At 36.2% G+C, this 57,671-nt stretch carries 46 protein-coding genes, 8 tRNA genes, 2 rRNA genes and 2 pseudogenes (1 of these 58 running past the window's edge); 7 read left to right on the top strand and 51 right to left on the bottom strand.

Annotated elements, in window-relative coordinates; genetic code table 11:
• The 8 genes and pseudogenes from BN1242_RS07135 to BN1242_RS07100 all read right to left on the bottom strand — a co-directional run.
• A protein-coding gene (locus BN1242_RS07135; protein ID WP_203226049.1) for a phosphoenolpyruvate hydrolase family protein crosses the window boundary here: on the bottom strand, positions 1–317 show its start. 508 nt of this gene lie to the left of the window's left edge; only the first 317 of its 825 coding nucleotides appear in the window; the start codon lies at positions 315–317; its stop codon lies beyond the left edge, outside the window.
• On the bottom strand, positions 304–1,548 hold the full coding sequence (locus tag BN1242_RS07130) for a Tm-1-like ATP-binding domain-containing protein (RefSeq protein ID WP_062353431.1): 1,245 nt from the start codon (positions 1,546–1,548) through the stop codon (positions 304–306). The genes BN1242_RS07135 and BN1242_RS07130 overlap by 14 nt, the downstream gene beginning before the upstream one ends.
• 101 nt (positions 1,549–1,649) lie before the next feature.
• Positions 1,650–2,852: a phosphoenolpyruvate hydrolase family protein gene (locus tag BN1242_RS07125; protein ID WP_062353428.1), complete on the bottom strand. Its 1,203-nt coding sequence runs from the start codon at positions 2,850–2,852 to the stop codon at positions 1,650–1,652.
• A gap of 129 nt (positions 2,853–2,981) precedes the next feature.
• Positions 2,982–3,524 carry a ClbS/DfsB family four-helix bundle protein gene (locus tag BN1242_RS07120; RefSeq protein ID WP_062353424.1) on the bottom strand — a complete coding sequence of 181 codons (543 nt, stop codon included), beginning with the start codon at positions 3,522–3,524 and terminating at the stop codon, positions 2,982–2,984.
• Between the two features lie 343 nt (positions 3,525–3,867).
• Positions 3,868–4,839 carry a hypothetical protein gene (locus BN1242_RS07115; protein ID WP_062353421.1) on the bottom strand — a complete coding sequence of 324 codons (972 nt, stop codon included), beginning with the start codon at positions 4,837–4,839 and terminating at the stop codon, positions 3,868–3,870.
• Positions 4,840–5,484: 645 nt separating this feature from the next.
• Positions 5,485–5,751, bottom strand: a complete 267-nt coding sequence (locus BN1242_RS07110) for a hypothetical protein (RefSeq protein WP_062353417.1) — start codon at positions 5,749–5,751, stop codon at positions 5,485–5,487.
• 351 nt (positions 5,752–6,102) lie between these two features.
• Positions 6,103–7,485: an MATE family efflux transporter gene (locus BN1242_RS07105; RefSeq protein WP_238985105.1), complete on the bottom strand. Its 1,383-nt coding sequence runs from the start codon at positions 7,483–7,485 to the stop codon at positions 6,103–6,105.
• Between the two features lie 46 nt (positions 7,486–7,531).
• A pseudogene (locus tag BN1242_RS07100) lies at positions 7,532–8,428 on the bottom strand (acetylxylan esterase); the annotation flags it as partial.
• On the opposite strand from BN1242_RS07100, the gene BN1242_RS07095 reads away from it, so the two are divergent.
• Complete coding sequence (locus tag BN1242_RS07095; protein WP_158661057.1) at positions 8,420–9,082, top strand: hypothetical protein; 663 nt, start codon at positions 8,420–8,422, stop codon at positions 9,080–9,082. The pseudogene BN1242_RS07100 and the gene BN1242_RS07095 overlap by 9 nt on opposite strands.
• Before the next feature lie 124 nt (positions 9,083–9,206).
• Here the strand turns inward: BN1242_RS07095 and BN1242_RS13645 are convergent, their stop codons facing one another.
• Positions 9,207–9,443, bottom strand: coding sequence for a hypothetical protein (locus BN1242_RS13645; RefSeq protein WP_158661056.1), 237 nt, complete (start codon positions 9,441–9,443; stop codon positions 9,207–9,209).
• 128 nt (positions 9,444–9,571) lie between these two features.
• Between BN1242_RS13645 and BN1242_RS07090 the strand changes: the two genes are divergently transcribed.
• The gene (locus BN1242_RS07090; protein WP_062353408.1) at positions 9,572–9,946 is read left to right on the top strand and encodes a helix-turn-helix domain-containing protein; all 375 of its coding nucleotides are present in this window, start codon (positions 9,572–9,574) and stop codon (positions 9,944–9,946) included.
• Between the two features lie 68 nt (positions 9,947–10,014).
• Positions 10,015–10,650: pseudogene (locus BN1242_RS13770) on the top strand (helix-turn-helix domain-containing protein); the annotation flags it as partial.
• 712 nt (positions 10,651–11,362) lie between these two features.
• On the opposite strand, the gene BN1242_RS07080 reads toward BN1242_RS13770, so the two are convergent.
• Positions 11,363–12,469: a DUF3800 domain-containing protein gene (locus tag BN1242_RS07080; RefSeq protein WP_062353402.1), complete on the bottom strand. Its 1,107-nt coding sequence runs from the start codon at positions 12,467–12,469 to the stop codon at positions 11,363–11,365.
• A 1,140-nt stretch (positions 12,470–13,609) separates the two neighbouring features.
• Between BN1242_RS07080 and BN1242_RS07075 the strand changes: the two genes are divergently transcribed.
• Positions 13,610–13,792 carry a hypothetical protein gene (locus BN1242_RS07075; RefSeq protein ID WP_062353398.1) on the top strand — a complete coding sequence of 61 codons (183 nt, stop codon included), beginning with the start codon at positions 13,610–13,612 and terminating at the stop codon, positions 13,790–13,792.
• 87 nt (positions 13,793–13,879) lie between these two features.
• Here the strand turns inward: BN1242_RS07075 and BN1242_RS07070 are convergent, their stop codons facing one another.
• From BN1242_RS07070 to BN1242_RS07045, 6 genes are all read right to left on the bottom strand, one after another.
• Entirely contained in the window at positions 13,880–15,268 is a 1,389-nt protein-coding gene (locus tag BN1242_RS07070; RefSeq protein ID WP_062353393.1) for a toll/interleukin-1 receptor domain-containing protein, read from the bottom strand.
• Between the two features lie 71 nt (positions 15,269–15,339).
• On the bottom strand, positions 15,340–15,465 hold the full coding sequence (locus tag BN1242_RS13825) for a hypothetical protein (RefSeq protein WP_275259446.1): 126 nt from the start codon (positions 15,463–15,465) through the stop codon (positions 15,340–15,342).
• A gap of 106 nt (positions 15,466–15,571) precedes the next feature.
• Positions 15,572–16,435, bottom strand: a complete 864-nt coding sequence (locus BN1242_RS07060) for a hypothetical protein (RefSeq protein WP_062353387.1) — start codon at positions 16,433–16,435, stop codon at positions 15,572–15,574.
• A 65-nt stretch (positions 16,436–16,500) separates the two neighbouring features.
• Positions 16,501–17,040, bottom strand: coding sequence for a hypothetical protein (locus BN1242_RS07055; RefSeq protein ID WP_062353383.1), 540 nt, complete (start codon positions 17,038–17,040; stop codon positions 16,501–16,503).
• Between the two features lie 34 nt (positions 17,041–17,074).
• Positions 17,075–18,238, bottom strand: coding sequence for an AlbA family DNA-binding domain-containing protein (locus tag BN1242_RS07050; RefSeq protein WP_062353379.1), 1,164 nt, complete (start codon positions 18,236–18,238; stop codon positions 17,075–17,077).
• A 14-nt stretch (positions 18,239–18,252) separates the two neighbouring features.
• Positions 18,253–18,651, bottom strand: coding sequence for a hypothetical protein (locus BN1242_RS07045; RefSeq protein WP_062353376.1), 399 nt, complete (start codon positions 18,649–18,651; stop codon positions 18,253–18,255).
• Between the two features lie 218 nt (positions 18,652–18,869).
• Between BN1242_RS07045 and BN1242_RS07035 the strand changes: the two genes are divergently transcribed.
• A protein-coding gene (locus BN1242_RS07035; RefSeq protein ID WP_087941734.1) for an IS3 family transposase occupies positions 18,870–20,002 on the top strand; the annotation gives its coding sequence in 2 pieces (ribosomal slippage) (positions 18,870–19,119 and positions 19,119–20,002; 1,134 coding nt in all).
• Between the two features lie 632 nt (positions 20,003–20,634).
• Here the strand turns inward: BN1242_RS07035 and BN1242_RS13380 are convergent.
• The 13 genes from BN1242_RS13380 to BN1242_RS06970 all read right to left on the bottom strand — a co-directional run bounded on the left by BN1242_RS13380 (position 20,635) and on the right by BN1242_RS06970 (position 39,900).
• Positions 20,635–21,114 carry a Shedu anti-phage system protein SduA domain-containing protein gene (locus BN1242_RS13380; protein ID WP_062353364.1) on the bottom strand — a complete coding sequence of 160 codons (480 nt, stop codon included), beginning with the start codon at positions 21,112–21,114 and terminating at the stop codon, positions 20,635–20,637.
• Positions 21,115–21,153: 39 nt separating this feature from the next.
• Positions 21,154–21,438, bottom strand: a complete 285-nt coding sequence (locus BN1242_RS13375) for a hypothetical protein (RefSeq protein WP_062353361.1) — start codon at positions 21,436–21,438, stop codon at positions 21,154–21,156.
• Between the two features lie 94 nt (positions 21,439–21,532).
• Complete coding sequence (gene brxL / locus BN1242_RS07020; RefSeq protein WP_077216137.1) at positions 21,533–23,590, bottom strand: protease Lon-related BREX system protein BrxL; 2,058 nt, start codon at positions 23,588–23,590, stop codon at positions 21,533–21,535.
• A gap of 24 nt (positions 23,591–23,614) precedes the next feature.
• Positions 23,615–26,173 (bottom strand): BREX-1 system phosphatase PglZ type A, encoded by a 2,559-nt coding sequence (gene pglZ, locus BN1242_RS07015; protein ID WP_062353358.1) that lies wholly within the window; start codon positions 26,171–26,173, stop codon positions 23,615–23,617.
• 48 nt (positions 26,174–26,221) lie between these two features.
• Positions 26,222–27,058: an abortive infection family protein gene (locus tag BN1242_RS07010; RefSeq protein WP_062353355.1), complete on the bottom strand. Its 837-nt coding sequence runs from the start codon at positions 27,056–27,058 to the stop codon at positions 26,222–26,224.
• Between the two features lie 70 nt (positions 27,059–27,128).
• Positions 27,129–30,641 carry a BREX-1 system adenine-specific DNA-methyltransferase PglX gene (gene pglX / locus BN1242_RS07005; protein WP_062353352.1) on the bottom strand — a complete coding sequence of 1,171 codons (3,513 nt, stop codon included), beginning with the start codon at positions 30,639–30,641 and terminating at the stop codon, positions 27,129–27,131.
• Positions 30,642–30,652: 11 nt separating this feature from the next.
• Positions 30,653–34,225 (bottom strand): BREX system P-loop protein BrxC, encoded by a 3,573-nt coding sequence (gene brxC / locus BN1242_RS07000; protein ID WP_062353349.1) that lies wholly within the window; start codon positions 34,223–34,225, stop codon positions 30,653–30,655.
• Positions 34,226–34,244: 19 nt separating this feature from the next.
• Positions 34,245–34,811 (bottom strand): DUF1788 domain-containing protein, encoded by a 567-nt coding sequence (locus BN1242_RS06995; RefSeq protein ID WP_062353346.1) that lies wholly within the window; start codon positions 34,809–34,811, stop codon positions 34,245–34,247.
• A 3-nt stretch (positions 34,812–34,814) separates the two neighbouring features.
• Entirely contained in the window at positions 34,815–35,411 is a 597-nt protein-coding gene (locus BN1242_RS06990) for a DUF1819 family protein (RefSeq protein ID WP_062353343.1), read from the bottom strand.
• A gap of 27 nt (positions 35,412–35,438) precedes the next feature.
• A complete protein-coding gene (locus BN1242_RS06985) occupies positions 35,439–35,690 on the bottom strand; it encodes a TIGR04540 family protein (protein WP_238985104.1) in 252 nt (83 codons plus the stop codon).
• Positions 35,691–35,834: 144 nt separating this feature from the next.
• Entirely contained in the window at positions 35,835–36,917 is a 1,083-nt protein-coding gene (locus BN1242_RS06980; RefSeq protein WP_062353340.1) for a hypothetical protein, read from the bottom strand.
• Positions 36,918–37,313: 396 nt separating this feature from the next.
• A complete protein-coding gene (locus tag BN1242_RS06975; protein ID WP_062353337.1) occupies positions 37,314–37,748 on the bottom strand; it encodes a helix-turn-helix domain-containing protein in 435 nt (144 codons plus the stop codon).
• A gap of 178 nt (positions 37,749–37,926) precedes the next feature.
• On the bottom strand, positions 37,927–39,900 hold the full coding sequence (locus BN1242_RS06970; protein ID WP_062353333.1) for a DEAD/DEAH box helicase: 1,974 nt from the start codon (positions 39,898–39,900) through the stop codon (positions 37,927–37,929).
• 729 nt (positions 39,901–40,629) lie between these two features.
• Here BN1242_RS06970 and BN1242_RS06965 point away from each other — a divergent pair.
• A complete protein-coding gene (locus BN1242_RS06965) occupies positions 40,630–41,010 on the top strand; it encodes a hypothetical protein (protein WP_062353330.1) in 381 nt (126 codons plus the stop codon).
• Between the two features lie 717 nt (positions 41,011–41,727).
• On the opposite strand, the gene glmS is transcribed toward BN1242_RS06965, so the two are convergent.
• From glmS to BN1242_RS06875, 18 genes are all read right to left on the bottom strand, one after another.
• Positions 41,728–43,530 (bottom strand): glutamine--fructose-6-phosphate transaminase (isomerizing), encoded by a 1,803-nt coding sequence (glmS, locus tag BN1242_RS06960; RefSeq protein ID WP_062353327.1) that lies wholly within the window; start codon positions 43,528–43,530, stop codon positions 41,728–41,730.
• A gap of 565 nt (positions 43,531–44,095) precedes the next feature.
• Complete coding sequence (gene glmM, locus BN1242_RS06950; protein ID WP_062353321.1) at positions 44,096–45,445, bottom strand: phosphoglucosamine mutase; 1,350 nt, start codon at positions 45,443–45,445, stop codon at positions 44,096–44,098.
• An 82-nt stretch (positions 45,446–45,527) separates the two neighbouring features.
• The gene (locus BN1242_RS06945; RefSeq protein ID WP_062353318.1) at positions 45,528–46,766 is read right to left on the bottom strand and encodes a CdaR family protein; all 1,239 of its coding nucleotides are present in this window, start codon (positions 46,764–46,766) and stop codon (positions 45,528–45,530) included.
• Complete coding sequence (cdaA, locus tag BN1242_RS06940) at positions 46,759–47,595, bottom strand: diadenylate cyclase CdaA (RefSeq protein WP_062353315.1); 837 nt, start codon at positions 47,593–47,595, stop codon at positions 46,759–46,761. The genes BN1242_RS06945 and cdaA overlap by 8 nt, the downstream gene beginning before the upstream one ends.
• Positions 47,596–47,943: 348 nt before the next feature.
• Entirely contained in the window at positions 47,944–48,573 is a 630-nt protein-coding gene (locus BN1242_RS06935) for an anti-sigma factor family protein (RefSeq protein WP_275259445.1), read from the bottom strand.
• 18 nt (positions 48,574–48,591) lie between these two features.
• Positions 48,592–49,155 (bottom strand): RNA polymerase sigma factor SigW, encoded by a 564-nt coding sequence (gene sigW / locus BN1242_RS06930; protein WP_062353312.1) that lies wholly within the window; start codon positions 49,153–49,155, stop codon positions 48,592–48,594.
• A 352-nt stretch (positions 49,156–49,507) separates the two neighbouring features.
• Positions 49,508–50,407: an arginase gene (gene rocF / locus BN1242_RS06925; protein ID WP_062353308.1), complete on the bottom strand. Its 900-nt coding sequence runs from the start codon at positions 50,405–50,407 to the stop codon at positions 49,508–49,510.
• A gap of 183 nt (positions 50,408–50,590) precedes the next feature.
• Positions 50,591–50,663, bottom strand: a tRNA-Lys gene (locus BN1242_RS06920).
• 31 nt (positions 50,664–50,694) lie between these two features.
• Positions 50,695–50,769, bottom strand: a tRNA-Gln gene (locus BN1242_RS06915).
• Positions 50,770–50,834: 65 nt separating this feature from the next.
• Positions 50,835–50,919: transfer RNA gene (locus tag BN1242_RS06910), tRNA-Tyr, on the bottom strand.
• A 19-nt stretch (positions 50,920–50,938) separates the two neighbouring features.
• Positions 50,939–51,011, bottom strand: a tRNA-Thr gene (locus tag BN1242_RS06905).
• Positions 51,012–51,079: 68 nt separating this feature from the next.
• Positions 51,080–51,155: transfer RNA gene (locus BN1242_RS06900), tRNA-Val, on the bottom strand.
• Between the two features lie 8 nt (positions 51,156–51,163).
• Positions 51,164–51,238, bottom strand: a tRNA-Glu gene (locus BN1242_RS06895).
• A gap of 362 nt (positions 51,239–51,600) precedes the next feature.
• Entirely contained in the window at positions 51,601–51,909 is a 309-nt protein-coding gene (locus BN1242_RS06890) for a hypothetical protein (RefSeq protein ID WP_062353305.1), read from the bottom strand.
• 22 nt (positions 51,910–51,931) lie between these two features.
• On the bottom strand, positions 51,932–52,558 hold the full coding sequence (locus tag BN1242_RS06885; RefSeq protein WP_071435482.1) for a phage scaffolding protein: 627 nt from the start codon (positions 52,556–52,558) through the stop codon (positions 51,932–51,934).
• Positions 52,559–52,684: 126 nt separating this feature from the next.
• Positions 52,685–52,888 carry a hypothetical protein gene (locus tag BN1242_RS06880; RefSeq protein WP_062353302.1) on the bottom strand — a complete coding sequence of 68 codons (204 nt, stop codon included), beginning with the start codon at positions 52,886–52,888 and terminating at the stop codon, positions 52,685–52,687.
• A gap of 5 nt (positions 52,889–52,893) precedes the next feature.
• Entirely contained in the window at positions 52,894–53,139 is a 246-nt protein-coding gene (locus BN1242_RS13935) for a polymorphic toxin type 50 domain-containing protein (protein WP_420806019.1), read from the bottom strand.
• 61 nt (positions 53,140–53,200) lie between these two features.
• A complete protein-coding gene (locus tag BN1242_RS06875) occupies positions 53,201–53,767 on the bottom strand; it encodes a phage minor capsid protein (protein WP_062353299.1) in 567 nt (188 codons plus the stop codon).
• A 130-nt stretch (positions 53,768–53,897) separates the two neighbouring features.
• On the opposite strand from BN1242_RS06875, the gene BN1242_RS13930 reads away from it, so the two are divergent.
• Complete coding sequence (locus tag BN1242_RS13930; RefSeq protein ID WP_077216167.1) at positions 53,898–54,239, top strand: site-specific integrase; 342 nt, start codon at positions 53,898–53,900, stop codon at positions 54,237–54,239.
• 52 nt (positions 54,240–54,291) lie between these two features.
• Here the strand turns inward: BN1242_RS13930 and BN1242_RS06870 are convergent.
• From BN1242_RS06870 to BN1242_RS06855, 4 genes are all read right to left on the bottom strand, one after another.
• Positions 54,292–54,364 (bottom strand) — tRNA-Thr (locus tag BN1242_RS06870).
• Between the two features lies 1 nt (position 54,365).
• A tRNA-Asn gene (locus BN1242_RS06865) sits at positions 54,366–54,440 on the bottom strand.
• Positions 54,441–54,475: 35 nt separating this feature from the next.
• Positions 54,476–54,591: ribosomal RNA gene (rrf, locus tag BN1242_RS06860) — 5S ribosomal RNA — on the bottom strand.
• A 76-nt stretch (positions 54,592–54,667) separates the two neighbouring features.
• Positions 54,668–57,603, bottom strand: a 23S ribosomal RNA gene (locus BN1242_RS06855).
• Positions 57,604–57,671 lie beyond the last annotated feature (68 nt).

Here is a 57,671-nt window from a genome sequence, read left to right as displayed (position 1 = left end):
AAGAACACTTCCATCACTCGAAAAGGATCCGTGCCATTGACTCCTGCCAAAACGGGAGTATTTTGAACAACTGGTAATACTTCATTTCCCATATCTTGAACGATTTGATTGGCATCACCATATGCCAATAAACCTGCTAAAGAGCCACGACCAGCCATTCTATAACGACCGGAATTATATATGATGAGCATATCCGCTCCACCAGCTTCACTACTTTTAGCAGTTATACCCGTGCCTGCGCCAACACCTAAAAGGATTTCACCATTTTCAATTTTTCTTCTGAAATCTTTTAAAATTTCTTCTCTAGTTAATGTTATCACCTTCAACTTCTCCTTTCTTTTTTTCTATTAGTTGAAGTAATTTTTCTGCAGCTAATATTGCAAACTCCTTGTCATTAACATGCAGGTCTTCTTCCATTATTTCTATCTTGTTTTGATCAATTTTGTCCCTTAACGTACTAATTAATGCTTGATCTTCTTCCGGACCAAAGAACTGTTGGCCTTCTATATCTAATCCCGAAAATCCTTTCAACGGAAACATTAATGTTGTATAACCAGTAGATTTATTCAGTCTTTCTGCCATATTTTTCGCAATCTGTTGATTCTCTTCAACAGTAGTTCTCATTAACGTAACGGTTGGGTTATGTTGGTAAAAATTTCGTCCGTCAAACTGTTTAGGCACCGTATTTCTCGGTCCAAAATTCACCATATCCATTGCACCAACAGAAACTACTTGAGGGACACCATGTTTACTAGCCGCCTCTAAACGATTAGGGCCTGCTGCTAAAATTCCCCCTACCGTTTCATCCGCCCATTCTGTTGTTGTAATATCTAGAACACCTTCAAAAAAACCATTTTCGATTAAATGTTCCATTGTTTTTCCACCAATACCGGTAGCATGGAAAATTAATACTTCATAACCTCTATCCTCTAAATACTCTTTCGCATAGTTTATACAAGGAGTGGTTAAACCAAACATCGTTGCTGCAATTAATGGTTTATGCTCTACTTTTGTCTTATCTTCAAACTGAAGCATTCCACAAATAGCAAATACAGCATTCGTAAATATTTTTGTAGAAATGGTATTTAGTCCTGCAACATCAACTATAGATGGAATCATGACAATATCACTTGTTCCCACATATGGTTGCGTGTTACCAGATGCTACTGTTGATACCATAACTTTAGGAACACCTATAGGTAGTGCCCTCATTCCTGGTGTAGCGATAGAAGTACCGCCTGTTCCACCAAATGATAAAACACCATCAAACTTTCCCGCTTCAAATAATTTAGGTAATAGGTTTTCCATCCCTTTGGATAAAATTTCGGTTGCTTGGGCACGATCCTTCTGCTTAACTATTGATCTAATATTTCCGCCACCAGCAAACGCCACATCCTCATTGGATACGTCTGGTGTAAAAGGTGAATCAAATACACCTGAATGGATAGTGAATGTGTGAAAACCTAATGATTCGATTAACTCTTTAACAAACAGAAATTCTTTTCCCTTTGAATCAAATGTTCCGATTAAAGCTATTGTCTTAGTCAAACATATCACTTCCTTTTTACATTGTGGAAAACGCTATATATCTTCTCTACAATTACTATGTTAACGTTTCCAACATAGAAAAAATATAAGCTTATGTTTGATTAACTTGTCATTTTGTTTGATTTTAAGTAATCTCGCGGAGATTTCCCCTTTCGCTTTTTAAAAATCTTGCTAAATTGAGAGTAGTTTGGATATCCGACTAACTCCGCAATTGTTGTAAGTGGTAACCTTTTCTCCCTAAATATTTCTAAAGCACGATTGAGTCGATAATCAATTAGATAATCAATAAACGAAACTCCGACACTTTTTTTGAAGAGTGTACTTAAATGTGACCGTGAAATATGGAGTATTTCAGAAATCTCATTTAACGATATTTCATCATTATAGTGGAGGCTTACATATCTTTTAACAAACTCAACATAATCTTCTGTTGTTGTAAATCCGCTAATAATCTTTTCAATTAGTTCATCATACTTTACATCATTCGTTTTTTTGAAAGACTCTGTCACTTGTAAAACGACTTGCTCAGCAGGTATTCTTTCAAAGACAGAACCGCCAATATAGCCATCAATATTCGTACCGTCATAAATAAATTGAACATCAACAGGTTTATTCACCGGTCCACCATAAATCATTTTAATTGTTTGTGGATTAAGCTCCATAACTACTTCAAAAACTTCTTGTGCTAATTTTCTTGCGGATTGTAATGATAGAATTTGTTTGGACCCAAGTTTTCCACCAGTTGTCAGTCCAAAGTGTAAGCAAATGACATCTGCACCTGCTTCCACCATTTGTATCGCTTGTTCCTTATCAAAAACAAATGCAACAGTAAACATTCCTAATTTATTTGCTATATATATACTTTCTACTTCTTGTTTGTAAGAAATACCTTGCTCTTCTAATGCCTCTCGATAGATGCCATCAATCAACCCGATAGTGGGATAATTATTTATGCCTGCAAAGCCTTTTTCTTGAATTTGTCGAATGAAACTTTCTATATTTTTATTCAAGTCGGTGGACATTAGACCGAAGATAATGGGAAGTTTTGTTCTAGGCAGCAATTCCTTCAAGCCAAATTCCATGACTGCATCATTGCTGTTTAAAAACGGCAAATAGGCAGAAAGAGAACTTAATCCCTTTTGCCGAAAAAAGCCAGAACTCAATGCTAAAATGAAGTCCGCTCCACCTTCCTCAGCGTACTTCGCTGTTAATCCTGACCCTGTTGCCACTCCAATAATATGTCTATTTATTTGAATTTGTTTTTTAAGTTGCTTTACTATTTCTTCCCTTTCGAAGTAATGCAAATTAATCACACCGTTCTATTATGCTATTTATTAACCTCATATTGTTAATATTATAACAAGAGTAAAGAAAACTGATTCTATTATTCTTGCAGATTTCATAAATTTCTCAAATAAATGTTACATTTATTATCAAATTTTATTGGATTTCAAGAATGTCTTCTGCCTTTCTATTATTGAGTTTGCAATAACTTCGCATTTTTTTATCGCCCAAATGTAATGATTGGAAGTATTGGCTGCAAAATAACTGTATAAGTTACTTGTTTTAGTCCATTTATAGTAATTTTTTATCATAATTTCTTCATTGGTATGTGATTTAATTATTGCCATTACTCTTTTATGACTTAATTTTAATTTTTTTATAGCTTGATTTAATGTTATATCTTGGTAATTTTCCCAAATTTGCATATTAAGTTGTTGGATATTCCTCCACTTATATCCGGGTGCTGGTATTTGAGGAATATCTCCATCTATACCTTCTCTATACCATCTCTCAAGCATTGCATGCCATTCATACAAATGCATTAATACATCACGAAAACTCTTATCCCGTTCTTTTGTTTCTATAACAATGCTCCTTTTTCTAGGAGGTACAGATTCAATTATTTCAAGCAATGCCGAAAAATGTTTTTCGCTATTAAGTAATAAAAGTTCTTTTTCACTTTTTGTTTCCATAATATTCTCCTCTTTTTTTAAAATAAATAGACTCCAGACATTCCTAATAGCATTCCCGCAACTATAAATTTTAATTGAACATTTATAATTTCAGTAATTTTTGCACCAATTTAGATAAGTTCCACTAGAAAGACTGCATAACAAATAAAGAAGGAACTACCAACCAAAATGTCTCCAATGAGTAGCAACAAGGAACTGGTATGTCAACACTAAACTAGATAATTTTTTTAAGGTGTTCCTTTTTGCTATAATCAATAGGACTTAAATAATCAAGTGTTCCGTGAATTCGACTGTGTATAAACAAATGTACGTAATTAGGTGGAAATTTAATCAATGTGTTTTTTTATTTATTTCGTCGATACCATCGGTAACTGCCGACACCTATTACTCCAAGAATTAGTAGGAAAAACAATACCCAATAAGTGATAGTAGTATTAGACTTTTCCTGAAATTCATTGGAAATTTTAGAATCAGCTGATGTTGCCATCTCGCCTTGTTCTTTATCTTGATTTTGTTCATCTTTAAATGGTTCCTCATCATTTAATTTTGAATTTACCTCTACATTGGGTTCATCAGAATTATTGGATTTATTTTGTTTCTCTTGATTTTCTACTTCTGTTCCCTCATTTTGTCCATCTATACTTGAAGGTTCTGTACCCACTTTATCGTTAGAACCACTAGGACTCCCTTTTAAAGAATTATCCTTTTGTGCAGAGGTAGTTGAATTCTGCTTTGGTGCATTACTTGGCTTCGTGTCCTCTTTAGGTTTGGTCGGTGTATCCACCTTAGGAGGATTGCTCGGTTTTGGCTCTTCCTTAGGAGGATTACTTGGTTTCGGTTCTTCCTTAGGAGGATTACTTGGTTTCGGTTCTTCCTTAGGAGGATTGCTTGGTTTCGGTTCTTCCTTAGGAGGATTGCTTGGTTTCGGTTCTTCCTTAGGAGGATTGCTTGGTTTCGGTTCTTCCTTAGGAGGTACTGGCGTCTCTCGTTTGATTGTTGTAACAGTAATCACAACTGCATGATAATGTCCGTAAGGCCAACTGAATTCGTAGGATTTACCGTTTTCGGCATATCCAAACAGGAACCCTCCTATTATAAATTCATCCAAATTATTGTTATAATAGCCCCATGCAATATCAATCTTACATTCTGCAGGCCCATCTAACTTAGCAGGGTTAGATTCTGTATGGACAGCACTATCAATGGTTAATGTACAATAAAGTTTAGCTGTTTCCTCTGCAAAAACTGCATTTGTTACAAATCCAAACGTCCCCAGTGACATTAAAAAAATAAGTACCGCCAATTTTCTTTTCATTTCCCTTTCTCCTCTCCTGAGATAAATTTCAACAAAAAAGGCCCTTCAGGAGTAAAATTAATAGAACGTTAGAAATATAAATACTAACATTCGCTTAACTTCCGCCCCAAAGGACCAGTTATTGTTGAGTTTCCTAGTCTGCTAACCTAATAGTTAGGTTGCTATCAAAAATAAAATCAAAAAGATGCTTGTCTCTATTATAAAATAATTTAATTTAGATAGCAATCTATTACTCCACAATGTTTGAGTCAAGTGTTTGTAGGGCTACTCTTTACCCCATATGCTATATGGAAACAGTCAATAAAAGGGAGATATACGATTTTTAAAATAATCTCGACAGGATGCGATTCAGTGGGCACCATCTCCGTTTATTACTAGCTTGTGAAAAGTTGGATCATCTTCAAAGTTCTCATTTAGAAAGTCCTCAAAAGCTTCCAAAAAAGGTTGGTTGGAGGAAGCCCAGAACGAAATACATTCTAATTTAGCTAAGAAACAGACATCTATAACCAATTCTTTAATATCCTTTTTGTTATTGCTAAATGCCTTTAACCTTTTTATTGATTTAGTATATTTTTTTAATCTTTGATCTAATAGAACGGTGAATTTTTAATACCTTGGACAAGATCGTTAGTCCTTTTTCCGCTTCTAAACTTGTGTCAGATTCAACTCTATTTTTTTAACTACACGGGCCAACATTATTCTTGCCAAATAATCAAACGCTGTACCAATCACAGTCGAATTATAGCCCTTAACTAAATCATAAGGGACAAGTGCCTCATATTCAATCTTAAAAAATGCTTTTCTACCAGAAATTGTTTTGAATGTCTTTTTGTCTAGGATGATTTCTCTCAAAATTAATTGGAATTCTTTTTCGTTAGGCTTTGAACCTTTTAGTACACTTGAAAGAGGCATGCGATTCATCCTTTCTGATTTATTTCCATTAATTCCATACTATCATAAACACCCATATACTAGAGAAAAGATGTACAACCTATCAAATACAACCGATAGTACAGTTACGAAACACACTGAATAGAAACAAAAAATCTTGTAGGGTGATATAATATAGAATTCAACTAGAAAGATACTGCATGCGATGTCTCCGTTTATCTCCATTTACAATATTTCCCTTAAAGGTGGCACCTTCAATTTGGTAAGCTGTGCTGTTGCCGAACCCCACTTCATTACTTTCGGAAATTGAATAATTGCCATTGTATTCCCTCCATACAGTTAAAGCGGACTTCACTAAAAGACATTCATCGTTTAGCTGACAGATTCCTTTTTATCAATATCGATTGTGACATTTCGAATCCATTTATGCGATAAAGTCCGTTTAATTCCTAAAAACGCTCTTATATATTCGTGTGAATTAGCTAAACCATAGACTACAAAAATTGGGAGATGAAGGTTGAATGCTCCCATTATTGCTAGGGGCAAACCTATTGCCCATACACCAATCATGTCAATATACAATACAAACTTTGTATCTCCGCCTGCTCTTAACACACCAATATTGTTAACCATATTAAGCATTTTACCAATCACTAGAAACGCATAAACTATTAATACACTTTTTGCAAACCACTCTACCTCATCATTGATGTTATAGATAGAAAGGAAATAAGGAGTCACTAACACAATGAATATACCGGCGACTACCGATAACCCTGCCGTCAATGCAAGAAATCTTTTTGCATCAGCGAAGGCCAGATCCGTCTTATGGGCACCGATACTATTTCCAATCATTACTTGGGAGGCATCGCTTAGTCCGATAAATAAAGCCATAAACAAAAATAGGAGCGGATCGACTAAAGTTACAGCTGCAAGCTCGTTTGTCCCCATTTGTGCATACACCCAAAAATAAGACGTTTCCCCTAGCGTCCACGCAGCGTGGTTAATAATAGATGGAATGGTAATGGAAAAATATCTTCTCACTAGTGAAACATCTAGCATTTCATTGATGCGTAGCTTCCTAATGGAAAGAGATAGAGATTTTGAAACAAGCAGAAACAACAGAACAGCCTGTACGATCCGGGCAATGAGCGTTGCTAAAGCGGCACCATCTACACCCATTTCCGCAAATCCAAACTTACCAAAAATCCATAAATAGTTTAAACCGGTATTCATTCCAATCGCTAAAATACTTATATAAAGCGGCAGTTTAACCTCGCCCATTGAACGTAAAACAGTTGAGAAAACAATTGTAAATGCGGTTACTAAGTAGCTTAATGACACAATCCGCAAGTAGCCTGCGCTAATTTGTATGACCCCTGAATCATTTGTAAAAATACTGATAATTGTGTTTGTAAATATTAGAATTAATGCAGTAAAGAGGATGGAAAAAACAGTCACAATATTTAAAGTTAAAAGCAAAATTTTTCTAATCCCTTGTAAATCTTTTTTTCCCCAATATTGGGAGACAAATATTGCTGCCCCTGTTCCGAATCCCTGTAATACTAAAATTAATATGGTTGTAATCTTATTCCCTACTCCTACTGCCGCGATACTATCTACACCTAACTGTCCAACCATGATGGAATCAACCATATTTAAAGAGGAGGTAAGCAAGGTTTGAATAGCAATAGGAATAGCTAACACAAGCATTCTCTTAAAAAAATGGTTCGATTCCAATGTTGCTTCTCGCACTTTTCCCTCTCCTTACTAGACTATGCCATAATCTTGTGTACCGCCTTTAAAGGTTTTTAAACCGCTGAAAGGCTTTATCACCGAATCCCGGTAAGTACTCATGCCCGTATTCCGGATATAAGAGCATTTCTTTATCTGATTTTATTTTGTTATAGGCTGCAAATTGAGTGGATGGTGGACAAATTGAATCCTTCATTGCAGTTACCCATAGAACCTTTGCTTGAATACGCTCAGCCAGATTTTGAATATCAATATAGCCCAGTTTATTGAAAACCTCATCTTCTTTTTGATGATTGGGATCATGGACACGGAAATAATAGACGATTTCTTCGTAAGCTGAACTATTAATATCCATCGCTTCCCATACGCGCTTATAATCAGATAAAAATGGATAGGCAACCACTACTTCCTTAACACGAGGTTCTAATGCCGCACAAGCAATTGAAAGGGCACCCCCTTGGGACATCCCTGTAACTCCAATCCGGTTAGGTTCGACTCCTTCCATAGACATAAGGATTCTTACTGACTGGACCGTATCTAAAAACACATTGCGGTAATAAAGCTGATCAGGATTCGGATTGTCCAATCCTCTAATAATATGACCTCTCAAAGTATTGCCCTTTACTTGAAGGTTATCCTCTGACAGTCCGCCCTGCCCGCGGCAATCTAACGCAATAACAGTTGATCCTTGTGCCACATGAGCGATTTTATCTAGCCAATCTCCGCTATCGACAGAATATCCGTGAAACATTGCGATTCCGGGTCCAGCTTCGTTTATATTTTTTGGTCTTGCGAGTTTACAATGAACTCGCGCGCCGCCCACTCCGGTAAAATAAAGATGATAGCAGTCAGCGAAGGAGGTGCTAAATTCAGCCTCCACTAACTCGTAATCAAGTGATTGCTGATCTAGCTCCGCCAAAGCACGTTCCCAGTATTGATTAAAGAAGTTAATAATAAATTGAGTAATTATTTATCTAATGCAAGAAAATTCATTGACCAAAGTGAAATTAAGATTTACCAAGATTACAGTAAAAATTCCCTGAAGTCTGGACTATGGGATGATAAAAAGACTGAATTATACAATGAGTTATTTTCATACCGATTCCTTTATCATCTAAGAAATTTCACACAACATAACGGGACTATGCCTTTAAATAGTGTATCAAAAAAAATAATTCCAACTATATTTGGCGAGCAAAAAGTTCTGGAAATTAAAGTTATAAGAGACTCCTTATTAAATACTTCTTTCAACTGGAACTCAGGAATCAAGAAGGAAATAGAGGATATGCCCGACAGCTTCGATATTACGGGTTATTTAATAGAACATAAAGTTTGTTTACAAAAGCTTTATAATAAAATAATAGAAATAATTGCAATTGAAATTGCAACATCTTTTAAAGACTATATTGAATTACTAAATTCTTTTTCTATTCGGGGATATCCTTATCTGTTCAATTTTGAAGATGAAGAAAGTCAAAAGGATCCAAATAACTATAAGAATATGAACAAGCTCCCACTCAAAGAAATATTTAAGTACCTTGAAAAAATTTCAGAAACCAACGTGATTAAACTAAATTATCGGAACCAGAACAATTGAAATAAAAAAATGAAAATTACAGTATCATAAGCGTTTTTTTCCATAAGACTTTCCGTTTATTACTTTTTGCATTGTAAAGCCAAGGGAAGAAGAATAATTTACTCTTCCCTTGGCTTTTTTAGGTCTATTGTCTAATAGATGGTCCTCCTTCGAAGACCTTTATATAATCATATACTTCATTATAAAAACGTGATTTAATTCCAGCCTTTCTAACTACCTTCCATATACTAATAGCTTCTCCTGCATCATTCATTTCTTTAATGATTCTCCTTATCCTTCTCAACCGATATTCTTGCTCCGATTCATATATTCGCCTTATAAATTCTTTAGTCTTTGGCATTCTGTTTAAATGCTTTTCCAACAATGTGTAACTGCTAATCTATAATTAACAGTTTCTGCTAAATAAGAATGAACACTTTTCTATCAAATTCCTGTCCAGTTAAGCTACTATTAAACATATATAATAGTTACTGCTGGAGGATATGAAAGGTGGAAAAATTACTATTGTTTGTAGAAATAAACCAATTAAAAAAACAAGGATTTAGTGTATCTGCGATTGGGAGAAAATTAGAAATTTCTAGAAATACAGTTTACAAGTATTTGAATATGAATTTGGAGGAGGCTTCGGATTGGATTGCTTCATTAGATAGTAGGAGTAAAAAGCTTGATCCATATAAAGATCAAATTCTAAGTTGGCTAAAGGAACATCCAGATCTTTCATCTGCTCAAATTGAGGATTGGCTAAAGGAACATCACCCTAAAATAGACATTGGAGGAAGCACGGTACGAAACTATGTAGCCGAAATAAGAGACATGTATCATATTGTATATGGTAACTTAAAAGTGAGCCACCAAAACAATTGAAAACTGAGCCACTCTATAGGAAAATAACCCTAATTAAATATTAGGGGGAAACAACTGGAGTGATCAATCTGAGAGTGAAACAAACAATAATAAAACTATATTTGGAGGGGATAAGTCAAAGGGAAATTGCGAGAATGACAAAAAAGTCTCGAAATACAGTAAGTAAGTATATAAAAGAATATGAAGTTAGTAGAAAAGAGGATATTCGCAATCTCCCGATTGCAGAAGATATTCTTAAACCACCTATTTATAAAAAGAGGATTAATAGAAAGAGAGTTTTGTCAGAAGAAATACAAACAGTATTAAAGGGCTATATTAAAGAAAATGAATGGAAAAGAAAAAATTATATGAGTAAACAGCAAATGAAAATAATAGATATGCACGAGAAGTTGATGGATGCTGGATATTCAATAAGTTATACCACGGTTAGAAACTTTGTTAATGAGTATACAGCAAAAACTAAGGAGGTTTTCATTAGAAGATATTGTGAACCTGGATATGAAGTGGAATTTGATTGGGGAGAAGTAAAGCTAGAGGTAGATGGAAATATAAAAAGTTATTCACTTGCAGTATTTACGTTAGCTCATAGTAATTATAGATTTGCAAGACTTTATCAGTCCGAATCACAAGTTTGTGTTTTAGATGTACACACAAAGATTATTGATCATGTTGGTTTTATACCTGCGGTATTTACCTATGACAATCCCTTTCAAACCTTTATTTCTATCCGTATCCGTCTACTTTGTTATTTCCCTGCCAAAAAGTCCGTCCACACTTCCCACTCACTCCCCTCAAGCCTATCCCTCCTCTCTCTTCTCTCCATCACTCTTCCCTCTGCTTTAAAGTTCTTCCCCAAAACCCCCATTTTCGCCCTCTTTTTTTCCGTTCTGGATTGTATTGAATATTCGGACAATATTATTAAGTTCGTACCCAGAGCAGAGAAAAGAATCAGGAGAAAAGATGAAAAACGAAGCCATTTTGGGATGGTTTTACTGTTGGGAAACAAACTGAATAGAGATTGGAAATTCTACGGATTTTTGTAATTGAGAAACGATTGAATCCCTTATTGGACAAGGGATTTGATGGATATTGGGCAAAAGAAAAGGGACTGGATCATATTGAATCCAGCCCCGAATTTCGATTGATTTTTTATTGAATAAACCGATTGAATACATATTTGTTTGCCCGCTGCTCTTCCCGCTTCCTTTGCCGTTTGGATACCTACTATTTAGCAGTAGGTACCGACTTTTTAGCATGGGGAAGAAGAAAGTAACATGGACATAAATTGATTAAAAGGTGTTGTTTTGATTTATTGGTTTGTAGATTTTTCTTAAATTTTTATGATACTTGGTGATGTTGCATATTCATGAATTCGGTTAAGTAAAAAGACTTCCAAATTGAAAACTTTATTAGAACTTATAAAAAATCATATTCTAAAAAGAAGTTAACCTTTAATTCAAACTCATTACTACCAATGCCGTGCTTAAATCCGGTACTTATATCAAGAGAATGAAGCAAAATTTCCTGAAATTTTTTCATTTTGACTTTTTGTAATTCTGAAAGTCCATTTAATATTTCATTTAATTTTTGTACATTAACTGATTCTAAAAAAGCCATCCAATAAGGTAAAACACCTACAATTAAATCAGATACTTGCACTAAGCGTTCATCTTTTGAATCTACAAATTTATAGTTTATAACTTTATGTCCTGATAACTTTATTGGATTAGCATTTAAAAGTTCTTCAACAGTTAACTCATGATCAAAAATATGGTATGCCTTAGGATAAGTAACTATTAAGTTAGCATAAAAAGTTGAATAATCACTTATTGCAACCTTATCTTCGTTATCTTCCAGAAATACCAGCTGCCGGTTTCTATAGTTTTTTAGTGATTGCCGCAAATATTCAAGATAAAAATCATCACCAATATTTACAGTCCATATCCAATCAACAATTTTCCCAACAAAGTTTTTATGATTTTTGATGTTGGGATAATCTACTTCAATTAGCAAACTTATAAACCAATTTTGGTATTCCTTAATCAATGAATAAAAGCGATCTTTCAGTTCTCTATTTAAACCTGGCCCACCGAACCACGACTCCTCCATTGAATCCACTATATCAACGATTGTGTAATAAAAATTATCAACATAAGAATAATGGATTGAGTATTGTTTTTCGAAAAGCCAATCAATAAGAGTAGTTACTCTCGGTTTTGATAACAAAGATAAAAAGTCCTGTGCATTTTGACGAATGTGCTTAAATTTAACTTCAGTTGCATTTCCCTGTAATACTAATTTAGAAAATAGTTCATCAATATCATCATCAGAAGCCGCCTTATCAGATTCAAAACCAATTCCACCTAGAATAAAGTATTCGTGTTCATTAACGTTAAACCCACCATCTGTTAATCTAAAAGTACGAGGATTATTAGTTTCGTCATAATACAATATGTACTTTTTATCAATGTTGGTTACGCCTCCTTCAGAGGCAATAAAATTATATATTTGAGAATAATCCATTTCGGCTCCCCCATTCATTTTATAGTACAAGAAATATATTATTAGCAAAACATTCTTCATAATTTTCTTCATTCGTCCGTTTGTCTTCTTTTAATTCAATACCTAAGTTTGCTTTTATCTCCTGTGACGAAATATTTCCTATGTCTATTATACCAACCCTACTTGTGAATCATTGGAAATAATAATTAAAAGGTCGGTTCCCACCCAGCTCCCCCTCAAACCCTTGTGGAGCTATGACTCTTCGCTCTTTCTTTATTCTTTCTTCTACTATATGTGTCTTTAAGTATGTCTTTCCCCAACCCAAATCCCCCTCTACTCTTACTCGCCCAAGGCTTAAACCCCATTTTCACGCCTCTAGTCAATGGAACTAAGTTCTTCCCTCAAAAGCCCGAATTTCCCTTCTTTTTTCTCTTCTGGGTTGTATCGAATATTCCGACATTATAACTAAGTTTTTCCCAGAATTGGGAGAAAGGTGCCTGAGAAAATACTGAATAAAACAGTTAGAAAACACACTGAATAGAGGTTGAAAATCCGTTGGATTTAAAGGGTGAGGAAGACAACTGAAGAGGACTGAACACCGCCTGAACCCTTAATGGACAAGGGATTGAGGAATTATTGCCAATCCTGGCAAATAAAAAAATACTGAATCCTCTTATTGGATCCAGCCTGAAATTATATTGATTTTTGTTTAAACAAACATTTGATTAGTATCGAAAAACCTTTGATATACATATCGTTGAACTCGACTCTCTCCCGTTATCTTTCCCGCTTCAGAAACCAACTTAGTTCCATCAAGGTGTCCCCATAAAAAGATTCCGTTCCTACGCCCCTTCCTCCTCGCATCACCCTCAACTCCTTCTCTCCCAAGGGCTCACGTCCCTTTTACACTCTTTCCATTTTCTCTTATAGAATAATTACGTTCCCGCCTTTTTGCCGATTTTCACCCGAAATTGTACCGATTTTGCAATGATTTTGATAAAAAAATTACGTTCCAGAGTGGAAAAGAAACTGGATGGAAACAGGATGGTTCCTTTGCTCTAAATAGGGAAAAAAGACATCGAAAAACATTCAAAATCTATTCTGCAAGGAAACCAGCTGGATAGGGACTGAAAGACTGCCTGAACCCTTATGGGACAAGAGATGGAAGAGACTGAAAAAAAATGTAGATTGGGAGTGGATGGGGATGGAATTGTACTGAAAGAGGGACTGGATCTATTCCAAATCCAGATTGAAATCACGCCTGGATTAAGTCCTTTTTTGCATAAAAAAACCGAAGGTCTGACGGGAAAAACACCGGAAAATCCCTCGGATTGGGAACATTAATTTTATTTAAGGAACGCTTATTTTATTTAAGAACCCTTATTTTTAGATAGAGACATAGTAGATGTAAAGTAAGTAAATGGGCAGTAATCAGTGAATTGCTTTTTCTTCATATCTAATCACTGGGACAATCTCATCAAACTCTTTTTTTGCATCTGACATCTGCCAGTCTCTACTTTTAGTATCCCAAATTGTCACTCCCTTTTCCGAGTATACATTGTACATATTATGGACCGTTGAAAATAAACTATGACACTTATCGACATAGCGTTTAATATCCTCTGGTGGCAATCCCAAGTCTGAGGAAGCTAAAAAGTTTTCTTCAACGTCATTAAATCGAGACTGCATGTTTTGTATAAAATCTTCTTCAGAGACCTCACTTCTTTTATACTTTTCAAATAATTGAACAGCCGTATTTCCGAATTCTAGCATTCTTTCTTTAATTCTATCAACTTGTTCTAATATGTCCTCTTTTGTGGCTTGAAAAGATTTATAAGTTTTCCTGTAACTTTCATAGGATCCGTTCCAATCAATTACAATATCTTTAACCTTATCATTTCCCTTTAGAGGTAAAGGTTTGTAGTCCGATAAAAGTTTTTCTGAAATCCAGGATGTTCTACAAATCCAGTTTGCAACTTGTACATCAAATGTATCATTTGCTATATATAACCAAACCACATCAGCCTTCCTATCTAAATGTCTGCTCTTAACTTTGTCGTTCCTGTAATATTTTCTAATTTTCAGATCGTTGGTCACCTGCACGATTAACTCTTTCAGTTCATCTCTTTCATATTGTTTACTCAACGTTATAACAGCAGAATACCTCTTCGCATTTGCATTACTAACATCATCTAATTTATGTAAAACGTAATCAAAACTTACTTCCTTCTGCGTTTCTTCAACTATAATTGGCCTTTTCTTTGGTATCTTGTCCAATCCCATTTCTTTGAAAACATCATTAAATTCATTCTGAATATGTGTTTCCAATTTAAAAAATTGATGCCTATTTAAAACACTAAGAATATCATCAACAGCAGAACAAATATCTTTAACCTTTTTTAACTCTTCCACAAGAGACACATTATCCTCAATATGCAACTTCCTGATTTCTTCGTTTAGATAATTGTACTTATCATTCCAGTATTTTGCGTATTTTAATCTATCTTCAATAGAGTAGATAGTAACATTTTTCACTAGAATTGGTGTTATTTTCCTAATATAGTCCTCATCCCTTATTAACTGTGAAACTTCAAACATACAATTTACAGACTCTAAATAACTATTACTAATGAGCAATATAGCATGATCCGTTTTTTTTATCCTTTTCATGAATCTAGTAATATCAGAAGAATAGCCAAGTATATCTCTATCTCTTAGAACGCTAATCCCCTCAAAACCACTAAGATTTCCCTGCACTATATCTGCCTCATCAGAATCATTCCAGCTATACGACAAAAATACTTGCTTTTCCTCTATCAATATTGTCATTTCCCTTCGTATCTTAATTATATACACACCTTAGTTACATCTAAAAATCAACAAAAAGCGTTCTATTCCTTATCCTTTTTATTTAAGCTCCATCGCCAAGCATTTAAAAAAATCAACAATTCATCACCATCATAATCCAAAGCAATCTCTGGCAATTCACCCTTCTCAACCATGTTTTGTAATCCCATTCTCCCTAAAACCCTTGGATTGTAATCATAGTCTTGGTCGTGGAGGTATACCATAAGTTTTTCTTTGTCGTAACTGTGACCTAAGTTTTCAAAGGGATCCAGTATTTCAGATGTCGATAGTTCTTCGATGCTCATAATCTGAAGATTTTGGTGGATTTCCCTTATCACCATCGAAAAGAGCATCCCAATACTTCTCTATCATCTTTTGAACAGATATATCGAAAGAGCTTATATCTATTGCATACAGCCGTTGTAATTCCTCAATTTCATGCCAATAGGCCTCGCCATTCCCGTATCGCTCCAGGTTCTCTTTTTTCAATATTATAAGATTATCAATAGGTGAATGAGTTCTGCTAATTTTCGCTTCTTTGTGTTTATGCTGATGAAAAAGATAATCGTGCTCCATCTTCTTCATGACCTCTTCCAATAATAAATATCTCTTGTTAGTATACTGAAACAACTCATTTATTTTAATTGAGTACAGATGATCTTCCACGTCACTTTTATTGCTGTAAACGAAAGTCGCAAAGTCCCCCTCTAATTTTGAAGTGGACCAACTAGCAAAATACCTGCTGCCATCTCGACCTTTCAAATTAACTGGATGAACTCCAAACACAGCTCGGATATGCTTAAAATATTCATCATCTGATTGTTGTTTCTGGAAGATACTATGGTCTTTCTTGAACGGATATTCCAGCTTGAATACTCTATATAGTTGATGGACCGACTCTTTCACCAAATCCATTGAACATATTAATTGCATTAAGTTCAGCGAGGCAACATTGGGATTTTTATGGTCCAATTGAATATAAGGTATTCCATCAATGGCTACTTCAATCCAATCCATATACGAACATATTATGTTCCAAAGATTTTTTCCCTGCTGGTTTCGATATTGATGCATAACGAAGTCGTGGTTGCTGTTAATTTTTCTGCGAAATTTGTCAATCAATGTATTATCTAAAGCCAAAGTGGCCCCTCCCTACCTTTCTAACAAACAACTTTTAAGTTCCTGATCTAATTAGCGTCTTCAACCTACTTATACTTTGATAAATAATCAATCATTCTCTCGTGATATTCAGGATCCTCCTCTTCCGCATCAAAGACAATTTTCCGATCAATATATTCTTCAGCCCATGAAAAATCATGAGTGTCAGTCCAACTAACAAGAAATATCTTTTGTATATCCCTATAAGTAAAGAGGTCGTCCATTATACGCTTTTTGCTATTATTTTTTGTCACTGAGTCAAAAGGGTAAACCACTGCAATATCAAGATTATGTGGTGACTTTTTCCACGTCATTGGGTTAATAGTATCAATATACATTCTGCTTTTTCCCAACTTATATGCCACACCTGTTTTAAAATTTGTACTATGATTATTAAAGAATGAGCCTAAATTTTGCATAGAATTTGCTCTGAATAATATCGAACATCCTTCTAACAATTCATTAATTGTTCTCAAAACTAACGGGTGCTTTTCATTCTGAAAGGTCCCTGTCAGTAATGTGCATTTTTCTCCTTCTGACTTTATAAATTCAATTATTTCTCCTCTTGCCTTTTCCCTTGTATTCATATTTCTATTTTCTCCTTTGTACTTTCCCGTTCTTTTATTTTCTAGTTGAACTTATCTTATAACGAAATTTTTCTAATAGGTTATTAAAGACTTTCCCTATTATTATCCTTTCCTGATTCACAATTTTCTCTCGTTTACCTTCAGTTTCCAACCAATCAAACGAGTCATGTTCTTTTTCCACTTCAACTAATTGATGAATAAGGGATAAGTTTTGATCAAGGTAATCTTCAAACATCTCCTTTTCCAAATCACTTTGGTATATCAAAACACCTGAATACAACCTATTCCTTGCAAATACTGCTTCATGATCTTCTGACAGAAGAAATTCATGAAGGATATGATTCATACTATCTTTTACATAAAACTTATAGTAGTAAGAATCACCATTTGTGTACCTATCACCAATTAATCCCCATTCCGGAACAACTGTTATATATCTTCCACTATCAAGAATTACAAATTGTTGGTTATATAATGTAGTTCCAAAATACTTTACTTTTAGCATCCCGTAGGATGTTGATGGATTCATCATTAAATAGGAGTAAAACTCTGGGTGCCCTATTTCATCATCATATTCCAAAGCAACAGTATATTCAGGATTGTAAATGTTATAAAACTCGTCATCATTCCTATTCCACTCACTTTTTACCCGAAGCCTTTGTTTTATTTGTTCTAACGGTGGTCTATTAAGTAAAAATCGTTTTTTCCACAGGTATTCAATATGATTTATGTCGGCACTTTTATCAATATCTGTATTGGTGTCCCCTATCCGGGTATAAATATAGTTGGCTCTTACTCTCCTTTTTCCATCATTATAATCTTCTATTAGAAAATATGGAGTATCAGTGCCATTTTTTACAATTAGCACATCAATTTCCTTCCCCCCCATTGGTAATGATACTAATTCAATAGTTGGTCTAATCCCACCACTGAATTTCTTTCCCTTTAAAAAGTCAATTATATTCTGCTGATTTTTTCGGTTTTCATCATCTTCTAAACCTTTGATTTCATAATCATCACTTATACCAAAAATGATATAACCGTCCTTATCCGCTCTGTTATTGGCCATACAGATAATATCATGTAGCAAATCAGCCTTGTTTTTATGGTACTTTTCTTTAAAATCCCAATATTCACCTTCCCTCTTGGAAGCAATTAGAATCTTAATTTCCCTATATAGGGAATTTTCATTTTCCATGACACTCTCACCCCTTAACGAAACTTTACAAGTCGTAAATACGACTTATAGTGCTTATCCAAGAAGTCCCAAAACTCTTTTCTACCGAAATCAAAAGGATCATTTTCATAAAACGTAAAGTGTACTGCATCGAAATTTTTACTATCTACCTTAAAGTTAAACCCATTTTTACCTCTCGACCTTTTATTAGGAACGCCTGTTAAAAGAACATCTTCTTCTGTTAAATCACCATGGTTGTGATCCATGCAAATATTAATGTTCGTTTCTCGTATATCAATTTGCATCCACCGCTTTTTTGATGAACCTACATAGACATTTCTTCGATTAGGATTCTTACTACTCGGTTTAATAACTACTCTATCAAACTTGCTTATGCAGTCTAAAAAGTCGTTCAATATTTTTTCTACTGTCATCGCATACACCTTCCCGTCTAAAAAGTTCTATCGAATTTAAGAATAAAATTTTCACATACCAATAATCTAATTTTACTAAAATATAAATATAATCTAAAGTTTCCCACCAAAAAAGACATACCTTTTTAAGATATGCCCTCTGGATAGGTTACACTTAGTTGGACAGATTCGTTAAGGTCATATAAGCTTAATTCATAAAAGTCAGGAGCGAATTAATTATGACCAAAAGAGCAAGAAGAACATTCACAAAAGAATTTAAAGAACAAATCGTTCAGCTACACCTATCAGGTAAACCTAGAAGCGAAATTATCAAAGAATATGAACTAACGGCATCCTCCTTTGATAAATGGGTTCGCCAGCATAAAACAAGTGGTTCCTTTGAAGAAAAGGACAATAGAACACCAGAACAGGAAGAGTTAATTAGGCTCCGCAAAGAAAATCAAAGATTGATGATGGAGAATGATATTTTAAAGCAAGCCGCGCTGATAATGGGACGAAAGTAGATGTGATCCGGAATAACCGTCATAAATACTCGATATCAGCAATGTGCGCCGTCCTACAACTTCCGAGAAGCACGTACTATTATGAGGCGGAAATTCGAGATAATCAAGATGATGAATTAACAGATTTAATCGTAAAAATCTTTAAAGATAGTCGGAACATTTATGGTCAAAGAAAAATCAAAAAAGAGCTTCAAAAGCAAGGCTGGACAGTGTCACGCCGCCGTATTGGGCGAATAATGAAAGAACAAGGACTTGTCTCTAAATATACAGTCGCTCAATTTAAACCTAGAAAATCAACAGTAAATGAGTCTGAAATTGGAAACGTGCTAAATCGTGAATTTAATCAGGACCAAGAATTAAAAGTTATTGTGAGTGATTTAACATACGTTCGAGTCAAACAAAACTGGTATTATATTTGTGTTTTAGTAGATTTATATAATCGTGAAATTATTGGTTATAGTGCTGGTCCTAATAAAAATGCCGAGCTAGTTCAACGTGCTTTTTCAACAGTAAAATACAACTTGAATCGCCTAGAATTATTTCATACGGATCGAGGCAGTGAGTTTAAAAACAAACTCATAGACCAGGCATTAGAGACGTTTGGAATCGCAAGATCCTTAAGTGAAAAAGGAACACCTTATGACAATGCAGTTGCCGAAGCAACGTTCAAAACGATTAAAACAGAATTCGTTAGTGGTAGAGTTTTTGATAGTCAACAAGAGCTTGATCTTGAGCTATTTGATTATGTTAATTGGTTTAATAACATCCGAATTCATGGATCTCTAGATTACTTAACGCCAAAGGAATTCAAAGAAAAGCAGCTGGTTGGAACGAATACCACTGTTTAGGAAAGAACTTATCGGGCGAAAGAAAAAGAAAGGTGATCCTCAGAGCCACAGCGATAGCTGCTTGCCATTTACTGTAGCGCCCGATTCTTAGTAGGCGATGGAAGGGGGCGGGGCCCCACCAGCGAATACTTAGAATCGATTTGTCAGTGTTACGATTTATCTGCAGGTAGCTCTAAAGGCTTTTCTTTTGCCGACCTGCGTTAATTCCACTACACTGACAAAAGCAAAGTCAATGGTGGCGGACGAGCAGATGTATGACTTTTTAACTGTCATTATTTATCAATCATATAAAATAATAAGTTTAAGCTAAGTACCTTAAAAAAATTGTCCAACTTAGTGTTGACATACCACTGAACGTACCATCAGGTCCTATATTCGCCACCTCATTCTCCAAGATATGCTTGCGAATCCCCCAATCAATGACCTCGAAAAATTAGCTGAAATGATTGCCAGTAAGCTGAGCAATGGCATTCCCCAGATTTCTTTAAAACAAGAAAAGCCCACTGAAATGACAGTAAGCTTGGAATACAAAAGCCTTATTAATCAACTATTCTAATTTATGCAGAAGAGTCGAATAGCTACTCTCCACTATTTGGCTTTTCTGCAAAACCTTTAAATCAGATTAGCATTAATTAATAAGTAGACTCACCAATCAATGCTTTAGCCGAATCATAAAGGTTATCATAGTGCAGTAATAAAATACTTTCTGTTAACTTTTGTCGTTTTAATTGATAGGTTTTATCGTTGAAATCATTTCGCCTTCCTGCAATTACAGCATAGTGAATACGTGTACTATCATACTTCATAAATTCAACTGGTAACGACTTCTTGGGATCTTTATACTTATTAAATGTTTCATAGAGTGTCGCATAATTCGCTTCTAACCAGTATTTCCAGTCAATTACCTGCCTCTCTCCTTTTCTTATTGCATCACCTAAATGACCATCAGTTAAAGTAATATGTTTATTCGGATGTTCCAACTCTACAAAGATAAATTCATAACCCCCAGAATTCCGCCCAACAAGTAGGTAATCAACTTGATATGAGTTTCCTAATTGAAATTCTGGAAAAATAAATGCATCATGATGACCGAAATTATAAGGACCCTTCATGATAGATGCAATTATAAAGTAAGCACTTTTTTCACGAATTCAATTCAGAATAGACTTTTCGTTTGAAGTAGAATTGTCTATTAATTGATGAAATTCTTCTACTAATTCTGATAACATGTCTACTTTCTGCAAATCAACGATATCCAAATGATTATTCGGAAACAAACTTTCATAGTGTCTTACTGCAACAGGGTATTCTCTGTACTTATTTTTTCTAACAACAAATTTTCCTGATTTATGAACAATCTCTTTTTCCTTTAAATTGTCCCATTCTTTTAACTCTTCAGTTGTTAATACAGTATAATCTCTTGTATAAATTTTCACACCACATTCCCCATCCAAATTTTCTTTCAATATATAGAAAAAGAATCGGCATTACCGACTCTTTCCTTTAAATATAGTTACCTTCCAAACCTTTTCAACTTATACCCAACGCTTTATACACAGCATCAATCGGATCAGAATAGAAGATTGGTTGGATTTTTACTAATAAATCAGAAGGCACTGTTTGTAAATCAACAATCGAAATGGCTGGAATTAGCACTCTTTTTGCTCCCGCATCTACACAAACTTGCAACATGTTTGCAAACTCTTCGACTTTAGAAATTGTGCCTCCCACTGTCATAGATCCGAGAACAACTAAGGATTCTTGCACTGGCTTTTCTAAGGCTCCCGAACATAGAGCGATGAGTTCAGCTATTGCTAATTCATCTGTTAACCCAATTCCTTGTAAGTCACTAATATGCATCAAATAGTCTTTCGTCTTCGTACTGATTGTGTTGCTTATTGATTTGCTGTTAGCGGTAAAGAAACGGAATGCCGTATCAAGGCTTTCCTTTGCTCCTCGGTGAGAGCCAACACCTGATTTATCGAATTTTCCTGTCCCTGATACGACTTGGTTTTCCAACTTGTATACACCAATCATTCCTGAATTACCATGACCGACTACGTATACATGTCCAGGTCTCCCCATTCCTTCGGGTATTAGCTTACCTCCACCTTGTTCGGGTACTGAGACATATTCCTCAGCCATTGTTTCTTTATCAAGATAAGAGAACATGACATCATAGAACTCCATGCCCCCTATTTTCTTGAGCTGTTCCTTCACACGACGACGCCCCTCCAAGGCATATTGTAGAATTTCTTCAATATCTTCCCTTGTATATTCACCATTAGGGTATATTAATTTAACTAATCCCGAAACAGTTTTACGAACCGCTACTGTATCACGTTGATTTAAGTTATTGCCAAGTTTGAAATAACGGTCAATCGCATCCGCAAATGAACGCTTCCGCATTTCTCTGAAAAACTCAGCAATATAATCTACAATGAAACCATACTTATCAGTGAAATATTCAGGTCTCATCTTGGGGACCTCCCAGCCAGGTAGGTAATAATGCATACGATCAAAGAACGCTGTGTCATTTGCCATTTCTGGTGGGAATGGTGCAAATAAGTGCGATGTTTTTATTAACGTGTCCACACTTTGGTTGATGTTACCCACGAATACCATCGAGGCAGAGGCGGCTTTTTCTTCCTTCCCTCTTGCAAAGGAACCTGAAGCCATATAATCTTTCATAATCTGAATTCCGTCTTTGTCTTTAAAGCGAATTCCTGCTACTTCGTCAAAGGCAACACAGTCCCATAGTCCAACAAGTCCTACTTTTCTTGTAGACATATTATAGAAGAGGTTTGCTACTGTTGATTGTCCACCCGACACAAGAATTGAATTTGGCGATACTTCTTTGTACACATGGGATTTCCCCGTACCTCGTGGACCTAATTCACACATATTGTAATTGTTTTCTACGAGAGCTACAAGTCGCAACAAAAGATGCCATTTCACACGCTCTTCTAATTGTGTTGGCTCCATTCCAATAGAACGAACTAATACATCAATCCATTCCTCTTTCGTAAATTGTTTTCTGCCATTAAAAATCTCGTCAATGTCCATATTGGGCATTTGAATTGGCTTTAAGTTATTTACTGTAAACGGACTCACATTCCGTACTTCTTCATCATAATAGTAGTCAAGCTTGATCATGCACCAAATACCACCAACAAGTAGTTTATCAAACTCTTTCACATAACTTGCTGGTACTGGAACTCCTTTTAAGCCCAAATTAGAAAATTCCGCCTCATACGTATCAATTTTCGGGTTCAATGCAACAGTTACTTTATCAATAATGGAATATTGACCAAGCTCTCGAATACGTGATTTTATTTTTTCTGCTTCGTCAGGTCGGACGAAATTATCCGATAAGATTTTTTTAACACGTTCTACGCCTTCAAGAATGCTCTGTTCATCATCGGTAGCACAGTACATACCGAGAAGATACTCCAACACATAAATAGGAACGTTTGCCCCTTCTTTAATGAGCTTCGTCAAATCTTTGCGAACAACTCGACCTGCAAAGACATTATTTAATTTTTTATCGAGATCCAGTGTCATTGTTTCCTCTACTTTTTCGTCCATCCTCACCCCTCCAATCATCACAACTTAGAAGTCAAAATCACTTACAATTCCTAAGTTAATCGTAAATGGGACTTTTTCTGTTATAACGCCTGTTTCCGTATCTTTAATGATCAGATAATAAGTTTTATTCCGATCATATGGAATGCTTTTTAACACAAACTGTAGCTTGAATGTACGGTCGGCTGGATTATCAAATGAACGATCGCCAATAATGGTTTCTTCATTTGAAAGTACGTTCCCTTCTTCGTCAGCCATATAAATAACCACCGTTCGAGGTTTTGTTTTCTCCTCTACTTTTTCTGTTTGGAAGAAGTTTAAGTTAAAGATGCTATTTGTAATTTTTTGCGTCGTACTTGTCAGTTTAATATCGACTTTCGAAATCGCTTGAACTCCCTTTTGACCAGCACGTTTATTCTTGAAGGATAGGAGTGGAACAACTATTTCTTGTAGACTTGCCCCTCCATGGCTAAAATTCACGCCAGAACCTTGCATACGATTACGTAGCGTTCCATTTGGCACATAAACGTTTAATTGTTGTTCATTTTTAATAACGGAAGCCAAATCAATCGTTAATTGCCCAGGAATGTCCTGAATTTCTTTAGATAAAGCGTAACGACGTTTTACTTCAATCTTTTCCAACTGTACTTTCTCAATTTTATCGCTTTCCTCTAAAGGTTCTCTTTGATAAAGGAAGCCATGATCAGCAGTAATTAAAACGTTCGTTCCAGAAAGGTCATCTCGAATAATTTTTATTAGCTTAGATATTTCATCCAGTGCTTTTTCTACTGCAGTAAATGTATATATTTCCGTAGATGCTTTATCTCCCATTGCATCAATGCTGTCGTGGTAGATATAAATGAGTTTCTTTCCTTTAAATATTTCACGTCTGCCTGCTTTGTTCATATTCAAAACATCTTGGAAACGTACTGCCATGCTATCTTTTACAGTTGATTCAATAATGAATTTGCGGTTTTCCAAGCCTGATGAATCCTTGTCGTTTACGAATACTTGCCCCTTCGAATCAAAATCAATAGATTTATGTGGGAGTAATGATGCCATACCTAACTTTGTAACAGAAGGGATGACTCCAAGCATGGACTGGATATCACATGTACCAATCGTCTCAGTGTTTAATCGTTCTGTCAGTTCTACCCCGATTTCATATCGGAATGCATCGGAAATAATGACGAATACTCGCTCACCTTTTCGAATGTGTGGAGATACAATGGAAGAATAAAACTGCTGTTGGTTTAAAACACCTGGTAATGACCATTGTTGCGTCATTTCTGCCTTTACAGCTTGAGACCAGTTCGCACTTAACTCGCCCAGAAACCAATGTGTATATAAATGCTCCACCACTTCTTTTAATTTCTTCAGTATTTCATGATTACTTTCTTCATCATAGGCGACATAAAACTTACGATAATACGTATCCATCTGATAATACTTACTTTGATATGCTTCATAAATATCTATTGCTCGACCTGTTGGAATTCCTTGTTGATACTCTTTATAGAATTCCTGCATTTTAACCGCATAAAAAAGTGCCTCGTAAATATTTGCATAACGTTCGTAAAAATGTTTTGACCGTCTTAGTTTAATTAATTTCGTGTACTCTTCATAATCTTCAAGTTTTTCGAGCAAGCTATTGGCAATATAAATAATGATTGCTCGGTCAATATAAGGAAACGTTTCGGCTTTCTTTAGCTCTTCAATTGGAACTGTTTGTAGTACATGAGGAAGTTGGATCTCTTTCTCTGCCATTTCAACATACTCATCAAACACTTCAAAATCAGTCTTATGGTGCATCCAATGGTCAATGAATACAAGACAGTTCGTGCGATTTCGTACAGCAATAAAATCTTTTATACTCGACAAATATTGCTCATTTACAGAATGGCTAAATGCCGTTACAGCCATATGTATAAACAATGTTTTTAATGTCTTATTGTCACGTTCATAGCCATACTGTTTGAATACATACTTCCAAAATACTTCTATATCGAAAAACTTGTCCATCTGAGTTAAAAACTTATTATCACTATCTTCCAGCGTATCCATTAGTACAGTCTTTAACACTTCTTCAAAATCAGGAACCTTCACGTTACAAAGCACACTCATGATTGCAAGTTCAATTATTTCTTCACTGTATGATTCAATGCCTAAAGCTTGAAACTTACGATAACGCTCTTTGTTATGGAAGAAACGCTCATATTTTTTAATAACTCCACGTAGAGAAGGATCTATCTGAAGTTCACTTAATATAAGCGAAATACGGTCTGCATAAAACGTTTTCGAATAGAACACTGTATCTGCTAACCAGTTATCTTCTAACCCTAATTCTAACGTTGTGTATATCAAATAATGAGAAGATGGATCTTCTTCCTCTAATAAATGCTTCATATAAAATTGATTGTTTTCCGATAATGTTTGGACTTTAACTCCATCCACTGTCAATTGATCAAATTCCTCAATAAACTCTTGATCCTTATCCACCCAAAAGACAATTTTTCGTTGCTCCCCATCTTTTAACGGTTCATTAAAAATGTCTTTAAGGGCTGATACTATTTGAGTTATATTCATTCAACTCACCTCACCCATTCAAAATATCTACCCTTACTCCTCTAATAATTAGAAAGGTAATTCAATAGGAACATTGTCAGACTTACTCTGCTTTTGAAACTCAACTTTTTTTCTATTCGTTTCTATCTTATCAATAAAAGTTATAACGTTAGCCATTGCTCTAACAACAAAGTCTGCTTCAATTGAATTTAGGATTTCATTGTCATGTGCATAGCTTTTTGTATTTCGTATATCATTGTAACTATCGAATAATGAAATACTATTTTGCAATGCCCTTAACGTAAAGGATGATTCAAAAATTTGATCTTTTTCATATTTCTTTTTGAGCATCCCCGCAAGACTATGTAGAGGTAAATAATTACCCTTTCCATCTAAGACGTTGATATCGTTGTCAATACATGCTTGACGCAATAACTTTGTAGCAAATGTATGCAGTCTATCAAGAACTAAGGTAGGTTTGTTTCGTGCCAATGAGTCATTGATATCTTCCATGAGTGTTTGCAAAGTCTCTTCAGATTTATGGGGTAAATTTATTGTAATATCTGTTCCCATCAGCTTCTTAGTTACAGTTCGCAATTCGTTAATTGTTTTATTTTGTTGTTCAGATAACGGTTCTTCCATTCTATTATGATAATCTTCATAATAATTTAGTAATTCATCCATTAGCTTTCCGACTACTGCATTAGGTTCTTTGGACCATATCTGTCGTAATTTATTTGCTTTTGAACAATACTCTTGATATCCGTCTCCATCATAAATATCAAGATTTATCGTTTCTGCAATAAATCTTGCAAAAGTAGAATTACTAAAATCCAACACATAACCAGAATCCATACCGAATAACCCTTCGAACAACAACTTCTCCCTATATGATAAGTTCGCCAACTAACATCCCCCCAATCCTAACTAATATAAAGTGCCTGCGTCTATGACACAGACACTTTACTGCAACATATTAAATCTTCGCCACTAACCCATTAAACTTCTCATAATTCACTTTAACACCGTCATCTAAGTCAATTTCAATTTGCATGTCCGCCATGTGGTGTAATAGTTCATCATAAGCTTTTAACTCGTCGATTTTTTTATCGAGTGCTTTTAACTCTTTCTTCGCATTGCTAATTTCTTTCGCTGTAAAATCACCTTCTATGATGTCAAGCAAGTCCTTTTTCTCCGCATCCATTCGTATTTGCACTTCATGTAAATAATCTGTACGAATACGAGAAAGTGTTGTTTTATCATAACGATGCATATAGATAAGACAGTTAAAAGCCTTTTCCTTACCAGAAGTAAATAACCAATAAATCGGTCGCTTTTTATAAACTTGCACATGATCCTTATAGAAATCATTTAAGAAATAGCGACGTAATGTTTCCCTTGCTGTCTCATTCGCTTTACGCCCAATCGCATCGGCAATAAAATCAAGGTTTTCCTCAAGCGTTTCCTCACTATACGTTACACGCACAAAATCTACAAATCTTGTTACAATATCGTCTTCGAAATACGAACCTGACAAAATAGGCAAAATGTTATCCTCATCAGCAGGGAATGTTTGATAACGTAAAGCATCAAATTCACCACCTGCGTATACAAGACCTTCTTCATTAAGTGAATAACGACCGAAAGAACACCCTATTGCGTAGGAGATAAAAGATTTGATATCCTTCTCCAATTCAGCTTTTCTTATCATTACATCTTTCTCAGCAACGTCTGGTGTCAGATCATTTTGCAAACCGTAAATATCAATAAATAGACTATTTAATTCTTCTTCATTATGTTTAAGTTGTTTAAATCGTTCCTCACACTCTTTCTTCCAATTCTCAAATGCCAACCGTACAGTTCCACCATTTAAAAATGGATGTTTCTTAAAATTCCATGATACTTCAAAACTATCCCAATCTAACTTTGAAATGTTAATAGAGTTACTTGCCAAATCAGAAATCAATGTATTGTTAATTGCATCTACATAAGGAATTCTGCTTACATTTCCAGGTTGGAAATTAAGTGTAGGGTTTTGAATTTGTAAACAAAGCGTTGAAATTTTACTATTTAGTAGTGCTATAATATTTTTTAAATTATGATTTGCAAATACAGAAGATCCACCAGTATCGAAAATGAAACCATTTGGTGAATAACGAACCGAAAAGTGACTACTTGTTACTAACCCCCAACTGCCACTTTCTCTAAAATAATATTGAGTGTTTGCTATTCCAATATTTGATGAACGTGATGAATTTAAATAGGCATTATATTCTTTAATTTCTTCTCCATTATTTTCCCAATTTACGATATATTCCTGATTTCCATACCACTTTCTATATCCGCCACCTTTATTATATGGAAACCATTTTTTCTTGCTTACATTCGCATCATCTAAAGAATTCATCCCAAAACCAACTTTTCTTATATCTACTTCATGCCAAAGCCTAACAAATCTATTATTGTCACTTGTTTGTAAGCCCACACATGCTACAGATACTTTTGATAGCGGTTCTGATTTACTATATATATCAATAAAATCGGCACTTACCCAATATGCTATCGGATTACCTGGAATCTTATTGAAGTTATCTTGGTCAAATGAATAGCGATATGAAACAGAAGGATTTTGGACAGCTTCCAACGTTTTAATTGGTTGGTTTTCTGACCCTCTAAATTCTGAAAGTCTTACATATTCTCCTTTTAAATTAATTTTATAATTTCTTAATGTAAAAGTACAAATTGGCACTGTCGCACCATCAAATCCTGAATATTCAAGTTGAACTAAACTACTAATTGTACGTTCTTTAATTATTTTCTGTCTAAGTTTTTCATAAGAAGAAATAAACATCCATACAAATGGAGACATAAAGCCAATCTGACCATTTTCTCTCGTTGCATAAAAGCTATACTCAATAAATGCTGAGAATAGATCAGATTTTACATCAGGGTAATTAGCTACTAAGTAGTTGGATACTTCGGCTGTTAAATATTTATTTCCTGCATAAGGCGGGTTTGTTATAAATACCTCGTACTTCAAATTCAGAATTAACGCTTGTTTGATTAGTTTTCTAAAAATGTCCAATGTACTATCTTTTAATTCTAATTCAAATAAATTTCCCGATTGTTGTTCAATTGCCGTTAGCCGTAGTTGTAAAAATTTAATGTCGTAAGATTCTAATTTGATAAGTGATCCTATTGATTTTGCATGTTTAAATTGGTCAATAAAATCCTTCATTTTATCAAATTGCTCACCAGAAGATACACCTGCTAAAAATTCTATTTCTTCATCAGTAAACTGATTTGTTTCTTGAATGGATGCTAAGTTCATTGTTAACCCTTCACGTTCAATACTTCTTAAGAAGCGTCGGTTGTATTGCAATGCTTTCATGACAATTGAAAAGCTTGCTAATTGATAAGCTCGATCATCTATGTCTAACCCATATAAATTTTTCTCGATAATAAGGCGTGGAATTTCTCTCTCCATATAGCCACATTTACTATAAATTTCAAAAAGAACATCAAACATATACACTAAAATATGACCGCTCCCCATTGCTGGATCGAAACATTTTATATCTTCTACATTCAACTCTTTATTAATGTACGGAGCTAATTTTTCTTCAAAATCAGGTTCTGGATTTGGGTTTTCTAAATAGAACTCCCAATTTTGAATTAAGTCCCGATGTTCTGGATGAGATTCAACCCAATAACGCCCTAATGCATTTTGTACCATGTAACGAACAATCCATTCAGGAGTGAATAGCTGTGTCGCAAATGGTAATTCCTCTGCTTTGTAGCGTTTTTTTGCCTTAATAACTCGCTCATTTTCCTCTGAAATATAATATTGATACAACCATCCAATAATCTCGACATTTTGCCAGTCACTTTCTGCTATGACATCTGTATTTATCATTTGACGTACAAACGAGTCTGTACCAAGTAACCCTTCAGGGAATAAGATTTCCTTATAATCTTCCAGTGTTTCAAACATGAATGGCATATAACGGTTCAAGTCGTTACAGTGCATTTTAATGAGGTACTTAAACAGTTCATCTGTTTTATTGTTCATTTTCAGTTCATAAACGTACTCTTTGTCCAATTCTAAATCAAGTAACAGTGCCTCTTTCATCATGTCTGGCTCTGCACTGTCACCATTTGATGATGATAAAACCCTTACTTTTGTTGGAAGGTAGTCATTCACTTCCATGAAGCGTAATGCAATAAAACGGTTAAACCATGTGTATGCTGTTTCCTCCATAACTCGATTGAAACCAATTTCGTTAATTCGAGCAATTAGTTTGTTTCGTTGTCGTCTTTCCACATCCGAAAGTTGTCTGCCGTCGATAAAGACGGCATCCGAACTTTCTACATTCGCTTTTTGGATAGATTCAGCAGTAATCCCGATTTTTCTTGCTTGCAATTCTACTCGTTCCAGCAACTCTTTTCGTGCTTCTGTTGCGAACTTTTTCAATGCACTTTTATTCATCTAATTCACCCTTATTCAATAAACTCAATCTGTTTATTTGCTTTAATGATTTGCTTTAGCTTATGGGAAAGCGTGTTGATGTACAAATCCACTTCTTCTTCTGTCGACAATGTTTTCACCGTCACAAGTTCTTTTACCTTCACCGTCTGTTTCTGAATAACTGGTTCAATTGGTGGCTCTACAACTGTACCTGCAATTTTCTTTTGTTCTTCCGCTTTTTTTCTTTGCCATTCTATAATTTCTTGTCGTATTTCTTTTAGTGTCTTTTCTTTATAACTATTACTTTGCGAAATCGTTGCATCAACCTTGAATATATCTGTAAATTGCTCAAGGCTCGCCTTTAATCCTTGATAGTATTGCTCCACTCGATGTTTCGTTTCATTTGAAACACCATACTGAGTTGCTTGTAAAACTAATTCATTATAATCCGCCTGCAATTTCTCATTGGCATTTGCTTTTTTCTCTACTAACACAGCTTCTATTTGTTGCTCTAATGCGTGTAAAAGATCGGGGATGTCCTTAATATTTTTATAAGGAATCGGATTTTCCACAATGTTACGAAGTTGATGCATCTCTTTTTCTACTTCATTACCTGATAAGTACGATTTATTTTCTTCGTACTTTACAAGTCCTGCTAAACCTCGGTCAAAAATATCCTTTTGATTCGATTCGAAGAAGCTTTTTACATACACAATGTCTTCTTCCCAGTCCGCTAAATCATCTTCCATTTCTTTCAGTTTCAAGAAGAAAGAGGCGTTATCCAATTGATTGTTAAATTGCCCGAAGTATTCTAAGCCTTTGTTTAATAAACTCAAGCCAGGATATTTTCTACCTTCATAACGTGCTTTGAACGAATTGATTTCATCTACTTGCTTGGCAATAAGCGAACGAATATCCTTTGCCAGACCGTCTTCATCATCTGCTAAATCCGTTGTATTAAATACTTCTTTGCAAATTCTTCTCGCAGTACGAAGTAGGGCTTCATCCACTTTCACTCGTTTTGTAATGATTCCTTTGTCCGCTTCCGTTGTTTTCCCGAATACCGTCAATAATTTGTTTGTGTCGATTTCTGGCTCTAAATACTCCGAATTATAACGGATACGGATACGTTGCTCTTTTAATAATTGTGCAAGGAGACCTGCTATATCGAGCTGTTTCCATCCATAAGGTTTATCTACAAAACGATCATATACAAGTTTCACTCGGACTTGTTTGTTCAACTGCTCTTGCATGTCGATATATTCATATACTTCACTTTTCGCAAGGGTATTTGGACTTTGAATCATTTGTTCATCAAAAGAAATTTGTTGGTCATCAGAAGCTAAAATAGAAATGAGTTCTCTCTCATTATCCAAATGCTCTTTCACATAGCCTAATTTCGTGTAGACATTATCGACTAAATGCTTAAATGCTGTAGTCATTTTTTCTTTTACGGTAGAGCCTTTAATGTCCATTTTGTCGCCGTTAACGAAGAATGCACCGTCTTTTATCGCTTCTTCCAACAACTCTCGCACTCGACGTCTTCGTTCACGTGCCTCAGCTTGTTTGTTATTTAATATATTTTGAATATTTTCAGGTAGTTGCGTAATGTTCTTTTTCTTGCGGTATTCTTCAATACGCAATGCTTCTTCCATTTCCTCTACATAAGCTTCGTTGCCACCAAGTTTCAGTATTGTTTCTCCGTTACCAGATGACATCATCATTAACTCCTGGTCTGACTTAGCATAATGGTCTGATAGTGGTGACAAGATTTGAATGCCGATATTTGATGTTTGATTGCCATAAGGTTTTTCATCCATCACTTGATTGTAAGAGAAAGAATATTCCTTTGAATAAGTGAAACGTTTTTCTTCGTATAGGTCATTAAAGATATATTGGGCTAATTCACGTTTTACTAAGCTTTCATCAACAGGTTGCTGTTTAATATCTCGATTGATGTCTTGTTCATCATCCGTTAAGAAAATGTAGTTGTCCCCATTTTTTCCGATTAGTGTTTGTGATATTAACTTTCTCAGTGCTACTTTGAGTTTTTCTTTTAGTTGTAATTTATCCTCGTCAATATGTGTGACCATTAGAGTAGCAATATTATCAATGTTGGCTGGAAGTTCTTTAATATACTTAATCATGAACAGCACTTTTAACAGATCAATGTTAAACGGATCGTCTTTTAAAGCAGGGTTCATGCTCGCCCCTTCGATTACCCTTGAAATTGATGGATTTAAAAACTCCTTGATGGTATCGTAAAATGCATAGAACGGAATAATCGAACCTTCTTCTGCATCTTTATACTGAAGCCCCGCTTCCTTAAATGCGGATAACATCGAACGTTCCCCTTCAGATAAGTGCTTACCTGAAGAGCCATGTTTACGTACTTGCTCGAAGACGTTTTGAAGTAACTTAAATTGGTACGGTATGAACGGATACACTTCTGCAAATTCCGTATCGTCTTCATAGCCTCGAAGATCTGCTGTGCTTTCTTTAAAACTAATTAAATTTTTCAAGATGGCACTTTTGTTCGGATAATCCGCTCTTAGCTTGTCTAACACATGCGGATATTTTTCTAAAATACGTTTTTTGATAACTTCGTCTACCGAGATAGATGATAGGGATAGACGTGTATCAAAGCGACCTTGGATTCGTGAAAAGTCATCTCCTTTGACTTTAATAATCGAGTCAATACTTTCTTGAGAAGTGACCATAATCCATACTTTTCCTTGTGCATATGTCCCTAAATCTTCTGTTAACGTTTGTAAGTTCAACATCAAGTTACGGTTATCCCCGATGTACTGACCAATTTCGTCGACTAAAAATACAAGATGAAAATTCGGACCTTTACTATCAATGTAGTCTTTTACATCCTTTGCGAACTTTTCGATACTGATTTCAAAATTGTTTACTCCGCTTTCAAACCAATTACGTGCAGATTCTTCCGTCATGTTTGTCGCTTTTACTAATGCTCCAATGACATAATCTGCATCAAAATAGAAGCTGTTGCGACGATCTTCCCATGGTTCACCCGCAAGAGCATGGAATTCAGTCTTAAATGTTTCGTAAACTCCCTGTTTATCTAAATATTTTTCCATCTCCGCAACACCAGGAATGTCTCCGTAGTAGCCACGATGTTCGTAAAATACTTTCATGAATACACGTAAAATGGCATCTTCTTTTGATTTGTTATCTAAAGAGCTTTTGGAATCAATATTAAACAGAATAACTTCTGTATCTACGTCTGCTGTCCGCTTCATATTGGCAAACACAAGGGCATCTTTTATTTTTTCTTCAAAGAAATCAACAGGTTTTTTACCTTGTACTGCTTTATTTTCTAAAAGATAAGCAAGAATTTTAAGAAAGTGCGATTTACCCGAACCGAAGAATCCGCTGATCCACACACCCATCTTATCCGTCTTACCTTGGACTCCTTTTAGATAGTTTTCATAGAACTTGGAAAAATGTTTATGTAATTCTTGTGTGACAACATACTCGTCTAATTCTTGATAAATATCTGCTTCGTTTGTTTGGGCAACTTTAATAACCCCACGAAGGTCACGTTCAATATCTTTTAAAAACATCTCTTTAAGTAGCATCCAAATTCCCTCTCTTCCTTTAATCAACTAACCGAAATGCACGATAGTAGTTATCATCTTTAAATTTTCCGAAAAGCTGTAAATCCTGACCGCTGTATTGCCCTGGGTAAAATAAAATAACAGGAACCTTATCCAACACTTCTTGAAGATTATTTAAAATATTATGGGAGCGTACAAAGGGATATACTTTACCAACACCCGTCAGGAAAACAACATTATGTTCTCCCATCTGTTCTTTAATTTTTTTCAGGAAAATATCAGGTTTCGCAAATGTTGTCATGGCTTTAAATAAAGCATCTTTTCCTTGCCGTTCTTCCATATCAAAAATACGGTCAAATATTCTTTTTTCCTTAGTTATCTCAATTAACATTTTGTATAAATCAAACTCAATAATCCTTCTATTATAAAGACCATTGTTAAATTCCTTATGGAGAATTTTAATAAAATCTCGTACCTCTAATTCATCTTTTGGATCATAATCAAAAATATAGAAACTAATTTCATTCCCCAATCCACGTCCCTCGATGAATTTGTCTTCCTTTATACGATCACTAATTTTTTTCAATCTTTTCTTCAACGTAGCCATATTCTACTCTCCCATCGCATGGACATACTGTGCATCACCAATATGGATTAAATGCTCTCTTAATTGCTGATCAATGATAAGGCGATTTAACTCATTGCTACGCCGTTCCTTTAATAGTCCACTTTCATAAAGCACTTGCATAAATGCCCGTTTCAACTTTTCCGTATTAATGGCACTCCAACTGGCAACCTTTTCACTTTGTTCAGCTTTTGCAGTAAAAAATACGTTAATATCCTTTTTCTCAATAAGGTAATTATTATTGCGAAATTTCTCGCTTATGACTTCGTTCATAAATTCAAAGAACAATAAGTCTGTTTTCATAATGGCGTACAAATTAATTACTTTACTTATTTCAATTGAACCCTCTACCATTAGATCTGCTAATACAGAATCTATTACTTCGGCTCTTCTCATAATGGAAGGTAATGTTCGATTAATTCTTCCCTTTTTCTCAAATTGGAAGAGGTTTTCTTCAACAACCCTTCTTCTAATTTCTTCTGATGTTAAATCCATTCGCTTCAATTTTGCGACCTGCTTTAGTTCAAATAATAAAAAGGAAGCACCGTTTAAGCTTGAAGAATATTCCAACTCTATTGTCACCCAAATCCTACCTTTCGCACAAGACTATTAACCTATTTCTTTTTCTAAAATTTTACCAATTAAAGCTAATCGTCTTTTTCCGCTTTGCTGTTGAATTACTTTGGTAAATTCATTATCCTTTATCAGCTTCTCCCGATTATATTCATACATACTTTTAATGCCTTCAATTAGCTCATCTTCTTTGATTTCTTCTTGCCAGTACGCATCCACCAATTGATTTAAAGCTATTGCTAAATCTCTCTGTGTACGATAGAAAAGTCTTAGTTCCAAAAAACTCACCTCTGAATTTCACTTAATTCTTATTTTACTCTTACTCATTTCTTAATTCAATTTTATCCTGGCTATTCGACTTATTCTCTTAAAATGTTACAAGAAACAAAAAAAGGACTTCGCATCTCAACAGACACGAAGCCTTCTATGGTGTTACTTTGTTAACAACAGTTCGGATAATTCCTCAATTTCAATTCTGTAACTATTTTCAGTTGGAAGTGGTTGCTCTGGTAACTCGATTGGAACTTGAACAAACTTATCAGTTGGAACTACCGAAGCTCTTTTTGGTAATTCCATAACTTTATAAATGTAAGGTGAGAATCCATCTATCATTTTCTTAAAGATACGTGCAATCTCCTCAAAAGTTTGCTCATTGCTTTCTTTTGGTTTGAAATAAACTCCTATTCTTCTCTTTCCATATGTGAGATCAGGGTAGACACTTTTACGAAGTTCGTCTGCAATATTTTCAAATGCTTCATACCAATCCATTTCTGCTTTGTCGAAGTATAACTCGACAAATGCAAGATTTCGAACATCTTTTGCTGAGCATCTATAAATTATCCCAGATTTACCCGCACCGCAAGTAAGGATTCGATCATTTTGATTTGTCTTTTTATCGTAATGGAAATTAAGAAAATATGGTATTTTGTTACGCAACACTTGTAACATTGCTCGTTTTACATCTTCAGCTCGATTCAAGTCAGGTGATGATGGATTTGTATTAATCTGCCCACAATGCGATGGATGAATTTGCAGGTTCACTAATTCAACATTTAGCAGGGGATTCATTTCCCTTAGTAAATGAAAGTTCTTATATATGTCCAAACTATACATTTCATTTAGTTTTTGCAATACACCAATAGCGTCTTCATGAAGCGATAATGCATAAAAATCAACAAACTCCTTCTGATGTGATGAAAACCACATCCTGAGTTCATTCAAAATTTCATCATCAAATGACTTTGCAACCCATACGATTACCGATTCATTATATCTTTCAATCATTTCTATCATTCGACTCAAATATGTGGTATTTGCTTTCGTGAGCTGAACTTCAATAAAAATGGGAATTCTTCGTTTAGAATCAACTGCTCGAATATCTATGTTACGATGAGCATGTCTCTGTTCTAAAATTATGTTACTGACCTGAAAACCCAACGTATCTGAAAGCAATTGCGGATTTTCCTTTAGGAATATAGACAATATATTTTCTTTCATTGAACCATTCTTACTCATGCCATACATCCTTTCGATATTTGGTTATACCTTACTCATCAATTTTGGTAAAAAATAAATGCATGAAAAAAGCACCTACCAAATTCATCTACAGATTCGGTAAGTGCTTTGCCTTTTACTTATAAAATTGTTCTTCTGTCGGTTTTTCAAAACCATATTCCCACCCCATTTTTTCTATTTTCTGTGAATTATAAAGCCGTTATTGGCTATAGTCAAGCATTCTAAACGAACATCCATTCCATATATATATCATATGAATAACATCTATTATGTAAAGCTCTATATACCAGGTATCGGAGAAATCTATATTTTATATGAAGTTTATATTTATACCATTAATAACTTATATCTATTCCGTATGTAAACGGCAACAGTAAGCCTGTTACCGCCGAAGAATTAAATCTCCTTTAATTCGCTGATCAATTCCCCGATCTCCTGCAACTCTTGCAAAAGACTTTCTTTTGACCAGTCGGCACTGAGGATTGCTTCAAGGATTTCAAGTAGTATTTCCTTTACCTCTGCACTTAGTATTTCTCCGTTATGCTGTACTTGGTGATTGAATAATAATTCCTTTAAACCTATTGTCTCGCCTTTGTTCCAGTTAAGACTCGAACCCGCAAGAACCCATGGTTCGACTCCTAATGCTTCTGAAAGTGCCACAAGCTTTGGAAAGCTCACAGATTTTCTTTTTGATTGTTCAAGCCTATTGATGTACGAACTTGAGATGCCAGTTTTAATTGAGAGATCATTTAAAGAAAGCCCTTGTTCTACCCTCAACCTTTTTAACATTTTCCCAAAATCATCTTTCATTTGTTGTTGCTCCTTACTCAAAACAATCCTCTCCTCTTTTACGTTTTCCAAAATGGAAATCCTGTTTTATGATCTAATTTGATCTTTATATCATAGGCGGAGAGAAGCTTTTTATAACGAAATTTTTGCGGAAGTTATGGAATAGTATAAAAAAATAGAGGTCATCCTCCAAAAAGGACAACCCTATTTACCTTCAAATTTATGCAGGCATCGAAAGTTTCTGTTTATTATCAAACATCTCTGGCTCTTCTAATTTTAACAATTCCATATCAATACATTTTCTGAAATATAATTTATTTCCATTAAAGTAGATTTTAAAGAACGTTTCTTCACTCTCCCATACTTCATCAATATAATCTTTCTTTCTCTTACCCCCTAATTCATTTACATAAATATGACGGGCAACTTTGGATATATCGTATTTCTCCCTATCATTGAATTTTAAAAACACTGGCTTTTGACCTGTTGTTCGATAATAACTAAGAATATCTATAATATCTGACATTAAGTCACCAGGAATTAGTTCAATATTTGAAAAGAACTCACAAGTAACATATCGTGCTAAACCAATCATCCTATTAGCATTCAAATATTCCTTTTCTCTTAATTCTTCGTCTGAATAGATATTTGGTAGATTTTCTATGAAATTGATATATGCCTGTTGGGTGCTATCATAAACTAATATTTCGCAATTTTCGTCATTCTCTTCACCTTGATCTAATTGTTTCTTTAATGAAAACGAATAAATTCCGACTGGAATTGCCTTACCAAACTCTAATTTTACCAAGTCTTCAGTCTTTATTAAACTGTCTGCAACCTTTATGAATTCCTCAATTTTCTTTATTGATACATACCTTGAGATTCTTTCTGGAGTTGGACTCTCTTGTTCTTCAAAATCACCCCCTCCCCTGTAAAGTTGAGAAGGATTTACCCAAGCGATTTTGTCTTGCCAGTCATCAACAAAGCTAACGATGTATGCTTTCTCTGTCCCACCAGCTTTTGGTCCTCTCAAAGCCCTTCCAATCATTTGAGTCATTAAAATGTTCGAAGTAGTCTCTCTTGTTAAAAATACAGTTTGTACTGCTGGTATATCAGTTCCCTCAGTACAGATATTTACGTTGATTAGCACTTCTAATTCACCATTTTTAAATCTTCTAATCTTCTCTTTAGTTGCCCTTGGAGACAAATCTACTTCTGTTTGCATATCGGAACCTTCCGATATTACATAATCGGACAAAATTCCCTTTTCCCTAAACAATGTATTCAGTGTAATTGCATGAGTTTTATTGATAGCAAACACAAGCAACTTTCCATATTCCTCTTTATTTTTCACATAAGATTCAACAATTCTATTGTTTCTAATTTTGTTTGTTGCAATGTGGGAGGCAATTTTCGGAGGGATATTATTAAAGATTTCAATACTTTTAAAATCATCGTCACTTAGTTTACTTATTGGAATGTGTGTTTGTATTTTTTCAAATATTGGTCTTGCTAAAATCCCTCTTGAAATAAGTGTTCGCAGACTGACCTCGTAGATGATATCATCTACAAAAACTTTTCTGAGTAAGCCTCTTTCCTTTTCTGCAGTTCGAAACGGTGTCGCAGTCAGCCCCAATATCTTTGATTTTCTTGTTTTTTTATTAACAATCCCTATAATTTCCCTATAGGTTTTTGCTGTAGCATGATGTGCCTCATCTATCACAAGTAATACATCATCATTATATTTCAGCCAATTGTTCACTAAATGGTGAATACCTCTATACAGGCTGTCTTTACTCGCAACTAAAATATCATCATCTTTTTTAATGTTGGCAGGTCTGTCATGTTGTCCTGAAATAATTCTATATCTAAATCCTGCTCTATTATTTACTATGCTTGAATAGGCATTTGACTTAAAATCCGATAGGGCTTGTTCTAATAAAGCATGACGATGAGCAATCCATAGTACCTTCTTTCCATTATTTATAAATCTCTCCAATGCCCATCGAACTGCTGTCGTTGTCTTGCCCCCGCCTGTTGGCAAAACAACCAATCCTGCAAATTTATCTGTTGCGAGTATTTTATTGTCCATTGCATTCATAGCTTCCAGTTGGTGCAAATATAGTTCAGTTTGATCACTTTCTCTCTTTACATTAACTATTCCTGAGTGTTTTCTTTTTAATAAAGTTTTCATTTGTCATCTTCTCCTTTTTATCAGATTGGAAAATACAGCAATTCTCTTAGGGTTCAACTAACACAATTTCTCATGGTAAATCACCCCTTTATCATTTCGTTGGAGTCCGTTCTAAATTACAGACTTCAACTATGTAAGAGGATTGAAGAATAAATTGGACAGGTATGAAGTTTTCAAGGAACAAAAAAAGCTAATTTTACTTAGACATCAATGCAAACGCCTAACTTTTATTCCTAAAAGGGCATACTTCCCCCCCTGGAATAAAAATAGTTAAACGTATGAAATTGAAAATCTAAGTAAAATTAGCTTTAAATATCAAAAAGTATATATAAAAAAATTATCTATAGTCATAATATAACGACTTGTTTCATTTAGTCAATAGATTTTTAAAAGAATATCCAAAAAAATCCATTTGAGTTACAAACATAACTCAAATGAATTAGATACAAATAAAAAGAACCACCCGAAAGCCTGATTAGCGGGGTGATTCCTCTCGCAAAAAATAAACTTTTTGTGAACCGAACCACAAGGGTTCAGTTAGTGATAACGATACTCGCAATATCGTTTCAATCTAATTATATAAAAATGTATTCATCAATTCAATTACTCTGTTACAACCTAATTGCCTTATCCATAAAATCCATCCTCAACTACATATTGAATTCGTTTATTATTATAATAAGTTGTTTAGAATTAGCAAAATAGCATATATATTGGAGGTTTCAAAAAATGAATTCTAAAATTAAAACGTTTAGTTATCACAGCTCTACTAAGAATGTATTCACTGTCAAAGTATGTGACTGGAGAGAGTACAGTATCCTAAATAAAAATGGTTTAATTGAATTGCTAAATGATTCAGGATCCTCACTCTTTATCGGATTAGATGAAGATGAGCAAACCAATTATTGTTTAGCTTTATCTCATGATGATAAAGAATTTGGTCCGTTGTTCAAATTACAGCCTAAAGCTTTCTTTACGTTATTTGATATGTATAACAAAAACAAATCACAATTTTTTAAAGAAGTTCAGCTAATTAAGAATGGCGGATTATTAATTGATAAGACTAATTTTATTAGACAGTCAGATACTTTACCACAGTCAACTACATGATACCTTTTACGAGCATAAAAAGACCAAAGGTTTACCCTAAAGCTTTTCAGTTTACCTTTGGTTTTTTGTATGCCCTTTTATTTATCCCTTTAATCCTTAAACGCTATATTCTGTACCACCAAAAAACTCCTCCCATCCCCATTTAAACCCTTTTCCCTTTTCCCCCTTCTTCTACTATATCTCCACGTAATTTAGTTCTTCCCTGCCCATCCTCCACTTCCAATCCCCCTCAAACCCTTCTCCCCCAAGGCTTCCAACCCATTTCCCCCTACTCCCTTACCTCTATTCTCTGTAATAAAGTTCTTCCCTATTTTCACTCAATTTCAGCCAATTTCCACCCCAAAATCCTCCAATCCTTACCTCTATTCTGTAATAAAGTTCTTCCACAGAGTAGTGGTAAGGGCGAAGGGTTAGGAATGGACACTCTTGCTCTTTTCGAGCATTTCTTCCCGCTCTTCTCTCTTGCTCAATCCGCTTCAAATCCCTTTACTGACAAGCTTTTTCCCGCTTTCATCAATCGTTTGATTAAGCAAAAAAAGAACCGAGAAAACGTACCAACGGTACGACTCCCGATTCCTTTATAGGTTTTATACTTAATGTTTGCTCCCGTTTTCTCCCCGTTCAGATACCAACTTAATTACCGCAGGTACGAACTTGAATTACGAGGGAAGAACTTAATTGGGGGAAGACACAAAAATTTATCCCCCACACCCAAACTCACTCAACCGTTACGCTTTTTGCGAGATTACGGGGTTTATCAACGTCACAGCCGCGGTGTAGGGCTGCGTAGTAAGCGATGTATTGCATTGGTATTACAGAGATAAGAGGTGTTAATAGTTTATGGACTTGCGGTAAGACGATTTCATCCTCTTCCATTGCTAAACTTTCCATAGATATAATGCATGGTTTTGCTCCTCGAGCAGCGACCTCTTTTACATTCCCACGAATACTTAAATTAACATTTTCTTGGGTTGCAAGGGCAAAGACAGGGGTACCTTCTTCAATTAAGGCAATCGAGCCATGTTTCAACTCACCGCCTGCAAATCCTTCTGAATGAATATACGATATTTCCTTCAGCTTTAGTGCGGCCTCTAGACAAACGGCATAGTCCAAACCTCGGCCAATAAAAAAGCTACTTCTATCAGATGATAAATAATCGATTGCCACCTGTTCAAATTCTATTTTTCTATTACTAATCTCCTCCATCGCATTAGCAACGATGGCTAGTTCATGGATCATACGGATATTAAGTTCTCTTCCTAGGCCTAATGCAACTGCTTCAGCTATTATTGCAAGCACAGCAATTTGGGCAGTGTAAGCCTTTGTTGAAGCGACGGCAATTTCTGGTCCAGCATGGAGCAGTAACGTATAATCTGCTTCTCTTGAAAGGGTGGATCCTGGAACATTTGTAATTGTTAATGCTGGATAACCTAATTCTTTCATTTGAACTAAAACAGTGCGACTGTCTGCTGTTTCTCCGCTCTGTGAAATAAAAATAAACATTGGTTTTTTGGACAATAATGGTCGGTTATATGCAAATTCACTTGCTAAATGAACTTCTACTGGAATACCGGCCACTTTTTCCATTAAATATTTCCCAACTATTCCCGCGTGATAACTCGTTCCACAGGCGACTATATAAATTCTATCAGAGTTCATTAACTCCCCAATAATAGATGGATCTATATGAATTGTCCCAGTGTCGTTTTGATATTTTTGGATAATTTTCCTCACTACATAAGGTTGTTCCTCAATTTCTTTTAACATATAGTGAGAATACGTACCTTTTTCCATATCACTTACATCCAACTCGGCAATGAATGGCTTGCGGATAATTTTTTCCCCATTTAAAGTAAAAATTTGTACCTGTGATTTTGTCACAATAACCATTTCTTGGTCTTTTAATTCAAGATATCGTTTCGTAACGTGAAGCATCGCCATAGCATCGGATGCCACACCATTAAAGTTGTCACCTAAACCGATTAATAATGGACTTTTATTTTTTGCTACAAAAATAGTATCTTGATTTTCATTATCTATTAGAGCAATAGCATAAGAACCATGTAATAGTTTCAACGTTTCTTGAAATGCTTTAAAAGTATCGTTCCCTTCATTAACAAAGTGCTCCACTAATTGGACGATCACTTCTGTATCCGTATCACTGACAAAATGAACATGAGCTAAATACTGTTTTTTTAGTTGCTCATAGTTTTCTATTACACCATTATGAACAATCGTAAAGCGGCCTGTTGCACTTTGATGGGGATGGGAGTTTCTTTTACTTGGTTTTCCGTGAGTTGCCCAGCGTGTGTGCCCGATTCCAGTCGTTGTCGCCAAATTCCAGTCTACGATGTTTCTTAAGTCACGAATCCGACCTTGTTCTTTAAAAATTTCAACATCATAATTATTTACAACAGCAATCCCTGCTGAATCATAACCTCGATATTCGAGTTTTTCCAAGCCTTTTAATAAAATTTCTTTACAATCATTATTTCCAATATAACCTACTATTCCGCACATTTCATTGTCCTCCTTCAAGTAAGGGGGCAAGAAATCAATATTGGTGAATCCACCGGGGACAACTTGCCCCCTTATCTCTGTAATTCCGTTCGATCATTTTTTATTCTGCAATTTCCCTTCCTTTGGCCAATGAGTTGCCTCGATTGTTTTAAGAAAGGAATAACGGCTTTGCACTTAGCCGGAAGGTATCCGCCGAATACTCGATAAACCTTCTCCTCGTCAACTAATTTGCGAAAAAGTAATTTTACTAATTGTCCGGAACATTAAACACCTTGTTTCGACCCATGTTTGTTGCCGTGACTCATAGATTCCCTAAAGAAATTGGAATTCCACTACCTTTTAACAACACAAATTAGTTCTGGCGCTTTAAGTGTGTTTTCGCTATCCTCCTTTCCTTTTTTGAGTAACAAAACTATCATATGAAATAAATAATCTAACGTCAATATTTTTTTGGAAAAGTTTTGGGAAAACTGTCTTGTTTTCAAATAAAAAAACTCCAAAATAAAATATGCATAAGAGTCATTAAATGTACCCTTATGCATATAAAAAGTAATCATATTTTCTTTTACTCTTTTAATCCCATTTCTTCTTCCACAACTTTTACAATTCGATTCACATAGTCTTCACATAACTCTTCCGTTGGTGCTTCTGCCATGACACGAACTAGCGGTTCTGTTCCAGATGGGCGAACGAGAATACGTCCGTTTCCTGCCATTTCCTGTTCTACTTCTTGAATAATAGCATGCACTTTTTCATTATCTGTTACATGGTATTTATCCGTTACGCGGATATTCACTAACTTTTGCGGATATTTTGTAACCTCTTTTGCTAATTCTGAAAGTGGCTTTTTCGTTAGCTTCATAATATTGACTAATTGAAGACCTGTTAGCATTCCATCTCCTGTTGTATTATAGTCTAGAAAAATGATATGACCTGACTGCTCACCGCCAAGGTTATAGCCATTGTTGCGCATTTCTTCGACTACATACCGGTCACCTACAGCTGTAGGAATGCTTAATATCCCTTGGGATTCCAATGCTTTATAAAAACCGAGGTTGCTCATTACTGTTGATACGACGGTTTGTTGTTTTAGTCGCCCTTCTTGTTTTAAATGCTTGGCACAAATATACATAATTTGATCGCCATCAACAATTTCACCATTTTCATCAATGGCAATTAGTCTATCCCCATCACCATCGAAGGCTAATCCAACATCTGCACCCTTTTCCAAAACGAATTTCGCTAATGCTTCCGGATGGGTAGAGCCAACACCATCATTAATATTCAGTCCGTCTGGAGAAGCTCCCATAGTGGAAAGGTCAGCATCAAGATCTGCAAATAAATAATTAGCTAGTGATGATGTTGCACCGTTAGCACAATCTAGTGCGACATGAATACCAGAAAAGTCTACATCCACCGTTTGCTTTAAGTACTGAATGTATTTTTGGCCGCCTTCAAAGTAGTCATTTACTTGGCCAATTTGTTTTCCTACTGGTCTAGGTAACGTATCTGTTTCCATATCGATATATTTTTCAATTTCTGCCTCTTGTTCGTCAGAAAGCTTAAATCCATCAGGACCAAAAAATTTAATCCCGTTATCTTCTACTGGATTGTGAGATGCAGAAATCATGACTCCCGCTTGTGCACTTAACGCTTTCGTTAAATAGGCAACTCCTGGAGTGGATATTACTCCTAAACGCATTACTTCACAACCAACTGATAGTAATCCAGCAACTAAAGCTCCTTCAAGCATATGTCCGGAAATCCGTGTGTCTCTTCCAATTAAAACTTTTGGGCGCTCTTTATCTTTCGTTAAAACATATCCTCCAAAACGTCCTAATCTAAATGCTAATTCCGGGGTTAATTCACTATTCGCTACCCCACGTACACCATCAGTTCCAAAATACTTACCCACATTTCTTCACTCCTTTTAAAATCGTCACAATTACTCTTTTATCTGTTTATTTACTCAATGTCTTGTTATCAATTTTTATTCCTTAAGTATTATTTTCAATCAAGATTTTTACTTTATTTATATTACTACTCCACTCGATATGCTCTGGACCTGTAATGTTGGTGTTGACTTCATGCTCACCAACACTATAGTTTTCTAAGTTTAATACAATTGTAAAGTCATTTGCTTTAAGTTTGTTGACTTCATCCGCAGGACCTCTAACGACTATACTAGCTCGTCCATCCTCTGGACTAAGAAAATCCACTGTATAGTCATCATTTAGTCCATTGTAAGTAATTGGAATATTTTTTATTTCCTTTTCAACTTCCTTTTCTACGGTAATATTCACTGTTATAGATTCAGGAGTAGCTCCAGTTACTCCTTCAGGCAGTTTGATTGGAACAGTAATTTCTTCATTTTTTTCATATTTACTTACGTCTACAGGGATTTCAATACTAGTTATTTCGTCAATGATCTTCTGTTTGCCGAAGATAATAATTTCTCGAATTACTGGTTCAATACTTCTTATTATTATTCCTTCTTTAGGTGTCCCTTCCTGTTTAATAATGATGGGGACCGTTTTCTTCGGACTATCAACAGGAACGGTAACTTCTACCGATTCAGGCTCCACTACAACATCTAATTTATTTAAATGACGATCAAGTACGGAGACATTTGCCTTTTGAGTAAATGTTTTATCAATCGAACCATCGACTTCAATAATCGCCTTAACATAACTTATTTCAGAAATTACATCTTTCGCCCCTGTTATTTTCACTGTTTTTGGTTCAATGATTGCTTGTTGTGATGTGTAACCATCTTCTAATGCGCTTCTATTAAACTCCGCTTCCACCGGTAGTTCTGTTGTTACTTTTTCCTGAACGTTTACGGTTATTGTAGCTGGTGTAATTTTTGCTGTAAGTTTATTAGATAAGTCCTTAATTTGGAGCGACACTTTTTGAACTCCTATTTTTGCATCATACAGATCCACATAAACGATAAAATCTCGTAAGTTTTTTGCTGATTGGACAAGACTGCTACTACCTTCTATATATACATCAACCGTTTGTGGTACTCCTGTCACCACAAAATTTTCATCATCATAATATACTTCGACTTTAACATCTTCAACCGTAGTCGAATTATTAGAACTTCTACCTGGTGTCGTTGTGCCATTTTCCTCAATATATGCCACACCATATAATAATAAAGCGAGAATTAGGGCTAAAATTCTAACAAACCATTTACTCTCCATAAAGGAATCAAATATTTTTTTATCCATTTCGCTTCACCCACTTACTCCATAGTGCTGAAGTCGCTTGTTGCTCTTCCTCTTTCAATAAGACAGATTTCAGTAAATTCCGGAGTTCTTCTTGCGATAAATCATGATGCAGTTCTCCATTTTTCGCAACAGAAACTCCTCCTGTTTCTTCGGATATAACAATAGTGACACTGTCCGTGACCTCGCTAACACCTATTGCCGCGCGATGTCTCGTACCTAATTCCTTAGAGATAAAAGGATTTTCAGATAAAGGCAAGTAACATGCCGCCGCCTTTATTTCATCCTGATGAATAATAACAGCACCATCATGAAGTGGTGTATTCGGAATGAACGTATTAATCAATAACTCTGAAGATACCTTTGCATTTAATGCAATACCCGTTTCAATGTAATCATTCATACCAGTTTCTTGGGCAATTGATATTAATGCACCAATCCGCCGTTTTGCCATGTAATCACTTGCTTTTACGATAGAATCAATTAAATGCTCATGTTTTTCTTCTTCCTTTTGTCTGATTCTAGTGAAAATTTTCCCTCGACCTAGCTGTTCTAATGCTCGGCGAATTTCCGGTTGGAAAATTATAATAATGGCTAAAACTCCCCAACGAATAACTTGCTCCATTAACCACTGTAATGTATGCAAACCTAAAACTTGGCTAAGCGTCCGAAAAATTAAAATAACAAAAATACCATTAATTAATTGTACTGCTTTCGTGCCTCGCACAATCATAAATAGTTTATAAATAAAATACCAGACAACAAGAATGTCAATAATACTGGATACATAGTCTAAAATTGTGAAGTTTGCAAAAAAATTTGCGAATGGCATATTTCTTCCTCCAATATTATTCAAAAATGCCCATAATTGTTATGAGAAAGGACAATAAATAAAATATGCTGTTCTTTTTTATTTGATACTAAAATGAACATAAGCACAAAATATAGCGAGAAATTGCTTTTATACTAGTTTATTCATTCAAGTTGAATAATAACCTAGCCTATTTACTTTTCTTATGTATCTCCGACTACAACTAGATGTTTTTTATACAATACAATATTATACCATAGTATTCCTCGAAAATAATCATAAAAATATTTCAATACACCTACACGAGTTCTGTAAATGAAAAAAGCATAACTAGCATGTTTCGCTAGCTATGCTATATCTTTGTAGTTATCATGAAGGATCTTCTCCTCTAATTACGGTGATAAACTTCTTAACAGAGGTTTTTATTTGATACCACAGCCAATCAAAGGCTTGATTTATTTCTTCAATATTTCCGGTTACATCACCAGCAGATGCTAAATATTTTTCTCCATTGATGACTGTTACATCACCTTCTACTTTTCCTTCAATACGAATATCGCCATTTTTTACAACAATATCTCCTTTAATTGTTTCGCCTTCTGGGACAATTGCTGTATTATTTTCAATAATAATATTGTCTTGTTTTGTCACTGAAAAATCTGACTCCTGGCTCCAAGTGGAAAAAAGACTTGTCAACATTAAGAAAGTAAATACCGCAGCAGCCGTTAAGAATGGGTGATGTCTAAACCAACGTTTGGCACTAACTTTTGGCTGTTCCTTAGGTAAATTCTTCATAATATTTTGTGTAAAACCTAATGGAGCATGTAATGTTTCAGTGCTTTTCACTAAAGCTATTGTCTTTTGATATTCTTGAAAAAGTTTTCGGCAATCTTCACAGTCTTTTAAATGTCCCTTTAATTCCAATTCATGTTCTGGAGAAATGTCATCATCAAGAAAATCGTGCATGTGCTTAATGATTCTCTCAGGACAATTATTCAAAGGTTCTCACCTCAATCCTTAAATATGACGTAGTCGCTTACGTAAAGCTTCCCTACCCCGGTGGATTCTTGTCTTAACTGTGCCTATTGGTAAATCGAGAACTTCACTAATTTCATTTAACGAAAGCTCTTCAATATACCTTAGTACAATGACAGAACGATACTTATCAGGCAAATTCAATATTTCTCTTTGAATTTGTCCCTGTAACTCAATACTCGCCACTTCATCCTCTGGTAAAACTCCATCAGCTGCAATTTGCGAGTACATCGTTAATCCCTCCGTACCAGCAACCTCAGCATCTAAATAATAGTCAGGTTTCTTCTTTCTTATACGGTCAATGCAAAGGTTTGTTGCAATTCTATAAAGCCATGTTGAAAATTTCCGATCAATATGATATCGTTCAATATTAACATATGCACGGATGAATGCCTCTTGCGCAATATCTTCAGCCTCATGGGAGTTGCCAAGCATTCGATAACATAATTGATAAACCTTATCTTTATAAAGTTCTACAATTTCACCAAAGGCATTATGATCCCCCTTTAAGACCTCTTTGATTCTTTTTTTAACAATTTCATCCATCTTATACCCTCCGCTCTATGCGGCTAACATATTTACGTACGTTATTTAAAAAGGTTTCGTTTCGCTTACATTATTATACTACTTTATTTGACATTTTTGTAACAAAATCCACTTCCATAATGTTGGAATAAAACTATATATAGTAATTTACATAACTATCCAAGGAAAACGTATAGGTAAATCCCCTTATCTAATTGCCTTTTATAAAATAAACGATAACTTGCTAAAGATATTTCCTTAAAAACCAAAAAAAGGACTGCCAGAAAGGTATAATTAGTAGAACGGGGTATGGTACCGTTTTTCCTTCATACCATTTTGACAATCCTTTTAAAAAACTAGTTATTTTTTTCTACTATAAAAGAGTTTCTCCAAATAAAGAACCCATTAAGTCTACTGCTAACGTTCCGGTTCTATTTCTTTCATCTAAAATCGGATTTACTTCAACAAATTCCGCAGAAACAATTAGTTTAGACTCTGCTAACATTTCCATCGCTAGGTGACTCTCTCTATATGTAAGACCCCCCACAACTGGAGTTCCAACACCTGGAGCATATAGTGGATCCAGCGCATCTAAGTCTAACGATAAATGGACTCCATCTACCTTCTCTTTCAAATAATTTATCGCTTCTTCCATAACATTGCTCATGCCCATTCTATCTATTTCATGCATAGTAAAAACTTTTATTCCCTTTTCTTTAATTAATATCTTTTCTCCTTCATCGATAGACCGGGCCCCAATAATCACTACATTTTCCGGTAATATCTTTGGTGAAAAACCTCCAATATTGACTAAAGATGAATCCCCTAAACCGATACTAGCGGCTAACGGCATTCCGTGAATATTTCCAGATGGAGAAGTTTCAGCTGTATTTAAATCAGCGTGAGCATCATACCAGATTACACCTAGTGTTTTATGAAACTGACTAATGGCAGCAAGACTACCAATTGCAATACTATGATCTCCACCTAAAATTAATGGAAAAGATCCCTTTTCAATAATCTCAGTAACCTTTTCTTTTAGTTTAACATTTGCCTCTACTACAGCGTGTAAATTTCTTAATTTCGATTGCGAATCTAACGTACTTTTAGGACGTCCAATTTCAATATCGCCCATATCATGAATATCATAACCTAACCCTTCAAGTCTCTCGACAACTCCTGCATAACGAATAGCACTAGGTCCCATATCCACACCTCGGCGGAGTTGTCCTAAATCCATTGGTGCGCCTACAATAGAAATTTTCTTTTTCATATTTTATTCCTCCCCCTACACCTATTGTATTCGCTTTCATTAAATGGCTCAACTTCACAAAAAAATGCATAAATATTCACTCTAATCAAAACAACCATTCAAAATAAGCGGAGGATATAATTTATGAAAGTAAAAAAGCTATTCAAAATGACTATTATTAGTCAACTTGAATAGCTTTTCTGATGAGCCATGGAGGACTCGAACCTCCGACCCTCTGATTAAAAGTCAGATGCTCTACCGACTGAGCTAATGGCTCGTAATAATTTGTTAACCTTAAAAATAAAAAATGGCTGGGCTAGCTGGATTCGAACCAACGCATGACGGAGTCAAAGTCCGTTGCCTTACCGCTTGGCTATAGCCCACCAATATAATAAAAATCAAAATGGACATATACATATCTTGCCCAGTTAACAGAAGAATATTCAAGTGGTGGAGGGGGACGGATTCGAACCGCCGAACCCTGAGGGAGCGGATTTACAGTCCGCCGCGTTTAGCCACTTCGCTACCCCTCCATATTAAAAACTCCTGCAATGCCGACTGCAGGACTTGAACCCGCAACCTACTGATTACGATTCAGTTGCTCTACCAGTTGAGCTAAGTCGGCTAATAATCACTTATTAGCAATAATTATTGACTCTTTGACATAATGTTTCTAATGATTATGTTCTCGCATGGTGGAGGATGACGGGATCGAACCGCCGACCCCTTGCTTGTAAGGCAAGTGCTCTCCCAGCTGAGCTAATCCTCCAAATTATATGGTGACCCCTACGGGATTCGAACCCGTGTTACCGCCGTGAAAGGGCGGTGTCTTAACCGCTTGACCAAGGGGCCAAAATTCCACCAACTTTAACCAGCAATCATTCATTGCATGTCCACTTTAAGTGTTGAACTAAGTTGTAGTTGAATTACTTTTAATCAAAACGACTTTTTAATAATAACATCATATCGATAGTTTGTCAATAAAAAATAAATTTTATTTTTTATGATGAAAAATGTGTTTTTCTTTCGATAGAGAAAAATTAAATTAATTTAAATAACATACTAAATAGCAAATTGATTAGTATGCTATTGTTCATTATTACATTAATGGTTTTTTCAAAAAAACATCCCCTTAAGCATTGTAATTAACACACCGACTAATAGAACACTAACACATGATAGTAGAGTGCTAATGGCTATTTTATTGTTGTTGCTTACATGAGGCCGTTCGCACCCCAAGCATTTACGCGAGCATGTTTACGGGCAACGTCATCACTAGAAGTAATTTTTCCGATAGTCATGTCACCTTCATTACGCATTACCTGTGATTCATCATTTCCTAAATCATTCCAAAATGGCATGTTAATAAGCGTATTAGGTCCACTTGCCAAGCTATCGAATTCGGCGTCGTTTGTAATAATTCCGCTTTGTACTAGCGCTGATAGCTCCATTGTTCTTTGAATTGTATATGGAGTAAAAATCTCCGGTTGTATAACTTCTTCTAAGCGTGTGATTCCGTTCATTTATATCATTCTCCTTTTTTTGTTAATTTCTGACTTGTGCCATTAAAGCTTTATATAGTTCTGGGTTTTGCTTAAATAACTTTCCTTGCTCTGTTAAGTTCCAGTGTTCCTTGCTAAATGGGTTATTGAGAACTGCATTTCCTTGACCATCCCCACCAACTCTGAACCCTGATTGTTGCTGTTCTTCTTGCTTAAACAGAAAAGCCTTTGACTCTTTCAGAGTCTTTAGTTGCTCATCTAGGCCCACAATCTTATCGCCATCTAAGACCAATTTCTCACGGTCAAATAGTCCAGCGACCAAATCCTCATCATGTACTTTACCTACTAATACAGTCTTAATAGCATTCGTAATGGTCAGTTCCTTTAAATCCTTTTCGTATTGCTCTTTAGCCGCTTTGTTATCGGCTTGGAGTTGTTCTATCTGCTTTTTTAAGTCTTCGCTCAATCCAGCAGTCTCACCTAACTCTTTAAGTTGTTTATCTCGTTCTTGGATATCTTTCTCCAGTTGATTCTTGGTGTTAGTTAATTCGTTGTACTTATCTTTCGGGATAAAGTGCTTAGGTACTTCCTTGTTGATATTAGACACAATCCCATCGATATTACCTTCTTCTATTCCGGCGTTCTTTAAAATTTCCTTTAACCATTCCATATTCTTAACCTCCATACTTTTTTATACTGGTCAGTGCCAGTTTTGGGCTCTTGTTCTTTATGCTCTGCAATACTAAAAAGAGCAAAATAAAAAGCACTTACTAAATTTGCTTAGTAAATGCCTTAATCATTCAATAATTTCTATACTTTTAATTTCGTTTTCGTATATTTCATAACTATAATCAGCACCTGACACCGTTTCAATACCGATACTTTCAATTTCTGGCTCGTTATCGAGGGCTTGTGTGTAATCTGTGCATTTCCCTTCAAAAACTTGGCCATCAACATCCATCAGCCTTATTTTTTTACCAACATACTCCCGTAAATTCAATGCACTTACCCCTTTCTAAACGGTACGATATGAACACCCTTTTTAGAGTAATGAATCTTAAACATGTTTGTTTTGAATCCTTCACCTGTAAGGTTGTCTACACTTACTCCGATAATTTCCTCAACCTCAATTATCTCTTTTTTATCCCAATTCCCTTTTCCAGTTAGTCTTATTTTACCCGTTCCTGCATGTAGATTAACGAGATCCTGAACTTCCTCTGGCGAGATAGTTAAGTAACTTCTACCTTCGATATAGTTATTATGGTCTTTAAAGTGCTTTCCTTGGGCACCTTCAAGAATTTTCTTAGGTTGTTTATCTGAACGAATGTGTTTCCTCTATTTTCTCACGTTCTGCAGCATCTTTCAATACTTGCGAACGCTCTTTTGTGGTTAACCCACCTTCAACCTTTTCACGCCAATAATCGCGTCTCAGTTGAGGATTCACCGCTAAATGTTGCCTCATCTTTTCCTGCCACTCTTTTACCTTGGCACTGTATTTTGATTGATTCTGCTCATCCAGTGAACCTACTTCAAGTCTCTTGTACTTTCTGATTTGTCGCTCGTAATATCTTTGTTTTTGTTCTGCATTGTAATTGTCTAAAGCTTTCTTATCATCTGCTTTTTGGGGCAATGATGAAATGCCGGGAAAGAAGGTTGCTAGTGAATGCCTACAATTGGGATGGAACGCCCCATTTTTCATAGCTTCAGATAACAACTCATAACCCGTTTTTTTCTTTAGTTCTAAAGCCTTTTCTTTTGTTAAGGATGTATAAACATCATCTATCATAACGGTACCTTGATAAGGCAAACACCATGGCGAACAGTTGTCATGCGAACTCATTAGCACGGTATAAATGCCCCATTCATCCCGCTTTTTCAAGAAACTCTTTCGTAGCCATATCCACGGCTTGATTAAGTGTTTTAGCGCCGCTAGACATATGAACCTCTGCTTATTCAACGATTTTTTACTATTACCGTATTTTGAATAATGTTTTTATTATGCTAAAGAAATTAAAGTTATCAAAGAATCTCCACTTGAAGGAATTAAAAAACCAAAGGTAGAGCAAAAAGAGGTTGAGGTTTATGACGAAGAGGAAGCAAATAGGTTAATAAAGTGTCTAGAAAAAGAGCCGCTACATTGGCAAATTATAATTAAACTTGCTATCACTTGTGGTTTACGCCGTTCTGAATTAGTCGTATTAGAATTTAAGCATTTTGATTTTGAAAATCGTATTGTTCATGTTCAGCAAGCTGTAACACAATGTAAAGAATATGGATTACAAGTACACGAAATAAAAAAAGGTAAAAGAACAGCTCGAAAGAGAGATGTTGTATTTGATATGACAAAATAAAAATGCGACCCCTAAACTATCAGGAATCGCGTCATATCAATATTTAAAAGTAAGCTTCCAACCGGGCTCGAACCGGTGACCTCTTCCTTACCATGGAAGCACTCTACCTACTGAGCTATGGAAGCTTGGCTCCGCAGGCAGGATTCGAACCTGCGACCGATCGGTTAACAGCCGATAGCTCTACCACTGAGCTACTGCGGAATATTATAAAACCACACTCAGAAGATATAAATATTGCTTGGCAGCGTCCTACTCTCACAAAGGCAAAGCCTTCACTACCATCGGCGCTGAGAAGCTTAACTTCCGTGTTCGGGATGGGTACGGGTGTGACCTTCTCGCCATTACTGCCAAACAATATTAAGTCGAGAATGAATTAAGGAAATCATTCTCTCAAAACTAGATCATGTAAGGAAAACTCGAGTAAATATATGATTAAGTCCTCGAACGATTAGTATCCGTCAGCTCCACACGTCACCGTGCGTCCACCTCGGACCTATCAACCTTGTCATCTTCAAGGGTTCTTACTATAACCGAAGTTATATGGGAAATCTCATCTTGAGGGGGGCTTCATGCTTAGATGCTTTCAGCACTTATCCCTTCCGCACATAGCTACCCAGCGATGCCTCTGGCGAGACAACTGGTACACCAGCGGTGCGTCCATCCCGGTCCTCTCGTACTAAGGACAGCTCCTCTCAAATTTCCTACGCCCACGACGGATAGGGACCGAACTGTCTCACGACGTTCTGAACCCAGCTCGCGTACCGCTTTAATGGGCGAACAGCCCAACCCTTGGGACCGACTACAGCCCCAGGATGCGATGAGCCGACATCGAGGTGCCAAACCTCCCCGTCGATGTGGACTCTTGGGGGAGATAAGCCTGTTATCCCCGGGGTAGCTTTTATCCGTTGAGCGATGGCCCTTCCATGCGGAACCACCGGATCACTAAGCCCGACTTTCGTCCCTGCTCGACTTGTAGGTCTCGCAGTCAAGCTCCCTTGTGCCTTTACACTCTACGAATGATTTCCAACCATTCTGAGGGAACCTTTGGGCGCCTCCGTTACTCTTTAGGAGGCGACCGCCCCAGTCAAACTGCCCACCTGACACTGTCTCCCACGTCGATAAGACGTGCGGGTTAGAATTTCAATACAGCCAGGGTAGTATCCCACCGTCGCCTCCACCGAAGCTGGCGCTCCGGCTTCTACGGCTCCTACCTATCCTGTACAAGCTGTACCAAAATTCAATATCAGGCTACAGTAAAGCTCCACGGGGTCTTTCCGTCCTGTCGCGGGTAACCTGCATCTTCACAGGTAATATAATTTCACCGAGTCTCTCGTTGAGACAGTGCCCAGATCGTTACGCCTTTCGTGCGGGTCGGAACTTACCCGACAAGGAATTTCGCTACCTTAGGACCGTTATAGTTACGGCCGCCGTTTACTGGGGCTTCAATTCAGAGCTTCGCACAAGTGCTAACCCCTCCTCTTAACCTTCCAGCACCGGGCAGGCGTCAGCCCCTATACTTCGCCTTGCGGCTTCGCAGAGACCTGTGTTTTTGCTAAACAGTCGCCTGGGCCTATTCACTGCGGCTCTCTCGGGCTTGCACCCTACCAGAGCACCCCTTCTCCCGAAGTTACGGGGTCATTTTGCCGAGTTCCTTAACGAGAGTTCTCTCGATCACCTTAGGATTCTCTCCTCGCCTACCTGTGTCGGTTTGCGGTACGGGCACCTGTATTCTCGCTAGAAGCTTTTCTTGGCAGTGTGAAATCAGGAACTTCGGTACTATATTTCCCTCGCCATCACAGCTTGAGCTTTTCGACAATGGGATTTGCCTCATTGTCACTCTTGCTGCTTGGACGCGGACATCCAATGCCGCGCTTACCCTATCCTCCTGCGTCCCTCCATCACTCAAACGAATACGAGGTGGTACAGGAATATCAACCTGTTGTCCATCGCCTACGCCTTTCGGCCTCGGCTTAGGTCCCGACTAACCCTGAGCGGACGAGCCTTCCTCAGGAAACCTTAGGCATTCGGTGGAAGGGATTCTCACCCTTCTTTCGCTACTCATACCGGCATTCTCACTTCTAAACGCTCCACTAGTCCTTCCGGTCTAGCTTCGACGCATTTAGAACGCTCTCCTACCGCGAACACGTAAGTGTTCACCCGCAGTTTCGGTGATACGTTTAGCCCCGGTACATTTTCGGCGCAGAGTCACTCGACCAGTGAGCTATTACGCACTCTTTAAATGGTGGCTGCTTCTAAGCCAACATCCTGGTTGTCTAGGCAACTCCACATCCTTTTCCACTTAACGTATACTTTGGGACCTTAACTGGCGGTCTGGGCTGTTTCCCTCTTGACCACGGATCTTATCACTCGTAGTCTGACTCCCAAGAATAAGTATTTGGCATTCGGAGTTTGTCTGAATTCGGTAACCCGATGAGGGCCCCTAGTCCAAACAGTGCTCTACCTCCAATACTCTCCTCTTGAGGCTAGCCCTAAAGCTATTTCGGAGAGAACCAGCTATCTCCAAGTTCGATTGGAATTTCTCCGCTACCCACACCTCATCCCCGCACTTTTCAACGTACGTGGGTTCGGGCCTCCAGTAAGTGTTACCTTACCTTCACCCTGGACATGGGTAGGTCACCTGGTTTCGGGTCTACGACCTCATACTCATTCGCCCTATTCAGACTCGCTTTCGCTGCGGCTCCGGATCTAACCTTAACCTTGCATGAAATCGTAACTCGCCGGTTCATTCTACAAAAGGCACGCCATCACACGTAATTGTGCTCTGACTACTTGTAGGCACACGGTTTCAGGATCTCTTTCACTCCCCTTCCGGGGTGCTTTTCACCTTTCCCTCACGGTACTGGTTCACTATCGGTCACTAGGGAGTATTTAGCCTTGGGAGATGGTCCTCCCTGCTTCCGACGGGATTTCACGTGTCCCGTCGTACTCAGGATCCCTCGAAGAGTGGTTGAAATTTTGACTACAGGGCTATTACCTTTTCTAGCAGGCCTTTCCAGACCGCTTCGTCTATTCCAACCTTTTGTAACTCTATGTTCAAGGTCCTACAACCCCAAGAGGCAAGCCTCTTGGTTTGGGCTGTTCCCGTTTCGCTCGCCGCTACTTGGGGAATCGATTTTTCTTTCTCTTCCTCCGGGTACTTAGATGTTTCAGTTCCCCGGGTCTGCCTTCCATACTCTATGGATTCAAGTATGGATACTGTTCCATTACGAACAGTGGGTTTCCCCATTCGGAAATCTCCGGATCAAAGCTTACTTACAGCTCCCCGAAGCATATCGGTGTTAGTCCCGTCCTTCATCGGCTCCTAGTGCCAAGGCATCCACCGTGCGCCCTTTCTAACTTAACCATTAAAAAGGATTGAATCTTTACTCGATGATTGTCTAGCTACGGCTCCTAGCGTCTAGCAAACTTCGC

This window comes from Bacillus kwashiorkori, from assembly GCF_001375515.1.
GTDB classification, from domain to species: domain Bacteria; phylum Bacillota; class Bacilli; order Bacillales; family Caldibacillaceae; genus Bacillus_BK; species Bacillus_BK kwashiorkori.
The sequence above is the reverse complement of the archived record's forward strand: the minus strand, read 5'-3'. Positions and strand labels throughout refer to the sequence as shown.

What these genes read in the sequence shown, in the direction of transcription:
- BN1242_RS07120 (WP_062353424.1), bottom strand. Translation starts at nt 3,524, where the DNA reads ATGGAAACAAAAAGTGAAAAAGAACTTTTATTACTTAATAGCGAAAAA.
- BN1242_RS07115 (WP_062353421.1), bottom strand. Translation starts at nt 4,839, where the DNA reads ATGAAAAGAAAATTGGCGGTACTTATTTTTTTAATGTCACTGGGGACG.
- BN1242_RS07110 (WP_062353417.1), bottom strand. Translation starts at nt 5,751, where the DNA reads ATGCCTCTTTCAAGTGTACTAAAAGGTTCAAAGCCTAACGAAAAAGAA.
- BN1242_RS07080 (WP_062353402.1), bottom strand. Translation starts at nt 12,469, where the DNA reads ATGGATTATTCTCAAATATATAATTTTATTGCCTCTGAAGGAGGCGTA.
- BN1242_RS07075 (WP_062353398.1), top strand. Translation starts at nt 13,610, where the DNA reads ATGGAAGAGACTGAAAAAAAATGTAGATTGGGAGTGGATGGGGATGGA.
- BN1242_RS13825 (WP_275259446.1), bottom strand. Translation starts at nt 15,465, where the DNA reads ATGGGATTACAAAACATGGTTGAGAAGGGTGAATTGCCAGAGATTGCT.
- BN1242_RS07055 (WP_062353383.1), bottom strand. Translation starts at nt 17,040, where the DNA reads ATGAATACAAGGGAAAAGGCAAGAGGAGAAATAATTGAATTTATAAAG.
- BN1242_RS07050 (WP_062353379.1), bottom strand. Translation starts at nt 18,238, where the DNA reads ATGGAAAATGAAAATTCCCTATATAGGGAAATTAAGATTCTAATTGCT.
- BN1242_RS07045 (WP_062353376.1), bottom strand. Translation starts at nt 18,651, where the DNA reads ATGACAGTAGAAAAAATATTGAACGACTTTTTAGACTGCATAAGCAAG.
- BN1242_RS13380 (WP_062353364.1), bottom strand. Translation starts at nt 21,114, where the DNA reads ATGAAGGGTCCTTATAATTTCGGTCATCATGATGCATTTATTTTTCCA.
- brxL (WP_077216137.1), bottom strand. Translation starts at nt 23,590, where the DNA reads ATGGACGAAAAAGTAGAGGAAACAATGACACTGGATCTCGATAAAAAA.
- pglZ (WP_062353358.1), bottom strand. Translation starts at nt 26,173, where the DNA reads ATGAATATAACTCAAATAGTATCAGCCCTTAAAGACATTTTTAATGAA.
- pglX (WP_062353352.1), bottom strand. Translation starts at nt 30,641, where the DNA reads ATGAATAAAAGTGCATTGAAAAAGTTCGCAACAGAAGCACGAAAAGAG.
- brxC (WP_062353349.1), bottom strand. Translation starts at nt 34,225, where the DNA reads ATGCTACTTAAAGAGATGTTTTTAAAAGATATTGAACGTGACCTTCGT.
- BN1242_RS06995 (WP_062353346.1), bottom strand. Translation starts at nt 34,811, where the DNA reads ATGGCTACGTTGAAGAAAAGATTGAAAAAAATTAGTGATCGTATAAAG.
- BN1242_RS06980 (WP_062353340.1), bottom strand. Translation starts at nt 36,917, where the DNA reads ATGAGTAAGAATGGTTCAATGAAAGAAAATATATTGTCTATATTCCTA.
- BN1242_RS06970 (WP_062353333.1), bottom strand. Translation starts at nt 39,900, where the DNA reads ATGAAAACTTTATTAAAAAGAAAACACTCAGGAATAGTTAATGTAAAG.
- BN1242_RS06965 (WP_062353330.1), top strand. Translation starts at nt 40,630, where the DNA reads ATGAATTCTAAAATTAAAACGTTTAGTTATCACAGCTCTACTAAGAAT.
- glmS (WP_062353327.1), bottom strand. Translation starts at nt 43,530, where the DNA reads ATGTGCGGAATAGTAGGTTATATTGGAAATAATGATTGTAAAGAAATT.
- BN1242_RS06945 (WP_062353318.1), bottom strand. Translation starts at nt 46,766, where the DNA reads ATGGATAAAAAAATATTTGATTCCTTTATGGAGAGTAAATGGTTTGTT.
- cdaA (WP_062353315.1), bottom strand. Translation starts at nt 47,595, where the DNA reads ATGCCATTCGCAAATTTTTTTGCAAACTTCACAATTTTAGACTATGTA.
- sigW (WP_062353312.1), bottom strand. Translation starts at nt 49,155, where the DNA reads ATGGATGAAATTGTTAAAAAAAGAATCAAAGAGGTCTTAAAGGGGGAT.
- rocF (WP_062353308.1), bottom strand. Translation starts at nt 50,407, where the DNA reads ATGAAAAAGAAAATTTCTATTGTAGGCGCACCAATGGATTTAGGACAA.
- BN1242_RS06890 (WP_062353305.1), bottom strand. Translation starts at nt 51,909, where the DNA reads ATGAACGGAATCACACGCTTAGAAGAAGTTATACAACCGGAGATTTTT.
- BN1242_RS06885 (WP_071435482.1), bottom strand. Translation starts at nt 52,558, where the DNA reads ATGGAATGGTTAAAGGAAATTTTAAAGAACGCCGGAATAGAAGAAGGT.